The following is a 57671-nucleotide window of genomic DNA, read 5'->3' as shown; positions in this document are numbered from 1 at the left end:
TGCCAGCATTATCCATGGGCGATACGATAGTGTATGTAAGATTGAAGGGGCCTACACTCTGAGTCGAGCATGGCAAAATAGTCAGTTGAACATAGTACCTGAATCAGGGCACAGCTCAGGAGAGCGATTAATTACTCAAGCATTATGTTCGGCTAGCCAAGCTATGGCCAAGTTTTGGCAAGAACAGCAATGATAGCGTTAATCCAAAGAGTAAAATATGGGAAAGTCGAAGTTGATGCTAAGTGTGTAGGCGAAATAAAACATGGCATATTAGTGTTGTTGGGTGTTGAAAAAAATGATGATGAAGCTAAGGCGAAAAAATTGAGCCAGAAAGTGATGAATTATCGCATATTCAATGATCAACAAGGCAAAATGAATCTCAATGTGCAACAAGTCCAAGGTGAACTACTGGTTGTCTCACAATTTACCCTAGTCGCGGATACACAAAGTGGTAATCGTCCGAGCTTCTCCAGCGCAGCGCCTGCTCAGTTGGGAGAGTCCCTTTATGAATATTTTATCAAATGTTGTAAAGCCAACGGGATGCCCTGCCAAACAGGCGAGTTTGGGGCTGATATGCAGGTTTCGTTGCTGAATGACGGCCCTGTCACCTTTCAATTACAAGTATAATTTGCTGCTACTGGTTTTATAGTTTCTAATACTTGTTACTGTTGAGGTCTAGCGTCTTCAGCCAACTAAATCATGGAGAGCCTTGATAAGATGTATAAAATTGATACGCCATCGAGTGAACAAGACTTTACTGAGTATTTTGCATTTCGTTGGAAAATGTTGAGAGAACCTTGGAAATTCCCAGAAGGTTCTGAAAAAGATGAATACGAACAAGTCAGTCAACATCGGATGATGCGTAACCCAGATGGCGATGTAATAGCTGTTGGAAGAGTACATATGAACACGGCTGAAGAAGCCCAAGTGCGCCATGTTGCAGTGGAAAAGTCCTACCAAGGCAAAGGCTTAGCTAAAATGTTAGTCGCCTCTCTGGAGGCGGTAGCTAGAGCGGAAGGGGCGGTACGTATAGTGACCAATAGTACCCAAGCCTCTATTGCATTGTTTACGAGTTTGGGATTTAAGGCACAAAAAGGCGCACCTAAAGAGCTGGGAGAGCAACAACGTCAACAAATGGTGAAAAAGCTCACGGATCTTAGCAGTATTTTGTTGCATCCTAAATGGTGCAAACTATTGCAAAGTACTTGGCATGACACTATTCCTATTAGTGAACAAATGGGTATTAAGCTACACCAATATACTGGCCGCACCCTTGAGACTCGAGCGTCTTTGAATAAAAATATTAACTTACATGGCACTATGTTCGCTGGCAGCATTTTTTCTTTAGCAACTTTAACTGGTTGGGGCATGATATTTTTGCAGCTCAAAGAGAAAGGGCTAGAGGGAGAAATTGTATTGGGTGATGGCAACATCCATTACCATAAACCTATCACCATGCAACCTAGGGCGCTGTGTAACATAGAGTCATTGAGTGGTAAGTTTGAACCCTTGGTTAAGAATAAAAAGTGTCAAATTAAGCTGAATGTGGCGATTTTAGATGGGGATAATGCGGTGGCTGAGTTTTCTGGCGTTTTTTGGGTGTTACCTACTGTTGAATCTGAAGAGCAATAGGCTTCTTGATTTATATTTAGTTGGTTATTTTAGGAAATAAAAAAGCGCGAATATCGCGCTTTTTTATCATTTAATGACTTGCGATTAAGCCGCCATAGCATTCTGTAGCTTTTTCATCGCATTCTTTTCGATTTGTCGAACACGTTCCGCAGATACTTGGTACTTATCAGCTAAATCTTGTAATGTGGTTTTGTCATCCGATAGCCAGCGAGTTTGGATGATATGTTGGCTACGCTCGTCAAGTGTTTTAATCGCCGCGTATAGTCTGCCTGATGCATTAGAATCCCAATCAGAATTAATAACTTCAGACTCTACATCTTCGCTTTTATCTTCAAGAAATTGTACTGGAGCAAAACTGCCACTTTCATCATCGTCAGCAGATAAGTCGAAAGCCTGATCATGGCTGCTCATTCGGGCTTCCATTTGCAGCACTTCTTTAGTACTAACGCCTAAATCTTCTGCTACTTTTTGTACTTCTGCATGGGTAAACCAACCAAGACGTTTCTTATTCTTACGAAGATTGAAAAACAACTTACGCTGAGCTTTAGTGGTGGCAACCTTAACAATACGCCAGTTTTTTAATACAAATTCATGAATCTCAGCTTTAATCCAGTGCACTGCAAAAGACACCAAACGCACACCTACAGTTGGATCAAAGCGTTTCACCGCTTTCATCAAACCAATATTACCTTCTTGAATTAAATCAGCTTGTGGCAAACCATAACCAGAATACGATTTTGCAATGTGCACCACAAAACGCAAGTGAGACATAATAAGCTTTCTTGCTGCCTGTAAGTCATCATCTTGTTGTAAACGTTCAGCTAAAGCACGTTCGTCCTCAGCACTTAGCATATTAATGCCACTTACCGCTTGAACATAAGTCTCAATGCTACCCGTTTGCGGGACTGTTAATGTCAATGCGCGTAAATCTGTACTCGTACTCATAGATACCTCGTATTACACTTTTGCTCGCGATTCTAGCAAAAATTCAACTGCTCCGCGACCCTAATTCATTTAACAAACCAATGCTTAGTTTGCTCTAATCTAGTAGACCGCCAAACTTCAAAAAAATTCCAATTCGGATATCCGAACAGATGTTGTGGCATAAATATACTTTTCAAGTCGAACTTTTGATTCAAAATATTGTTTGCCGCATTATGATGGCGGAAGTCTAATCTTATGTTGTCAATGAAGATAACCGCTCAATTTAGCAAAAGATTGACTTTATGAAAGGCGAATAATCTATGTTTTCATAGGGTGCGCGTCAAGGTATTTTAAATAGAAAGAACAACTTAATTTTAGGCGTTGCTTTTTAAATACCGCTCTCAATGTAACCAGAGCAAGTGTACTGGCTATCAGCCATAGTGTTTTGGACGCGGATGTTTCACTAAGGGGCAGGAAAATTAGTTGTTTCATTTTTCATCAAGCTGCTTTGTTACAGTATATTTCGTGGTTGTTAACGTTTAAAACGTAGTAGATGAAAATGGGCATTATTTGCAGCAGTTTGTAGCTCATGAGTTTCAACATTAGGTGAATAAAAAACAGTCTATTCATCACCCATTTTTTTAGTGCTATGATGTTCTAATTAAAAATGTTAACCAAAACTAATGGTCTGTTATTTTTGACCTAGCGAATGGCCCACAATAAGAAATACTTAGACAGGATGTATATGTTTGCTTTTATAGCTCGCCAACCAATCTTAGATAGAGACAAAGACGTTTTTGCCTACGAGCTTTTTTTTAGAGATGGTAAAAATAACTGCTATCCAGATGTTGAAAGAGATGAGGCAACAACTAAGCGAATAGCCAAAAATTATCAAACGCTTAATTTGGATGATATATCATGTAGCAAAAAGTCTTTTATTAACTTCCAATCTGAGACACTAATGAGTGGTTTGCCAGCTTCTCTTGACCCAGAAAATGTGGTGGTTGAGTTGGTTACTGGGCGAAATGAAGACAGTAGTCTGTTGGATGTATGCAAGCATGTAAAAAACATGGGATATAAAATTGCTTTGGAAGACTGCCGTCTTAAGCCTAGTTGGGACGATTTTATACCTTACGTTGATATGCTAAAGGTAAATTCAAATCATGACAATTTGGATTTCTTTGAAAAAAACGTTAATCGATTTATTGATGCTAATGTGCAACTGATTGCAGATAAAGTTGAAACACAAGAAAGTTTTAGCATTTTTAGGGATATGGGCTTTGACTATTTTCAAGGCTACTTCTTTGTCCGACCTATGTCTGTCTCAAACAAAAACCTACCGACATCCAAACTTACCTTAGTTGAATTAATGGGCGCCAGCTCTAGCGAATCATTTGATTTTGAAAGCATAAACAGTGTGATCGAACATGATGTGGGTTTGTCCTATATGTTGTTGCGCTTTATCAATAATCCATTGATTAATAAACGTTATAAAATTACTTCATTACGTCATGCCTTGAATTATATGGGTGAAGTAGAAATTAAAAAGTTTATTGCCTTGTTGGCTTTAGCTAATTTATCCGATGATAAACCTTTAGAGTTATTGCATTTATCTTTAGTGCGAGGGAGGTTTTGTGATCTAGTTGGTACTGAAAAAAACGTTGGCAGTAATCCTCCAACCGCATTTTTAGTAGGGTTGTTTTCAATGTTGGACGCCTTGCTTGATCAAGAAATGGAGGTCTTGATTGAAAAATTACCATTGGTTGACGAAGTGAAAGAAGCCCTATGCGGCGGTCAAAATGACTTATCTATGTATCTGATGTTAGTGAAAGCGTTTGAAAGTGGCAATTGGTTGAAGGTGATCAGAATATCTAAAATTCTAGAGTTAGATCAAAAACTTTTACATAGCCTCTTTAACGAAGCCATTCTATGGGGCAATGGCGTTCGTCGTTCAATATCCCCGCATTTTCCAGCCACAAAAGTATAGCGTTTTTAGATAGGACACAGTAGTAGTATGAATCAGTTGTTCAAAGAACATATAGTGGTGGCGCAAAATGCGTCTGGCCGAAACATGAATGTGCCTTTGTATCGATTTGTTGGTGAGAAGCCTGGGCCTAAAGTCTATATTCAAAGCTCAATTCACGGTGCCGAAGTACAAGGCAATGTGGTTATTTATCAACTTATTCAGTGGCTTAAAACCTTACCCATATGTGGTGAAGTGTTATTGGTTCCAAACTGTAACCCCGTTGGTACTAACATTAAGGCAGGTGAATATACCTTAGGGCGTTTTGACCCTGTTAATGGCACTAATTGGAATCGTGGTTATTACTATGATGAGGCTTTTATTCATGAATTTGCACAAAGCATTAAAGATGAAGAATCTATTGAGTCGATAAAATTCCGATTTCGACTGGAAATGAAACAACAATTACAAACTCGATTAAGTGAAACTTGGGGAATTGGCTTAGCTCAGCACCTCAATTTAAAGTTACAACAATTGGCATTTGACGCAGATTATGTGCTGGATTTGCATAATGGCCCAGTATCTACACGGCATATTTACGTACCTGAATATGCCAGGGCTTCAGCTGATTTGTTCAATATTCCCCATGTTATCTTTATGCCCAATAAATTTTCAGGCGCCTTAGACGAAGCGACGTTTTGTCCTTGGTGGTTATTGTCAGATTTAGTGAGCAGCATACGCCAAAAGCCGATTGATTTTGCGGTTGAAGCTTTTACTTTGGAAATGGGAAGCCAAGAGGTTATTAGCTTTAAAGAGGGCGAATATGACGCTAAAAGTATCTTAACTTACCTAACTGCCAAAGGATGCTTAGTCGATAGTGCAATTTTGCCCGAGAAGATGTCGCGCAAGGCCGTGATGCTAAATCACTATAAGACTCTATTTACGCAGCAAGGTGGCATAGTGGAATATATCGCCAAGCCTGGCGATCATGTCAAAAAAGGTGGGATTTTAGCTCGAGTACTTAATGTTGATAACTTAGATAAAGACAATGCAACAACGGATATTTTAGCCCCTTGTGATCTGGTGGCGATTTTACATTTTCCTTCCGCTTCTGTGTTAAGCGGCACCCAATTGTATAAATGTTTTACAGAGTATTTTGAGCTTTAGTTGCACAATTTGCTATATGCAGAGTTCAAACTTTAGGTAGCTCTGTTCCATTTACTTGGTTGTAAATCAGAGCAGTTTCAACATGGTTGACTTCATTTCTTGCCGTGATTGCATTAAATACAAAGTCTCGTAAATGCTCTGTATCTCTTAAACTAGCGTGGAGTAAAAAGTCGTTTTCTCCCCCCATATGATAAAGACTAATCACTTCAGGTAACTTCGCTAACTGGTCTTGAAAAGTATCCACAGTGGGGCGACTATGATCAGAAAGTCGAATAGATATCATCACTTGGATATTGCCACCTAAGGCTTGGAAGTCGACGTGTAATTGGGCGCCTTTAATGACCTGCTCACTTTGTAACTTTTTAATTCTTTCAAGACATGAAGACGGTGCCAGACCCACTAACACCGCAATATCTTTGTTGTTCATTCTGGCGTCTTTATATAAAGCTGCCAAAATAGCGATATCTGTTTTATCTAAAGGGCGTTTTGTCATTCTACTTTACCTGGACAAAAGGTGCCTAATATAGCCCCCTTTGTTGCCCCAGTCACACTGGCGACACTACCTTGAATTTTATTAATATGTGCATAGGCCAACCAAGCAAATGCCATGGCTTCGACTGCATCAGCTTCGACACCGAGTTCTTCTGTAGTAAATAACTCACATTCATGTAGTTCGGATTCGAGTTCTTCTACTAAAAACTCATTTCGCGCTCCTCCACCACAGAGATACACTTGTTCTACATCTTTAAATTGTAATACTTGTTTTGCAATCGTTTGGGTAGTCAACATCACTAAAGTGGACTGCACTACCTGTGGATCAAGTTGACGAGATAGATTGGCGAGGTTTTGCTGTAACCATGGCAAATTAAATTGTTCACGGCCGGTACTTTTAGGGGCTGGCAATGTAAAGTAAGGATGCGCGCACAAGAGTTGTAACAACTCAGGATCGGCAGAACGTTGCGCCGCCCATTGTCCTTTTTCATCATAGTCTTTCCCTGTATGTAGTTTGCACCACGCGTCTAACAAGGTGTTTCCTGGACCAGTATCGTATCCAATAATCGCATCAGAATCTCGATGGGGTAGATAGGTAATGTTGGCAATGCCACCAATATTAATCACTACTCTAGATTTTAATGGGCTGGCAAATACCGCTTTATGGAAGGCCGGTACTAAAGGGGCCCCTTGGCCGCCTAAGGCCATATCTTTACGCCTAAAATCGGCGATGACGTCAATGCCTGTCAGCGCGGCTAAAGTGTTTGGATCACCAATTTGTAAACTAAAACTATGTTCACCAAATGGGATATGACGAATAGTTTGTCCGTGTGAGCCTATTGCTTTAACTTGATCGGGGCGCACATAGTTGACTTTAAGCAATTGCAGTGATGCTTGTGCAAACACCTCAGCTAACGCTCTATCGGCCCGTCCCATTCTTTCTATTTCATTTTCGCCAGGTGCGCATAGTTGATGTAATTCATCACATAAAGCCGCCGAAAAAGGAAATGTTTGGCAGTCTAGTAGTCGAGGATGGGAACCAGAGAAATCTACTAAAGCAACATCCACCCCATCAATACTGGTACCAGACATCAAGCCTAGATATAGCTGTGGCATAAAAGCCCCTAATTCATTGCTAACATAATACGTTTGTTATTGTTTAACTGCTGCAATCTGTTTGTAGCAATATCAATAAATTTCAGCTTCTCTTTATTTTCTATAGGTTGCGCCTTTGGTAAATCGACAGTACGTGGATTACGATGTACTCCATCCACCAAAAATTCATAATGTAAATGAGGTCCTGAAGCCAAACCGGTGGATCCTACAGTGCCTATCAATTGCCCTTGTTTAACTGTTTGGCCTTTTTTAACTTTACGTTTTGTAAAGTGCAGATATTTGGTCACATATTTTTCACCGTGTTGAATAAACACATGATGCCCATTGTATTTGTCGTAGCCAGACTTGATCACTTTACCGTCACCTGCTGCTATTACAGGGGTGCCACGATCTGCAGCATAGTCTACGCCTCTATGGGCCTTCCAGCGCTTTTGTACCGGGTGAAAACGTCTTTTCTTAAAACTCGAACTGATGTACCTAAAATTGACAGGAGCCCGTAAAAAGCTCTTGCGCATACTACGACCTTCAGGTGTATAGAAATTACCATCTTCGTAACGTATTGCAGTATAGGTTTCACCTTGATTGACAAATTGTGCGGCAACTATGTCGCCATTTTCAATGAACTCGCCATTAATATAGTGCTCCTCAAACATCACATAAAAACTGTCACCCGCTCTAAGCCCTAGGGCAAAATCGACATCCCAACCAAAAATACCCGCTACTTGCATGATTTGGTTGTTCGTTAAATTGGCCTTTAAGCCTGCATTCCAAAAGCTGTTGGTTACATCGCCTTGGGTGTAATTTAAACGAGTGTCTACTTCAAGGGTTTCAATTGAACTGACAAACGAATCGTTTTCATCTTTAGTGATAATTAAGGTGTCGGTGTTTGAATAGGGGTATTGCAGTGATGTCAATTGGCCTTGAGGATCGATTTGTAATTCCAACACATCACCAGGCATTATTTTGAGTAATTTTTTTGCTAGATCACCAGCCTTGCTGACGCGATAAGTTTGCTGAGGAGACAGGCCAATGCGTTTAAATATCATAGCTAAGTTATCGCCTTTTTTGACAACAACCGACTGCGCTTCATTAATTTCTTCAACACCAGAAAAGTGTTCAACAGGAAAATTATCAAAGTTAACTGCTAGATCATACCTCTTACCCACTTCTAAAGTCTCAGCGGTATGTTTGTATGCACTAACCGGCTTTGCAGGAAAAAGAAATAAAACAAACAAAAATCCAGCCACCCCAGATATGAACCATCTGTGCGGTTTAGGCATATTTTTAAAGGTCTTTTTAATCACAAATACAACACATTAATTAAAACATAACTGCAGAATATATGGATCAGGAAGGATTTTCCAGCGGAGGCCGCTTTTTTACACAGTATATTAGGTGTAGGCAAGCACTTTTAGTTATCGTTAAAAATACCATAGCCCTTTCATTGCTGGGGCTTGCCAAGTAAAATGTAGACAATAAGATAAACAGTAGATTTTTAACAAGGTTGCAAAAATGTCAGATTGGCAAAGTGCGATGGCTGAAATTCAGCGCGGAGCAGAAGAAATATTATTAGAAGACGAACTGATTGCCAAACTAAAGGAAGGTAAACCTTTAAAAATAAAAGCAGGTTTTGATCCTACCGCACCAGATTTGCATTTAGGGCATACAGTCTTGATCAACAAGCTACGTACCTTCCAGCAATTAGGTCATGAGATCATTTTTCTTATTGGCGATTTTACAGGCATGATTGGTGATCCTACTGGCAAAAATGTCACCAGAAAGCCACTTACCAAAGAAGATGTATTAGCCAACGCTGAAACCTATAAAGAACAAGTGTTTAAAATTCTCGACCCAGAAAAAACGACCATTCGTTTTAACTCACAATGGATGGAAAAGTTGGGCGCTGCAGGTATGATCAAATTAGCCTCTAATCAAACGGTTGCGCGGATGTTAGAAAGGGATGACTTTAAAAAACGTTATGCTGGTGGTCAACCTATCGCAATTCACGAATTTCTATATCCATTGGTGCAAGGGTGGGATTCTGTTGCATTAAAAGCCGATGTTGAATTAGGTGGCACAGATCAACGCTTTAACTTGCTGATGGGTAGAGAATTACAAAAATCTGAAGGTCAAAGACAACAGACTGTATTGATGATGCCCTTACTTGAAGGTTTAGATGGTGTTCAAAAGATGTCTAAATCTTTGGGTAATTATATCGGGATTACTGATGCGCCCAATGACATGTTTGGAAAAATTATGTCAATATCTGACGACTTAATGTGGCGTTATTACGATTTATTGAGCTTTAAACCTAAAGATGAAATTGAAGCCATTAAACAAAAGGTGGCTGCAGGGTTGAATCCTCGAGATACTAAAATCGATTTGGCGAAAGAGTTGATTGCACGTTTCCATAACGAGCAAGAAGCTGAAGCGGCGCATCAAGACTTTATTCAACGCTTTCAGAAAAATGCCATTCCAGACGAAATGCCAGAATTTGAATTTGTGCTGCCAAGTGAAGGTCTGATGATTGCGAATGTACTCAAAGAAGCGAGTTTAGTTAATTCGACCTCTGATGCTATGCGTATGATCAAACAAGGAGCGGTCAAGTTAGATGGTGAAAAAGTCGAAGATGTAAAACATCAGTTTACCCAAGCTTTACAGGTGGTATTGCAAATTGGTAAACGCAAATTTGCTCGTATAACCTTTAAATAGGTTTCAAGCCACGAACTAAAAGAAAAAGATTGAGCCACAGAGATGTTCTCAGAGAAAAGCAGAGACAGCTGCGGTTTCACTGGCGTAATCCACAATTTCTGCAAACAACAATACCTTTTGCAATCGCCTATCCATGGCGATTGCAAAATAAAATGGCAGTAATAATTGGGGAACATAAATTCAAGACAGAAACTATCATGCGGACGCCGCGGAGCGTGCTTTTTTGTTTTTTGCTAGAAACTAGAAACTAGAATCTAGAATCTAGAAATTAGAAATTAGAAATTAGAAACTCGAAAGCTCGCAGCTTAAGTTTTATCGATTATTATTGGTTTTATGCCAAGTGCGTTTTTTAAGCGGTAAATTCAAGTGACTTAAATGCAAATCAAGTGCCTCGACAGAAATGTGAATTTCCCGTACTGATAGCCACAATGAATACAAAAGTAACACTAAGCTAGAAGCAAATATTGTGCTTCCTACAGTCTGGTACTCTGCATAAATCGCTAACATAGAGACTACACATAAGAAAAAACTTCCCATGCCTGCACCTTGCATATTTTTGATCAATTGAATTCGCGAACGGAGGCTTTTGATTTGTTGTTGGTCATTTTCGTTGCTATCACTTAAGTCAAAATTTCTAATGATGCTGGCTATAGCTAAAAAACGGTTAGTGTAGGCTAAAAGTAATAGCGATATAGCCGGAAATAACATAGCAGGAGTGGTTAAAGTAATATCCATAATCTGAGCCTAGCTGCTACTATTTTTCAACTGCTAAACCTTCTTTTAACCAGCCCTGCATATCACCTTCAAGGTGACTAAGATTTTGGTAACCATCCTTATGTAAGGCTTCAGCTGCTTTCCCTGCTCGATACCCTGAACGGCAATAAAGCACTATGGATTTTTCTTTTGACGATGACAAAATAGCGGGGTTATCGACTATCTCGCTTAAAGGAACATTGATCGCATTTGGCACATGCCCTTCTTTAAACTCTTCGGGGGTACGAACGTCTACTATAACTAAATTTTTTAGGTCGGCGGCTAGTAATTCTTGCTGGCTGATATTACTGACATTGGCAGAATATGCCGATAAACTGAGCAAACTCATTAGCCATATAGCGGTGCGTTTAAACATTACATTATTCTCTTTCTCAGATATTAAGCTCTGATAGTAATTAGTGCAGCCTATAGTGTAAAGGAGATTAGCTGTGGATAAGCGTATTTTGCGGTGAGTGTATTATTTAGCGAGCAAAAACCTCAAGGCGCATCCCAGAAAATACAATGTCATCCACACCCAAGTGGCCCGATTGATTGCGGCTAAAGTTCTTTTATTATCGGCAAGTATGACTTGCCTATAGCCACCACATTTTATAGTGCGCACTTTTTTCTGTTCATAATAGGCTGGGCCTCCGAGTTCAATACCTAAACTGGCACCACACAGGTTCAAAACAAATAAATGATTGCATTGATAGCTGATTCTTTGAAATAACGCTTTTGCACCTTGGCTAATGTTGACTGCTACTATCACACTCAAACTGGCTAACTTACTAGGAAGCCATTGTAATATATTCGCAAGGTAACGCACTGGTTGCCCAAAATACTTAAATTTAGCTAACTTATTATTCCAACATAAAGACATTTCGTAGATAAATCGATAGATAAGTGCACCAACGCCTCCCGTGAGCAGATACCAAAAAATAACTGTGCAATATTGATAACTGTATCGTAATAAAAGTGACTCTATGTTCGCTTTGACCATGCCTAAGGGGGACATTGTCGCCGTTTCTCTTAGCACTATTTGCGACAATGCATGGCGAGCTAACATCTTTTTTTGTTTTGTTAACGCCGCTGTGACTTTACTGGTTTGTTTAGCAATGTCTTGGAAGCGTAAAGCCACAAGCAGCATTAAAGCATCAAAAAAAATGGGATATTCAGATAAGTATTTAAATACCGCTAACATGACGTAAAACGGCAGCAATAAAACAATGCAGGCTAAACTGCCTGATAGTTTTTGTTGCCTTATTGAACTGGTTTGGTTAGAAAGTACTTTGAGCTGCATGCCCATTGCTAATGCTTTAATAAAACTTAAGGGATGGTATTTGTCAGGCCAAGGTAGGTAACGTTCAACAAAAATAACAAACAACAATACCCAAAATGGCAACAACTGCTCACTCAACAAGGTATTGAAAACACTATTCATTAGGCTAATTTTGCAATAGTTTGCATCACCAGAGTGGCTGAGTTTTTGGCTGCTTGTTCGAGGTATGTTTCAAAAGAAACTGTTGAAGTTTTACCCGCAATATCAGACAAAGAACGGATCACCAAAAACGGTATGCCCAATAAGTGGCAACTCTGGGCAATGGCAACACCTTCCATTTCTACTGCACAAACAACAGGGAAATTTTGACGAATAACGGCTGCGGCTTCGTCACTTCCAATAAATGAATCTCCAGTACAAATAAGCCCTTGTTGCACTTGTACGTTATTTAGACTGCTAGCAGCGCTAGTTGCGTGTTTAAGTAAGTGTTTGTCACTTTCAAAAAATGCCGGCATGCCCGCTGTTTGGCCTAGTTCATACCCAAAATGTGTGAGGTCAGCATCATGGTGACGTAACTCGGTGGCTATCACAATATCACCAATGTTGAGGTGACTAGAAAAACCACCTGCTGAGCCAGTGTTGATAACAAAATCTGGGGCGAAATGATGGATCACGACACTGGTTGATACAGAAGCAGCTACCTTACCAATTCCGCATTTAACTAAAGCAACTTCTACTTCTCCAAGTTTTCCCACATAAACAGTAAGATGATTAAAAATTTGTTCTTGGCAATTCTGCAATGATTTACGGATAAGGGTTATTTCTTCATCCATGGCGCCTAAAATAGCTATTTTCATATGGTTTTCTTTATTTTCAATTAGTTAAAATCAATTGTCCCTAAGTTTAATACGTCTGCTAGTGTTATAAAACAATTCAAAGGTAATCAGTCTCTGAAGTTTCGAATCTGATACTTAGTAAAGGTCATTTATGCAAATTTTAAGTGTGTTGCTGACATCTATTATCTTGCTTGGTTGCCAGTCTGTTCCTGAGGTATGGGGGCATCAAGAGGACGTACTTTTTGACCAAGGATTTGTTGGGTTTGAAAATATAGTAATAGAAACAGAAAAAGACATTTTTGAACTAAATGACGAAGCCAAAGCGTTCGCTAAATCAGCAGTAAAAGGAATATTAAAGCCTGAAGAACAAATTTCGGCATTGGTTCATCATGTCTTTTCTCGGTCAGATTTGAATTTATTATATCGTGCAGATGCAAACACCGTCGCCAGTCAAACCTTTCAGAATAAGGCCGCCAATTGCCTTTCAATGTCAATTATGACTTATGCCTTAGCTAAAGAGTTAGGTTTTGATGTGCGTTTCCAAGATATAGAAATTCCCGAATACTGGACCATGAGAGAAGGGCAAAGCTTATTAAATAGACATATCAATCTGCAAATAATACCGAGGAAAAAAAATCGTATACATTTTCATTTTGTCACTCGAGGATATGAAGTCGATTTTGATGCTCAAGCTACTCGTCAGCATTTCCCTAAAACACTGCTTAAGCGCAGACAAGTTGTTGCCATGTTTCACAATAACAATGGCGCAGATGCGCTTATAAAAAAAGACTATGTGAAAGCCTATGCCTATTTTCGAACCGCCATTATGCAGTCTCCAGATCTATCTTCTGCCTTAGCCAATTTAGGTTATTTATATCGACTAACAGGACATTACCAGTTTTCGGAAAATGCTTACCTGCAAGCCATTAAAAAAGACAAAACTAATTTGTCTGCTTGGCGTAATTTATCGCATTTATATCGCTACATGGGACTAGATCAAAAAGCCCAGGAAATAGTAAACCGAGTAGCAGACAAACGTGCAGGCAATCCTTTTTTTCATATTAATTTGGGTGACATAGCTTTTGAAAAACAACAATTGCAAAAAGCGTTAAGTCACTATCAGCGCGCATTACAGTTAGATAGAAGTTATCACGAAGTTTATTTCGGACTCGGCAAAACCTATTTTGAATTAGGTAACATACAGCGCAGTCAACATTATTTGAAACTCGCTAAGAAGAAATCAAGGACTAGAGCAGAACAGGCGACGTATCAAGGAAAATTAAATTTGTTATCTAGTCTTCAGTCAGGATAAGTAACCGATTTTTTAGGTTGAATTAATTAGCAGTTAATACTAATAAGAGCTATGTTAATAATATGTTAATTCTGTTTTAGGTATTTGTTATGCAGTGGCTTTCATTTATTCAGAATGTTTTTATCTCATTTATTTTCTTAGTATTTTTTACAGCATGCCAATCTACAGTTGTCCATGTTCCCCCCTCTGATAACTTGTTATATGACCAAGGGTATTCAGGGTTTCCTCAAATCAACATCGAACCTGAGCAGCAAGTTTTTTATTTAGATGATACGGCTAAGGCATTTGTAGTCTCTACAATTGAGCCATATAAAAATAAATTAGATCAAATGGAAGCCTTAGTGAGAGCCATATTTGATCGCTCTAAGCTTAATTTATTATATCAAGGCGATGCAAATACAACTGCAAACGACACTTTTCATGCACAAGCTGCGAATTGTTTATCTATGTCAATTATGACCTATGCATTGGCAAGTGAAGCCGGGTTTGATGTGGACTTTCAAGAAATAATGATCCCTGAGTATTGGACTAGGCGTGCGGGGTTTAGTCTGCTTAACGGTCACATAAATCTTAAAATGTTAGCGCCCACTGACCCAAATGTGTTTGTACTTAATAGGCGTAGTTACCAAGTAGATTTTGATCCTCAGTCATCAAGACGCGGGTTACCCAAAAGAATAGTCAGTAAAAAAGACATTTTATCTATGTTCTACAACAATAAAGGAGCAGATGCGGTTTTACGAAAAGATTATGTATCTGCCTATGCCTATTTTCGTGAAGCGTTAGTCATTCAGCCCAATTTTCATTCTGCATGGATTAATCTGGGAATTCTTTACCGATTAAGTGGTTATTTCTCACAAGCAGAGAGCGCTTATCATCATGCACTTGTCTTAAATTCAGATAGTTTGACAGCGATGGAAAATCTCGCGTATCTGTACAGAGTAACCGACCGAAATGCAGAAGCTGAAGAAATTCTAGCGAAAGTGGAAGGCCAGAGAAATAATAACCCCTATTACCACGTTGATTTGGGTGAACAAGAAATGGAGCAAGAGCATTGGGATCAAGCCCTTGCACATTTTCGTAAGGCCTTAGCTTTAGACAGAGGTAAACATGAAGTCTACTTTGGGCTAGCGCGTGCCTATTTCGAAATTGGCGAGTTGCAACAAAGCGAGCGTTACTTAAGACAAGCCAAAAATAAGGCTAGTAATAAACAGGATGAACAAAGGTATCAAGCCAAGTTGGACTTTCTCAGTAGTTTATAAATGTTTAAACCTTTTGGGCTTTTTATATTAATTAGCTGTTTTTGTTTTCAGGCTTATGCCAAATGCGCACTACGCCAGTCTTACGGGTTGCTCAATGAAGGACTTTTAATCAACGACTTGGCGACACTTTCGTCGGCACAAATGTCCGGTAGAAAAACAGGCACTATTGGAAGTGCTAAGGCAAGGCGTTTTATTCAATCTCGTTTTAAAACAATAGGGTTAGCCTATTTTTCTGAATACCCTGAGTTTATCCAGCAATTTCAGCTTTCAAAACGTTCTTCAGATAAGCAAGGTTTTAATATAGTTGGCTGGATAAAAGGCACTAGTGACGAACAGCAATTTATAGTTGTCTCAGCCCATTATGATCACTTAGGAGAAAAAGGTCGTCATGTCTATTATGGCGCTGATGACAATGCCTCTGGTGTTGCCACTTTGCTTGCACTTGCAAGCAAAGTGTCTGAGCTTGGTTTGGCACACTCAGTTATATTTTTGGCAACAGATGCTGAGGAAAAAGGCCTTTATGGAGCCAAAGCTTTTATAAAAAATTTACCAATCAATAAAAATGCCATACTGCTAAATATTAACCTAGATATGCTAGGGGAGGGGGGGCGAAGAAATAAGTTATATACGACTTTTTCTCGAGGAGACGAACAATTAGCTAAACTCGTTGAAAATGTTGCTGATACTGCCGCTTTATGTTTGATTAGCGGACATTGGAAAAGCCGAAATTTCAGTCAGTTTAAGCAAAAGTTTAATTGGCGTAAGGCGAGTGACCATGCCGCATTTTCTAAAGTGGGTATTCCCTATTTATTCGTCGGGGGAGGTGTCCATACTCGCTACCATACACCTAAGGACAATTTCGAAAATATTAACCAGGATTTTTACATATCTGCAGCCGAAACCGCCTGGCTGATATTGCAGGCGGCTGATTCTTATCAGGCTCTATAGTAATTTAAATTTGGGTTAATTTAGGCGACGCCTAACTCTTCAAGGCGCTCTTTCAAATAACTTTTGGCTGTGTATCTATCAGACAACACCACCTCAGGATTGGGGTGCAAAAATAGCGGTAAAGAGACGCGCGCCTTGGTTTGGTCACTCCCTTTGGGGTTTACCACTCTGTGAGTTGTTGATGGGAAGTAGCTACCTGACGCCTCTTGTAACATATCGCCTATATTCACAATTAGGTTTCCGAAATCACAAGGCACATCAATCCATGAGTCACCTGTACCTTTTACCTGCAATCCAGGCTCATTAGCGGAAGGGAGAATGGTGAGTAAGTTGATGTCTTCGTGAGCCGCGGCACGTATTGCATCTGGTTCTTCTGAGCCATCTAATGGTGGGTAATGCAGAATACGTAATAGGGTTTGTTCACTATCAGTGACCATACTCGACAGAGATTGAGTATATTTAGCTGACACTTCTGGTGGTGAGTACTTTTCAACCCAAGCAAGTAACTCAGACGCTAATGTATTGGTGTCTCTATAATAATCGGCTACTTCTTGTTTTAATGCTTCAGGGCAACGGCCCCAAGGATAGAAGTGAAAGTATTCTTTAATATCTTTCTTCTTGAAACCCTTTGCCGTTTCAGATATCTCAGTTGAAAAAAATCCATCATGTGTATCTTTATTAAATGTATAGTGATTTTTTTCTTCGCTATTAAAGAAAGCTTCCCAGCGTTTATAAATACTACTGACTCTGTCTTGGCTAATAGGATGATTTTTCAATACGCCAAAGCCAGTTTTATGCAAAGACTCTACAAAAAGTTTATCTGCATTGGGCGCTTTATAATCTACTGCAACTAATTCCATAATTTTTCTCTCTAAATAAATATCTGTTTAAAGGCTAAGGTAAAACCCTGCCAATGCGGCACTCATTAAATTAGCCAGAGTGGCTGCAAGTACCGTTTTTAAACCCAGTTGGGCAATTTCTTTACGTCTAGTTGGCGCCATAGCACCTATGCCACCCATTAATATGGCAATGGATGAAAAGTTTGCAAATCCACACAAAGAAAAAATAACGATGGCTTGGGTAATGGGAGAAAGTTCGGCTTGATACTTGAGGAAGTCTAGATAAGCCACAAACTCATTCACCACCATTTTTTGACCAATAAAACTCCCTGCTATATTCGCTTCATCCCATGGCACCCCTAACGTCCATGCAATAGGTTGAAATAGATAACCTAAGATCACTTGGAAGCTTAAATCTTCAGCTCCAAATAACCCGCCGCCCCAGCCTATTAGTCCATTTAACAAAGCGATTAAACCAATAAAAGCCAATAACATTGCGCCAACGTTTAGGGCTAAATGCAAACCACTCGCTGCTCCACTAGCCGCCGCGTCAAACACATTGGCGTATTGATTATCTTGTTCTTCTTCTTTGGTTAATTCGTCTTTGACTTTTTCTGTTTCTGGAATAATGATTTTTGCCATTAATAAACCGCCAGGCGCTGCCATAAAACTTGCGGCTAGCAGATACTTTATTTCGACCCCCATGCCGGCATACCCAGCCATAACTGAACCCGCAATGGAGGCTAAACCACCCACCATGACTGCAAACAGTTCAGAACGGGTTAAGTTGGGGATATAAGGTCTAATGACTAATGGCGCTTCAGTTTGACCAACAAAAATATTAGCTGCTGCAGACATTGATTCTGGACGACTAGTTTTTAGAAAAAACTGTAAAAAACCACCTATAACGCGAATAATGACATTCATAATTTTTAAGTGATACAAGACGGTAATCAACGAAGAGAAAAATACTATTACTGGTAGCACATTAAAGGCGAAGATAAACCCCATCGATTTATTACCTAAGGGGCCAAAGATAAAATTAATGCCATCTTGACTGTAACTAATAATATTTTCGACATAGCCTGTTAAGGCCAGTAAAAACTGAATACCCGGTGGAAAGTACAACACTAACGCGCCTACTGACGCTTGAATCGCAAATGCCCCCCCAACAGTGCGCCAATTAATTGCTTTTTTATGGGCTGAAAATATAAAGGCAATGAGCAGCATCAATGCAACGCCAATTAGACTAACCATATTTGTTCCTTTTTATTATTATTTGAGCAGCATGCAACAGTTAGTTACAGCAAGCTTTGTTGAATATGAGATTTAATGACATCTAAGGCAATCCGATTTTTTCCGCCCTGAGTGACAATCACATCAGCGGTAAAGCGGCTCGGAGAGATGAACTGGTGGTACATAGGTTTCACTGTTGATTCATATTGATTGGCTACAGACTCGAGCGTACGCCCCCTTTCAGCAATATCTCTTTTCATTCTGCGCAACAAGCAAATATCCAAGGGTGTATCGACAAAAATTTTAATATCGAATAACGGCTGCAAGGCCTCATTTGCTAACAACATAATGCCTTCGATGATAATAACCGGTGCTGAAATCAAATGTTCCGTTTGTTCGAGGCGGGTATGCGTCTTATAACAATAATGAGGATACTCGATGGCTTTCCAATTTTTTAATGCTTCTATATGTTCAACTAATAACTCGTGCTCAAACGCTTTTGGGTGATCGTAATTATTTTTTTCACGTTCAGACATAGGTAAATGATCTTGAGAGCGGTAATAATGATCTTCCCTAAGAATTTGTACAGGTTTGCCCTCATCAGAGAACTCTTTCAATAAATTCTCAGTAAACAAAGACTTACCAGAACCAGACGCGCCTGAAATGGCAATAACTAAAGGTGTAGACATATCAAACCGTTTCATAAAGAAATAAATTGGTACGAAAGATACCAGCGAACTTGATAAAAGTCAGTTCACAATGTACATTTTTGTACTTGACCCGTTGGTCAGGTTTGTAAGCTTTATGTTAAAAGATGTTGCGAACTTGTGCAGTTTGACGGAGAAATGTGACAGTTTTATAAAATAACACCAATACTGTTACGAGTGTAATAAAAGTGTCATAATCAATCTGTTAAACTTGATTTAACGGAATGAGAAATCGATTCAAATCGATCGACCAAGCCATAGACATTGACTCATGGCATTCTGTACAGACAACAGTTCGGACTCATAGTTCAGAACACATAAAACTTAGGAAACACATAATGTTTAAAAAATCAAAACTTAATCGCATCGCGATGGCAGTGACATTAGCAGTTGGTATGTCAGGTGCAGCGATGGCTCAAGAAACGTCATCTTCAATTGAAGGTAATATTACTTCACCTGCTGGTGCTCCAGCGGCTGGGACTAAAATTACTGTGATTCACGTTCCATCAGGTACTTCCAAAACTTCTGTAGTCAGCAATAACGGTCGGTTTACGTTGTCTGGTTTGCGAGTCGGTGGGCCATATAAAGTTATTGTCGACTCTGATGAATTTCAGGATACAACAGTAGACGATGTTTTTTTAAGTCTAGGTGAAACATTCCAAGTTGGTCTTCAATTGGATGCAGCTTCAGATATTGAGGTTATAAGCGTTACAGCTAGCCAGCTATCTTCTGGCGCTCTAGGAATGACAAGCCCATCAGCGACTTTTGATTTAGAAGATTTACAAAAAGCCCCCTCAATCAACCGTAATATTACAGACGTGATTCGTATGGATCCACGTGTATATGTTGATGAAACTCGTGGTGATGCTAACCCTGTTCAATGTGTTGGTAAAAGTAATCGTTTCAACAGTCTTACTGTTGATGGTGTGAAAATGAACGATTCATTTGGTTTAGGCTCTAGTGGTTACCCTACAGTTAGAATGCCGTTTTCATATGATGCAATCGATCAAGTTTCAGTAGAAATAGCACCATTTGACGTGGTTTATACCGGTTTCACTGGCTGTAATATCAACGCTGTAACTAAATCTGGTACCAACACTGTTAAAGGCGGCGTTTTCTTTGATTACGGAAGTGATTCTTTGCAAGGTGACACTCTTGAAGGTGATAAAATTAATTCACCTAGCAACAGTGATAAGCGCTATGGGTTCAATGTTGGCTTACCTCTTATCCAAGATAAATTATTCGCTTTTGCTTCCTATGAAAAATATGAAGGTAATAGCATATTTACTCGTGGCACACTTGGTTCTGGAGCAATAAATGAAGTCAATCTTCGTCAAGAAGATTTAGATGAAATTATTCGCATATCTAAAGAACTATATCAATACGATCCAGGTGCAATTCCAACAAGTTTGCCTGAAGAAGATGAAAAAATATTAGTAAAACTAGATTGGAACATCAATGACTCTCACCGTTTGAGTTATACCTACAACTATAACGATGGTTATTTCATGAACACCTCAGATGGTGATTCGAATGAATTTGAACTACTTAATCACCTTTACGAAGTCGGAACAGAACTCACTTCTCATCAATTCTCTTTATACTCTGATTGGTCTGATAATTTTTCAACTGAATTACGATTGTCTTATTTAGATGTCGATAACCGCCAAATTTCTATAGAAAATGCAAGTGGCACAGTTGGTGGTAGTAACTTTGGTGAAATGCAGATTTATGTAACAGAACCTGTTTCTGGCGAAGAAGTAACTGTGTATTTAGGTGGTGATGATAGTCGTCAAGCTAATGATTTAAATTACGACGTTGCTGGGCTTATTTTTCGGGGCAAATACTTAACTGACAATGATCATACTATTACCTTTGGTTATGAGCGTGAAGAGTTAGATGTATTTAATGTATTCTTACAGCACACTGAAACAGAAATGCGTTTTTATGGTGGAATCAGCGCATTTGAAGCTGGAACACCTGGTGCAATTTATTACAACAATGCACCGTCTGGCGATCCAAATGATGCAGCAGCAGTTTGGGATTACGCGATTAATTCTTTGTATGCTCAGGATGAGTTCTATCCTACTGACGATCTTAAGCTAATAGTTGGTTTACGTTACGATTGGTATACAACTGATTCAGCACCTGTAGAAAACCCAGATTTTACCGCGTCATATGGTTTTGCTAACAATGCCAACCTAGATGGTGAAGGTTTACTGCAACCTCGAATTGGATTCAACTATACAGTTGACGATAACACTGACTTACGTGGTGGTATTGGTATCTTCAGTGGTGGTAACCCTAACGTTTGGTTCTCTAATAACTTCTCTAACAATAATGTACTTCAGTTTGGTGCTCGTGGTAGAGACTATGGTTATACAGATGGTTCACGTTCTTTGTTTGATGATGATGTAGTGTATAAAGGTGTAGAAGACGGTCTGCCATCAGGGCCTGGTTATGGTGTTCCATCCGAGTTATATGATGCTGTTGCAGCAGGAAGTGGTGCTAATAATGAGATCAACTATTTTGATCCAAACTTCAAAATTCCTACTGAAACTAAATTGTCACTTGGTGCAACACACGTCACAGATGATGAATATGTATTGCAAGCCGACTTATTAGTTTCAATAACGCAAGACCAAGCTATCGTTTTGCGTGGTGATTTAGAACAAGTAGGTACAAATGACGAAGGCTATCCAATATATGACAGTGTTCGTATGGATTCATTTGTGTTAACCAATAGTTCTGAAGATAGTACATCTTATACAGTGTCATTTGGTTTAATGAAGTCTTGGGATAATGGCATTAACTTAACGACTGGTTATGCCTATAACCACGCTGAAGATGTACAGCCTATGACCAGTTCAGTGGCGTTCTCAAACTATCAGTACCGTGCATTTACAGACCCGCAAGAGCAAGTTTCTAGCTTGTCGGATTATAACATTGAACACAGATTTACTGCTTCTCTAAGTTACGATATCGAATTCTTAGATGGCTACGACACGACTTTCTCTGCCTTTGGACTAATTCAATCTGGAAAGCCATATAGCCGCACTATAGCTAGAGGTGACGTGAACGGTATTTATAATTTCACCCCTTACTTAGACAGCAACAACGTATTGCCGATAGGTAACGAACGTAACGGTGAAGATGGTTCATGGTGGAACAAAATTGATGTACGTGTAAGTCAGCAATTACCTGGTTTCATGAAAGAACATAACTCAAATGTGTTCTTCGTAATTGATAACTTTACCAATCTACTAAATGATGATTGGGGCATCGCTGAGCGTGTTTCATTTAACACAGTTGATTTCGATGATACTACACCGGAATCTCGCCAAGGTGATGCGTCATTGTGGCAAATGCGTATTGGTTTCAACTACAATTTCTAACGATTATTTAGTTTAAACTTTAGAAACTTATAAGCCGGTCTATATGACCGGCTTTTTTATTTGTAATGTCAAAAATGGTTAAACTATGTATAAAATATTGATTGTCTTCTTAATGGTGGTCAGCATGTATTCCAATAGCCAAGAGATTCGCATTGCTACCTTTAATGTCAGTATGGATGGCACAAATTATGTTGAGCATGGTCAGGTACCCAAGGGTGATGAGCTGCAGAAAAACTTGCGGCGTGGTGAACATCAACAAATTAAGAATATTGCAGAAATTATTCAGCGAATTAGGCCTGATGTTATTCTTTTAAATGAGTTTGACTATTCAAGCCAGTCAGCATCAGACGTACAGAATTTCTTAAAACACTACCTGAAGGTTTCACAGCACAATAATAAGCTTATTGATTACCCCTATTCCTATAGTGCTGCTGTTAATACCGGCGTTGATTCTGGTTTGGACTTAGATAAAGATGGCATCGCTTCTGGTACTAAAGGCGATGCCTTTGGTTTTGGTTTCTATCCTGGCCACTATGGCATGTTAGTGCTAAGTCAATTTCCTATTCAGCTAGAGAAGATACGTACCTTCCAACGTTTTCTTTGGAAAGACATGCCAAACAATTTATTGACTACTATTAAGGGTGAAACTGGAGAGTCTTATTATAGCCACGAAGCCCAGCAAATATTACGATTGTCTTCTAAGTCTCATTGGGATATCCCTATTAAAATGGCTAACGAGACTATCCACTTGTTAGCCAGTCATCCCACCCCTCCCGTGTTTGATGGACCTGAAAACCGCAATGGTAAACGTAATCATGATGAAATACGCTTTTGGAATGATTACCTATCAGGCAGCGCACACTCAGCATATATTTATGATGACAATGGAAAATCGGGTGGCTTTAATGGTGAACACTTTGTTATAGCAGGGGATTTAAATGCTTCTCCTGATGAAGGTGACGGCATGAATAGTAGTATCAAAGGCTTGCTGGAAAATCCCTTAGTAAACCATACCTTTGTGCCTAAAAGTGCTGCAGGAAAGTTGCATACACCCGATAATCAACATTCAGCACAACATACTGCTGAATGGGCAATGCGTGCAGATTATGTCTTACCCTCTACTTCACTTGAAGTCAAAGCCAGTGGTGTTTTTTGGCCCAAACCCAATGACCCTTTGTTTCGTCTAATCAAAGACCGTAAAAGCTCATCAGATCATCGGTTAGTGTGGGTGGATATTACTGTTACTAAATAAAAAAATTTCACCACAGAGGTCACAGAGGAAAAGCATAATGATAATGAGTTTTTTTAATTGTGTATCTTTTCTCTGTGTAGCGAAGCGCTCGACGCCCGACGCTCTGTGTTCTCAGTGGTGATAATTCTTTTCTTTATTCGGCTAAAGATCAAAAAAGGGGCATGAGCCCCTTTTTTCAGTTTAACTTATGTCTTTAACTGCTTACGCTTACATAACTAGCAGCTTACACGCCAAGATAATCCATTATACCTTCAGCAGCATTACGGCCTTCGTCTATGGCCGTCACGACCAAATCAGAGCCTCTTACCATATCTCCGCCAGAGAATATTTTAGGATTAGAGGTTTGGAATGCGTATTTGCCATGTTTAGGTGCGCGCACTCGACCTTTTTCGTCCAAAATAATACCAAAGTCACCGAACCAACTAGCAGGACTAGGCTGAAAACCAAAGGCTATGATTACCGCGTCGGCTTCAAGCACATGTTCAGAGCCTTCAACAACAACAGGGCGACGGCGGCCTTCAGCATCAGGTTCTCCCATCTCGGTTTTAACCATTTTTACACCAATGGCTTTGCCATTTTCATCTACTGCTACATCAAGTGGCATAAGATTAAATTTAAAGTTCACACCCTCTTCACGGGCGTTAACAACTTCACGGCGAGATCCCGGCATACTGGCTTCATCACGACGATAGGCACAAGTCACATCAGTTGCGCCTTGGCGGATTGCAGTACGTACACAATCCATAGTGGTATCACCACCACCTAGCACAACCACTTTTTTCCCTTTCATATCCACAAAGTCAGTAGGTGATTTTTCTAGTCCTAATTGACGATTAACATTGGCAATTAAGTAAGGCAAGGCTTCGTAAACACCTGGCGCTTGTTCGTTTTCAAAACCGCCTTGCATGGGTTTGTAAGTACCCATTCCAAGGAAAACTGCGTCGTAACCATCTAATAAGTCTTGGAAAGCAACGTCCTTGCCAATTTCAGTATTCAGCACAAACTCAATACCCATATCCGTAAAGATTTCATGGCGTAAATCCATGACTTCTTTCTCTAATTTGAAAGACGGGATACCAAAGGTTAACAAACCACCAATTTTTTCGTATTTATCAAACACTACTGGTTTTACACCATTGCGTACCAAAATATCTGCGCAACCTAAACCGGCTGGGCCAGCCCCAATAATGGCAACTTTCTTTTTAGTTTTAATAACCTTGGACATATCCGGACGCCAACCTTGTTTAAAGGCGGTGTCGGTGATGTATTTTTCAATGCTGCCTATGGTTACAGCACCAAAATCATCGTTTAAGGTACAGGCTCCTTCACATAGTCTGTCTTGTGGGCAAACACGGCCACACACTTCAGGTAGTGTATTGGTTTTGCTGGATAATTCAGCCGCCTCAAAGATACGTCCTTCATTAGCCAAACTTAGCCATTGTGGAATGAAGTTATGTACCGGACATTTCCACTCACAATATGGGTTACCACAATCAAGACAACGGTCAGCCTGACCTGCTACTTGGGTATCACTCATTGGCTGATAGATTTCAGCGAATTCTTCACGTCTGATGATGGAGGGCTTTTTAGGCGGATCGATTCGCTCTACATCAACAAATTGGTATACATTTTTAGACATGAGATACCCTCTTATTGCACTTGAACACGTAGTTCGGCTGTTGACCGACTAATATGCCCAAGTAAATTTTTAACGTCACTGGTTTTTGGTTTAACCAGTCTGAACTTCGGCAAATACTCAGCAAAGTTGCTTAGGATATTGTGTGCGTGCTCACTGCCTGTTTCTTCATAATGCTGGTTGATTAGACCACGTAAGTGTTCCATCAAAATCACTTTATCTTCTATAGTCATGAGTTCGACCAGCTCACCATTAACGCGCTGCTCGATATCATCTTGTTCATCTAGAATATAAGCAAAACCACCTGTCATACCTGCGCCAAAGTTAACACCAGTGCGTCCAAGTACAGCAACAATACCACCAGTCATATATTCACAACCGTTGTCACCAATACCTTCAACCACAGCTATAGCACCAGAGTTACGTACAGCGAAACGCTCACCAGCAAGCCCTGCAGCAAATAATTTACCACCTGTGGCACCATATAAGCAGGTGTTACCGGCAATGACACTTTCATTTGATTTGAAACTGACACCACGAGGCGGATGAATCACTAACTTACCGTCAGCCATACCTTTACCTACATAATCGTTGGCGTCACCGGCTAAGGTCATTTCTAATCCGCCAGCATTCCAAACCCCAAAGCTTTGCCCTGCGGTACCAGTAAAGTTAAGTTTAATGGGGTATTCGTCCATGCCTTTATTGCCGTGATGTTGGGCAATTAATCCAGAAATAATTGCACCTACAGAACGGTCAGTATTGCGAATTGGATAATTGTACGTGCCACCACTTTTGTTTTTCACTGCTGCTGTTAGGTCTGCCAATAACAGCTGATTTAAATCCCCTTTATCAGCTGGCGCATTGGCACCTTCACTACAAAATAGTTTAGTGTGATCACCTGCTTCAGGCTTAGCCAAGATAGGGCTAAGGTCTAATTTGTTTTGTTTCGAGGTAATTCCATTTAAGACATCAAGTAAATCAGTGCGACCAATCAGATCATCTAATTTACGTACACCCATAGAGGCCATAATTTCACGGACTTCCTGAGCAATAAACTTAAAGTAGTTCATCACCATCTCGGGTAAACCAATGAAATAGTTATCACGCAGGTTTTCATCTTGAGTTGCGATACCTGTTGCACAGTTATTTAGGTGACAAATACGTAAATATTTACAACCTAAGGCCACCATAGGTCCAGTACCAAAACCAAAGCTTTCAGCGCCCAAAATTGCGCCTTTGATAACGTCTAAGCCTGTTTTTAAGCCGCCGTCGGTTTGTACTCGTACTTTATGACGTAACCCATTGCTCACTAGGGCTTGTTGCGTTTCTGCAAGGCCTAATTCCCAAGGACTACCAGCGTATTTAACTGACGTCAGAGGGCTAGCACCTGTGCCACCATCATAGCCAGAAATGGTGATTAAGTCGGCGTACGCCTTTGCAACACCACAAGCAATGGTGCCTACACCTGGTTCTGAAACTAGTTTTACAGAAATAAGGGCGGTTGGATTAACCTGTTTTAAGTCAAATATCAACTGAGCCAAATCTTCTATCGAATAGATATCATGATGAGGTGGTGGCGATATTAAGGTAACGCCTGGCACCGAATGACGTAATTCAGCAATATACTGATTCACTTTGTCCCCTGGCAGTTGTCCACCTTCACCTGGCTTCGCACCTTGGGCGACTTTTATTTGTAAAATTTTTGCATTGACTAAATAGTGTGGTGTCACACCAAAACGGCCAGAAGCGATTTGTTTGATATTTGAGTTTCGCTCGTTACCAAAACGTTTAGGATCTTCGCCACCTTCACCCGAATTAGAGTTTCCACCTAAACGGTTCATGGCAATCGCTAAGGCTTCATGTGCTTCTGGGCTTAGTGCACCTATTGACATTGCTGCCGTATCAAATCGTGGAAACAGGTTTTCTGCAGGTTCCACTTCGTCGATAGAAATGGCTTCGGCATCAGGTGCCAAGGCTAACAAATCCCGTAGACAGGCTATAGGTCGTTCGTTTACTAATTCACTAAACTTTTGATAATCTTGGTAATTACCACTTACTACCGCCTTTTGAAGTGTCGTTACAACGTCAGGATTGTAAGAATGGTATTCACCACCATGGACGTATTTTAATAACCCGCCATGATCTAGGTTTTTACGTTTTAACCAAGCAACGCGGTTTAAGTTTATTTGGTCTTGTTGGAAATCTTCAAAATCGGCACCTTGAATACGACTGGGTACACCTTTAAAACAGATATCCATCACTGAATTGTTGATACCTATGGCTTCAAATAATTTTGAACTGCGGTAACTGGCAATGGTTGAAATGCCCATTTTTGACATGATTTTGTACAAGCCTTTATTAATACCTTTACGGTAATTAATAACAGCTTGCATTGGTGTCATGTCTAAATTACCGGATTCGCACATTTGCTCAATAATTTCATAAGCAAGGAAAGGGTAAATCGCGGTCGCGCCTAAGCCAAGTAACACAGCAAATTGATGGGGGTCCCTAACTGAAGCTGTTTCAACCACTATATTGGCATCACAACGTAAGCCTTTTTCTACTAATCGTCTTTGTACCGCACCTACAGCCATCGCTGCTGGAATCGGGATACGAGATGCTTTGATAGCGCGATCAGACAAGATAACAAAAGCGGCACGTTTATGAGAAACCAAGTGTTCAACTTCATTACATATGCGATTGATGGCGGTTTTAAGTCCTTCATCTGGTGGGTAGTTGAGGTCAACAAACTCAGCATAATAATGATCGGGATCGTAATTACGTAATTGTTTAAGATCCGTGTATACCATTATAGGTGAATCGAACAATACTCGGTCGGCGTAACCTGATGTTTCTGTGAACACCGATTTTTCACGGCCAATACAGGTAGCTAATGACATCACGTGATTTTCACGCAAAGGATCTATAGGAGGATTGGTTACCTGAGCAAACTGTTGACGGAAATAATCATAGATAGTTCTATTTTTTCCAGAAAGAACAGCCATAGGTGTATCGTCACCCATTGAGCCCGTGGCTTCTTGACCGTCTTTAGCCAACACTTTAACCACTTGCTCTATTTCTTCGTAGCTATAATTAAATTGCTTGAAGTAAGTATTCATCATGTCATCGTCAAACATACGTTTGCCAATTTCAGGTGCATCACAATCTTCAATAGGTGTTAAGCGACGGATACTTTTATCTAGCCATTCTTTGTAAGGATGACGGCCTTTTAAATCGTCATCTATTTCATTTGAACGCCATAATTTACCTGTTTGGGTATCTATCGCTAACATTTCACCTGGTGCAACACGCCCTTTTTCAAGCACATTTTCTTGCTTGTAATCCCAAATACCTACTTCCGAAGCTAAGGTTATTAAACCATCTTTGGTTATGACATAACGTGCTGGACGAAGGCCGTTGCGATCTAGGTTACATGCTGCGTGACGTCCATTGGTCAATACAATACCGGCTGGGCCATCCCAAGGCTCCATATGCATGGAGTTGAATTCGTAGAAGGCTTTTAAATCTTCATCCATGGTTTTGTTATTTTGATAGGCGGGTGGCACTAATAAACGCATGGCGCGGAATAAATCCATGCCGCCGGCTAAGAATAATTCAAGCATGTTGTCTAATGATGAAGAATCAGAACCTACTTCATTTACAAAAGGTGCTGCATCCGCTAAATCGGGTAATAACGGTGTTTTAAATTTGCCGGTTCGAGCCTGAGCCCAATCGCGGTTTCCTCGAATAGTATTGATTTCACCGTTGTGTGCCAAAAACCTAAATGGCTGTGCCAATGGCCAACGAGGCAAGGTATTGGTCGAAAAGCGTTGGTGGAATACACAAATAGCCGATTTCATGTTTTCGTCGGCCAAGTCTAGATAAAATTTAGGTAAATCTCCGGCCATAACTAGGCCTTTATAAACTGTGACTAAACTGGATAAACTTGCAATGTAGAATTCTTCATCGTCAGCCAAACGTTTTTCAGCACGTCTACGTGCCATAAATAACCGACGTTCTAAGTCTTGTGAGCGCCAGCCAGATGGTCCGTTGACAAAGACTTGTTCGATTTGTGGAACACAGGATGCCGCTAAGTCGCCTAAAATAGAATTGTCGGTGGGCACAACTCTCCAGCCCACTACCCCAAGGGTTTCTTTTTCTAGTTCTTCGGTGATAACTTGTTTTGCAGCATCAGCTAAAGCTTGGTCTTGATTAAGGAAAATCACACCTACGGCGTACATTTTACTTAGTTTCCAGCTTTGCTGTTCAGCAATGCCACGAAAAAAGGCATCCGGTTTTTGTAAAAGTAGCCCGCAGCCATCGCCTGTTTTTCCATCTGCGGCGATACCACCACGATGTTGCATACGGTCAAGCCCCTCAATTGCGGTGCTGACCAATTTGTGACTTGGCTCGCCTTTAGTGTGAGCGATTAGACCAAAACCACAGTTATCCTTTGAATCATTAGGATGATATAAACTCATTAATGCAAACTCCTTCAACCTTCGACTGGGCAGGGTGTTGTATGTTGTTAGTACTAATCATACAACTAAGATACGTGTATGAATGTGAGGTGGCGTCATGCCCTGATGCTTATTTTCCGGTCGTAATTATTATCGGGGATACCAGTCGAGTATCGAATATTTATACTAAGCAGGTTGTACAAAATACCGAGGATTATTTTATAAATCAATTCTCTTATATAGGCTATTTTTTATTTTTCGTTAAATGTCATCTGTTTGTCATTAAAAACTCTTTTATTTCAAAGGTATAGTTTCTTATTGCAGCTTGGTTATAAGCTATAAAAAAAAGCTAAAAAGCAGAGCTGTTTGTTATAAAAAGGTTAAAAAAAGCAGTTTATTTCATTTGCTGGCTTGGAGAGAGTTGAATTATTATCTAATAAAAGTGCATAAATAGTTTTTTTAGATTTGATTTATACACATTAATGCTTGGCTAAGTTTTGATCCTAGGAATATTCTTGCTAGCATGTCGCGAATTGGTTAAAACCACAGATGTTTGAGACCCCTATATTATGACCTTAAAGACCTCAGTTGAGCCATGGGCAATCCGTATTGCACAACTAATAAATCGTTTTGGGGCGGTAAAATCCAGTATTTTATTCGTAATTTTGACTTTGATCTTTACCTTCACTGGCACCTACTTTATGAGGCTCATCGTCAGTGATCATGCTCATATTGAAGATTTTATCAGTGCATCTATTTTGACCTTACTCAGTGCGCCTTGGGTGTTGTGGCTTTTTAGTGAGTTAGTCAAACAATTGGAGCGCTCAAGAGAGAGCCTTGAGGACGCCGTTACTCAATTAGAAAAACTGCGAGAGGAAGATGAGTTACTGAACCGCACTTTGCAGAATAATATTAAGCAGCTTAATCATGAAATTGAACAGCGCAAAAATGCACAGTTGGAGCGAGAAAGTGTATTCACTGATCTAGAGCGTGAAATAAAAGATAAGTCTGAAAAAGAAAAACAAGCGTCACAGTTATCGACTTTGCTGAGATCTATTATCGATGCTTCTCCAGACCTAATTTATTATCGTAATCAAGAGGGGCAGTTTGCCGGCTGTAACCGTGTTGCAGAACAAATGACAGGTAAAACCGAGCAAGAATTGATTGGTTTAACACCTCATCAGGTATACGACGAAGAGCTTGCACGTCAGGTAGTGGCCAGTGATCAAGATATACTCGAAAACGACGTCAGTATTACTGAAGAGTTATGGTTACGTTTTGCTGACGGTCGTCGTCGTTACTTTGAAATGCGCAAGGTGCCATTTTTTAGCGCAGACGGTACTCGCTTAGGCATACTTGCATTTGGCCGTGATATTACTGAGCGTAAGCAGGCAGAAAACGTTGTCACTAAAGCCAGCAAAGATAAAACGGCCTTTATTGCCACCATCAGCCATGAATTGCGTACGCCACTCAATGGTATTGTTGGCTTAAGCAGAATGTTGCGTGATACCAACCTTACAAGCGAGCAGTTTGCTTGGGTCAGTACTATTTATGCTAGTGGCATTACTCTTGGCAATATATTTAACGATATTATTGATTTGGATCGCCTAGACAGAGACAAGCTTGAATTATCACTAAAAACTGTATCGATAAAAGATTTCACTAAAGAACTCGGCAGTATTATTGAATTGTTAGCGGATGATAAAGAACTGACTTTTGCCGCTCATGTGGAAGAGCCATTGCCAGCTTTAGTTGAAGTAGATGGTACCCGATTACGACAAATTTTGTGGAATTTATTGTTTAACGCCGTCAAGTTCACACAAAAAGGCGTAGTGTCGTTAGAAGTGAAAGCAAAAAGTATAGATGCGGAAACTTCTATGGTGACATTTAAGGTGTGTGATACCGGTGTAGGCATACCTCAGCAAGAACTAGATAAGATATTTGCGATGTATTATCAAGTTGACTTACCCGAACATCAAAGTGCTACAGGCACGGGTATCGGCCTCGCAATTTGCCAACAAATGGTGTCATTGATGGATGGTAAAATCAGTGTCAGCAGTGTGGAAGGAGAAGGCACCTGTTTTACAGTTGAACTACCACTTGCCATTAGTAAAAAGCCGATTCAAGTTGAAACGCTTAAAGTCACAGGTTTGCAAATATTGTTAGTGGAAGACATTGAGTTAAATGTGATGGTTGCCAAGGCGCTGTTGGAAAAACTTGGACAGCATGTAGACGTGGCTATGACAGGTAATGAGGCCATTACTATGGCACGGGATAAACAATATGATTTGATTCTGTTGGATATTCAATTACCTGATATGAATGGCTTTGAAGTTGCAAATGTATTACATGAAGAATCGTTGGTAGAGCAAACTAGTATTGTGGCCTTGACCGCTAATGTGATTAAAACCCGTCAGGAATACCTTGATAATGGTATGGATGACGTTATTGCAAAACCGGTTAAAAAGAGTCGCATCATTGAAGTCTTTAATAGTTTGTTTTGTGAGCAACCTAGCGTGCCTCATAAACCTGCACAAGAACCTAAAAAGGATCAATTGAACCACATTCTCGACTTAGAATTGTTGCAAATGTTAGTGGATACTATTGGTCACGAAATGGTACGTACTAGTGTTAAAGTGTTTCAGGAAAAGATGCCTGAATACTTGGAAATTTTGCAGATAAGTTTAAGTGCTGACGAAAAGGATGAAGTGTGCTCGCAAGCTCATAAAATCAAAGGTGCTGCAGGCTCTGTAGGTTTAGCTAGAGTACAAAAGATCGCCAACGAAATTCAACAAGGTGATCATCCTGCTTGGTGGCAAAATGTCCATGATTGGGTTGAACAATTAAATCAGGCTGCTAATCAAGATTTGCAAAAATTAGTTAACTGGTTGAGTCAGCAAGATATAGATGATTAACTTGTCAGAAGCCCATTTTAATATAACTATATTGGGAAGGGCTTCTGTTGGTTAGCTTGTTACTTGTTAAGTAAAGTCCAATTGCCTTATTGCAATCAATAAGTTTGTGATGGCTTCAACATCATTAGCGTATTGTTGTAACCACAAGTTCATTGCCTCGCCACTCAGCTTACCATCTATTGCTGGGAGCTCTGGAGGCAGTAGTGTCAACAGCATCTTAATTTCATCATGGTCAATACGAGCATAGGCCGAATCGATACGCGCAATTAGCTGTTCTTCAAGTGAGTAGACATTGGTCATGTAGGTTTCAATGTCAAATTCACCTTCCTGCTCAGATGTCTGTATCTTATTATTAGATGAAAGATCTTCTTTAGGAGGGGGCGCTACAGGGTCTGCAATAGTGCTATCAACTTCAGAGTCATAAAAATCCAAACCTTCCATGGCATCAAAATTTAGGTCTTTTAAATTAGTTTCAAGCTCAAGAGCTAATTCAGCATTGTCTATGGGTTCAAGATCATCCAGTAAAGAATCCAAATCAGCAGGTAAAGCGCGAAGCGCCAACTCAGTGAGGCAATTGGCATTTACATAGAGGTAGTGAAACGCTTGTCTAGTAATCATGTTTTACGCTTTAAAATTCAATTGTTACAAAGTGGAAGCAGCGGACAATGCCCATGCTGTACCTAAGCCTATGGTTAAGGGGGTAATATTTCGGCTAATAAACGCCAGTGAATTGACAGCTAAATCTCGAAGAGCAGACAACATCTTTGATAAAATTCTTTTAATAATACCAGCCGTAAAATCAGAACCTTCAACAGCCTTAATGCCAGCCCAAACAGCAGCATGTTTTAATAAGATGTAGATTTTCTGCCCAAGTAATTTTAATCTGTTTAGTCCTTTCATTAATATCTCAGCCAATAAATCAACGGCTGTCAACCCTAATATTAATACAGAGCTGATACCTTTTAGAACATGGTTAAACAGTTTGAACAATATTGATAAGGTTTTTGCTGATGCATAAGCTACCCATCCAGCATCGTTAGTATCATGTAATAGCCAACGTGAAATTAGGGCATTATCATGATCTACTGCATTCGACGCCCTGCGTACTTGATCCCAGCCTAATAAACCTACAGAGTTAATGTATTCACGCATATCATGATTAGCGGTACTCAAGAGTTTTCCAGTAGGGGATAACATGGTCATGTTGTTTGGGTCGCTTGGTCTAGGTTGCAAGTGAATGTAGGGATAAGGTGCAATTAAGGTAATGGGATCCAGATCATGACTTACGCGGTAAATGTTATCAGCGCCAATCGCTTGTTCAATTGCCGAATATGTATTTAAACAACCGACTCTTGGGCTACCAAAGGTATACAGCTTTACATTTTTTCGACTAGTAGCAATATCGGCTGCAAGTAAAGTCGCGACCCCACCACCTAAACTGTGGCCTACGCAGTGCACGACATCAGCGTCTGCTATTAGTCTGGAATCTTTTTTTAGGCTGGTTTGTATGCTATCAAATGTTCGTTTAAAACCTTTGTGCACAGCTCCAAAACTACCAAAGGGGGCGGCAGCTGCACGCAAATCAGTGATAATGTCTGGCACACCTTTCATTTCAGGGCGAGTACCTCGGCTAGCAATAATAACGTGTTTCTTACCTCCATCTTGGTAAGTTAAGGTATAACCGAAACCTGAGCTGGTGCCAAAGCCGGTTGTAGCAGAATGGACATTACCTAACTTCGAAGACGCCATTGCTGTTGATTGTAATGAGGTATTTGCATGCCCTCCTGTACCTGCGTTTCCAGAACCAATCACTCGATTTTGAATGTTGGCTCTAGATTCGACTCCAGCCGATGGTTCTTTATTGATCCAGTCCTTTAAGGTGAAGTAGCTATTAGTTGCAATATGAGCCGCTTCTTTAGGGGTAAGGGTATCTGCTATTGGCATTTCAAACTCCGTTTGAGCTAGTAATAAATTTGGGTTGCTGCGTTAATTGATTAATACCTTTGACAGATCTAAAGACCAATAATATGTCTTAGGATCTTTATGATCGCGATTATCAACAGTGTGTAACAGCAGTTTTTTATCTTTAACCTGCCAGTCTTCGACATTGCCATCATCAATACTCAGCTTGAGAATTTCGATGCCTTGGGGATGGTTATCGGAGAACAACACTATATTGTTAAAATAATTGTGATAGATCTCAGCTGATTTTCGCTTGGTGTCACTGTAATAAATTATGATTGATTCGCCATTTATTAGGTTTTTCTGGGTAAAGTATTGCTCGAGATTTTGCGCATTGGTTTCTGCTTCAGAAAAAATACTGAAGTGTTTTTTAGGTATGTCATACAAATAAAGAGCAATCTTTGAACGTGGATCGTAATAATTAACTGCCACAAGTAATTGTTGTTCTGGCAAACAGGCCACATCAACCACACTGAAGTTTATCCAACTATTAGATTCACTGCTAAGCGCATTAGTTACCACTTTTTTTAGAGGCTTAAGCGAGTCTATTGAATCCAGTTCCCACACATCAAAGCGCGCACTTTGTTGATTATTGACAAGTGCGATAGGAGAGCCAGTTTGGCATACAAACGCGGATTGAGTGGTGTCGATATAATCATGATTTTTGCTAAGCGTTATTGATGTCTCACCCTGTACTTTGACTTTAAGGGCTTTTGGGGTTTGCATTTCTGTTTGATTTTTTGGGGGGAAACTAGTCAGCTTTGTTAATTTGGCGTCCACAGAAGCATGCACAAAAGTGGCCGTCGCTTTGTTTTTAGAAAAAAAGGAAAACATATCAAAGCCCCATACATTTGCTGTATATATCGTAAGAATACTGGCAATTAACGTAACCAGAAACACTATCACATTTGATGTACGCCTAATCACGATAGCCCCTCCTCCAGAAATTTAATTATTAAACTAAAAATAATCAATCATCATGGTTAAATTTCAACTCCAAGAATCTAGAACGATAAACTATCAGCACTTTTCTTACAAAGGTATTTTGACAAATTTACTGTTTACTCTTTTGGTTTCTACTATCAGGTGACTATTCCTCGATACAAGGTTTTATCTGAAAGTTTGGTTAGTGCTTATTCTTAGCGAGGATCACCAATAATATCCCGCCTAGTATAATGGCAGCGGATATCGCTAGATGTAACTCAATGGGCTCTTCTACTAACAATACCCCACCCAATGCAGCCCAAATGGGTACTGATAGTTGTGATACTGCGGCAATACTAGGTTTTAGTTTAGGTAAAACTTGATACCAGAGGGTATAGCCTACTCCAGAAGCCAGAGCGCCTGAAGCCGTTGTGTAAAGCAGTCCCTTATAACTGATATGCAAACCAAAATAAAAATAGGTGGCGATCAACCCTATGATGGCTATGGGAGTGAGTCGAATAAAATTACTGGCAGTATCGTAAAGTGGCTTAGTTGATTTAGCGCCATTTAAACTATACATACCCCAAGCTATACCTGCCAAAATCATTAATAAGCAACCCACTATGCTAGGCTTTTCTAGCTCCGGAAAGACAAAATAAATGAATCCCAGTAAAGAGAGCAATAAACCAATATATTCTTGATTGCCCATTTTATTGCCTGCTAGCCATCCCTTAAAAAGCATAGTGAATTGCACAGCCGCAAATAATATGAGCGCGCCAGTTGCCGTGCTAAGAGAGATATAGGCATAGGAAAAGCCAGCAGCATAAACAAACAAAAACAAAGCGCCAGCGTAACTGCCATGTTGGTTGATATGCCGAATGGCTGATTTGTCTTTGATGACAATAATGATGGCCAAAATGAATGCGGCACTCAGCAAACGAATAGACGTGAAATCTGCGGGGTTTACCTGCTCTGCATTTAATGCAAGACGACATAATACAGAATTAGCTGCAAAAGCAAGCAGAGCCAGAAGTGTTAGCACTATGGTACGAATAGGACTCAAACTACATTAACAGCCAAGTAGCGGAGCCTAAAAATGCAAATATACCTACCACATCGGTGATGGTAGTTAAAATGACACTACCTGCAAGGGCAGGATCAATTTTTAATTTTTTCATTATAATAGGTAAACTTGCGCCGGCCAGTCCGGCGGCAATCATATTGATCATCATTGCAAAAGCAATGACTGCACCTAACATTAAATCTTGTTTCCATATGGCAATGACAGTTGCGATCAACACAGACCATATCACCCCATTTAAAAAACCAATAGCTAACTCTTTACTAATTAACCATCTAGCATTAGCTGAATTCACATGGCCTAAAGCCATACCACGGATCACAAGAGTAAGCGTTTGATTACCAGCGACGCCGCCCATACTAGGCACTATGGTGTTGAGAATAGCCAACACTGCAAGTTGACTTAAGGTCGCTTCGAACATGTCACTTACCGCAGCGGCCATTAAGGCGGTCAGTAAGTTAACACCTAACCAAATTGAACGGCGTTGGGTACTTTTGACAACCGGCGCGAAGGTATCTTCTTCGTCGTCTAAACCGGCCATACTCATCATTGAGTGCTCTGCGTCTTCACGAATAATGTCAACCACATCATCTATGGTAATACGGCCCAATAATTTATTGTTTTCATCTACTACTGGTGCCGATAGCCAGTTGTAGCGCTCAAACAAACTGGCGACTTCGTTGTCCATCATAGTCGCGGGAATGGCTTCAGAATTTTTAATTAAGGACTCAATGGGAGTATCAGCTGCCGCAGTAATAAGTCTGGTAAGGGCCACGCCTCCCATTAACTTATCATCACGATCTACCACATATAAGGTGTCTGTGTGTTCTGGCATATCGCCTTTTAGGCGCAGGTATCGCAAGATGACGTCTACATTAATGCCCGGTCGAAGCGTAATCGCATCTGTGTTCATGATAAAACCGGCGGTTTCATCACCGTAAGAAAGACCCAATTCGGCACGCACTCGATCTTGCTCTTCCATGGCTGCCAATAATTCTTGAGCTATTTCTTGTGGTAAACCGCGCAAGGTATCAACTAGATTGTCGGTGTCCATTTCTTCAAGAGCGTCGGCAACCCTATCTGGCATCATTTTTCTAATAATGCCATTACGTACATCATCGGAAAGTTCTTCTAGTACGTCACTATACAAGTCAGGAGGTATGAGTTGCCAAATATCCAATCGATTGCGGCTGCGACTCGATTCTAAAAGCAACGCCAAATCACCGGGCTGCAACTGTAGCAACATTTCTTTAGCTAATTCAGTTTGTCCACTACCTAAGGCTTCATTAATGTCATGAAGTTGGTTGTTACTGCTTTGGGCTTCGAAGGTATGCGGCATGATTTAGATAAACTTACTCGTTAGAACAAAATAGGGTGTGATGACCAATTTATATTACGGAACTAGTTTAATCTATGCTCACCAGTAGGTCAGCACATATTTCTCTCTAGGGTAGGAAATACACCCGAAGGAAAATAAAACAAGTTTGGCTAAACTTTGCTACTCCCGCTATTAATTGCAAGATATTATGCCAAATAGTAGGGTGCATAATCATCTTTAAGAAAGAATATATTAAGCAGTATCCCATTCACTTTTATTCGGGAGTGGCGTTACCACTAAGAATTTGAAAGTACTCCGGTAATATCTCATTTAGTAACTTTTTACCTGCAGGTGTCAGTGACAATAATATTGCTCGTGCATCTTTGGGATCTTTGGTCGATATTAATAAGGAATCTTCAGTGAGTTTTTTAATCGCTCGGCTCAGGACAGGTTTGGAAACATCTAGTCTCTCAGCTATTTCATAAGCATATAAACTGTTTCTATCTAATTCTCTATCAATAACCATCATCACCAAAAATCTTAATTGAGACAGATTGTGCGATGCAAAATAATCATCTAACTGCCTGATCAAAGCGCTGTATTCACGCAGTTCTTTTAATGTATTGGCAACCGATTCAGCATGACCGGGGAAAAATTCATCACTGTAACGGTGAATCATCGCTTGGGTCGGCAACTCTTTTAGAAAAAACATATTTTTACCCTAATCGAGTCAATACCTTGATATCAACTGGCTTTGCAAGCCACTCGTCGTAGGCCAAAAACACTTCTTTTGTATACTGTTGTTGGTAATGAAGGGCTAGTGCAGATTCATCCAGCCATTGCTCGTAGAGGAATAGGGTGGTTCTATTTTGATTTGAATGCACATCAAATTGAACGCATCCCTCTTCTTTTCGGGTACTTTCTAATATACCGAGTATCGCTTTTTCAGCGGCTTCAAAATTGTTAGGCTTAGGTGTGATGGTTGCGAAGATACAATGCATAAAGATTATTCTATAAAACTAAATATAGTTATCATGGTAACTATATTTAGTTGATTGTCAAATAACGAGATGTGTTGGAAAAGTCTATGCAGCTAAAGTAGCGATATATTCATTTTTAAGGGGGAAAGGCAGGCTTAACTCGTTAGCCTAAAGAAACCAAAGAGCTGTTATTATTCTTCCTCATTAAAGCGAGTCGCAATTAATGTTTCAACTGCATCCAATGCAGCCGCTGCATCTTTGCCTTCACTAACGACTCGGACTTCTTTGCCTTGATGACTTTCGAGCATCATTAGACCTAATACACTGTTGGCTGAGGCTTGTTTGTCGCCTTGATGTAAGGTTATTTCGGCTTCAAATTTATTGGTAAGTTGTACTAATTGTGTGGCAGCCCGTGCATGTAGACCTAACTTATTAACTATAACGACTGTTTTTTCGAAGCTAGGCATAAGTTCAATCCACTCTAATTAACGATTTAATTCGCGATGACGAATTTGTACATCTGGGTGAGAGTCTGTAAAGGTTTTGGCTAGGGTTTCAGTTACGTAGACGGAACGATGTTGGCCACCAGTGCAACCAATAGCGACTGTTACATAACTGCGATTATTGCGTTCTAAATGGGGTAACCAAGTAGAAATGAGATTTTGTATTTGCCAGATAAATTTGGTCACTATGGGTTGTGAACCGAGAAAAATTTGCACTGGTGCATCTAGACCTGTTAAGTGTTTGAGGTCAGGTTCCCAGTGAGGGTTAGGTAAAAAGCGTCCGTCAAATACATAATCGGCATCTTTAGGTATACCGTGTTTAAATCCAAAGGATTCGAACACTAAGACCAGCCTTGAGCTCTTTTTGCCTAGAATACGTTCGCGCACCAATTCAGCTAGTTGGTGAACTGATAACTGATCGGTATCTAAGTAAAGGTCGGCACGTTCGGCAATAGGCGCTAGTAATTCGCTTTCTGAGCGAATTGCATCAGATAAGGATTTGTTTTGCTTTGAAAGCGGGTGTAAGCGTCTGGTTTCGCTAAAACGCTTGATCAATACGTCATCACTCGCATCTAAATAAAGTATGGTCATGTCCCACGTAGAGGGCAAGTAATCCAAGATTTCAACTAACTCATTAGGGTTTTTGGGCAAGTTGCGCACATCAATACTCACAGCAACCTGGTCGTATTCATCCACTACAGTGTGAGTTAATGTGGGTAAAAGATTAACGGGAATATTGTCTACGCAATAATAACCTAGATCTTCTAGAGAGCGCAGTACTATGGATTTACCTGAGCCAGAGCGTCCGCTGATTATGATGAGTTTCATTTAGGCAAGGGCCTCAAATAATTCTTGATTTGTTTTAGCACTACGCATGCGACTCAAGGTTTCTTTATTATTAAGTTTTGTCGCTATAGCAGACAAAGTGCCTAAATGTTCAGATGCCTTATTTTCGGGTACTAAAATAGCAAAAAAGACATCAACTGGCGCATTGTCTATAGCGTCATAATCGATTGGTTTCTCAGTAGTCACTACAATCGCTATGACATTTTCGAGATTTTGTAGGCGACCATGAGGCAAGGCAATACCATTGCCTATGCCTGTGCTACCCATTTTTTCTCTACAAGTCAGACTAGACAAAATAGTGGCTTGATCAATATCTATTAAATATTGATTAGCAATTTGACTGATTAGCTCAAGCACTCGTTTTTTACTGCTTCCCTGAACTGCACATAAAGTGCAGTCAGGGTGTAGAATATTTTTAATTTCCATTATGGATTCTAATTGTGGTTAATCGATACTGCGATTAATGGCGCTTAATTTTTTCCTTGTGCTTAATCACTTGTCGGTCAAGTTTATCGATTAAAGCATCTATTGCTGCATACATATCTGAATGTTCAGATGTAGCAAACACCTCTGTTCCACTGAGGTGTAGTGTGGCTTCCGCTTTTTGGTTCAGCTTCTCCACGTTTAAGATCACATGCACATTGTTTATATGATCAAAGTGTCTTTCGAGTTTGGTAAATTTGTTGTCGACGTAGTCTCTTAAAGAATCTGTAATATCTACATGATGACCGGTAAGGTTAATTTGCATATTGCCTATTCCTTCTTCAATTAGCCTAAAGTAGGCTCTTACGTTGGTTTGACGGTGGGATCATTAGTGATTCCCGGTATTTTGCTATTGTTCGCCGCGCTACCATAATACCTTGGTCGGCCAACAATTGTGCAATCTTGCTGTCACTTAAAGGTTTACTGGGTTTTTCTGCCGCTACTAACTTTTTAATTAATGCTCTAATAGCCGTAGATGAACATTCTCCACCAACGTCAGTGGCGACATGGCTAGAGAAGAAGTACTTCAGTTCAAAAATACCTCTAGGAGTATGCATATATTTTTGGGTGGTGACTCGCGAAATGGTGGATTCGTGCATATCTACCATTTCTGCTACATCGTTCAACACCATAGGTCTCATCATCTCAGGACCATGTTCAAAAAAGCCCATTTGTTGCTGTACTATACAGTTGGACACCTTAAGTAAGGTTTCGTTGCGACTTTCGACACTTTTAATAAACCACTTAGCTTCTTGCAGATGTGAACGAATAAATTGGCTATCTGAAGAGTTCTTAACACTTTTACTCATGGCCGCATATTGTTGGTTCACATTGAGCTTAGGTAAGCTGTCAGGATTAAGTTCAACTGTCCAGCGACCATTCTTCTTAGCCACTGATACGTCTGGGATCACGTATTCAGATTCACCTGTTACTATGGCTGTGCCAGGTCTAGGATTTAGGGTTTGTAACAATCGCATAGCTTCCCGCAATTCTTCTTCCTTGAGGCGGGTTTTACGCATTAGCGTTCGGTAATCTTTACTACCTATTAGGTCGCAGTAGTCAGTAATTAACATCTTGGCTTCTTCAAGCCAAGGTGTATCTGGTGCAAATTGTCGTAGCTGAATCAGCAAACATTCTTGGGCGCTGCGTGCGCCCGAGCCTACGGGGTCAAACATCTGAATGCGTTTGAGAACTACTTCAACTTCGTCTAATTCAATTTCTTCGTCATCCATACTGGCCAATACTTCTTCAGTACTGATGGTCAAATAACCTGCTTCATCAATAGAATCGATAATCGCAATGGCAATGGCGATATCGGTGTCACTAAAGTGGGTTAAACGCATTTGCCAAAGCAAATGATCTTGGATGTTATCTGTGGTTTCCCCTTGGAATACTTGGTCATCATCACCTGCTGAACCGGCGCTGCTCATAGAAGCTGGGGCAGATGAAGCGCTTAGATATTCATCCCAAGTACTGTCTAGTGGTAAATCTTCTGGAATGTCATTATTTTGCAGAGCATCGCCACTCTCAACGCTATCTACATTCACTTCAGTTGGTTCGTTTACGCCATCATTACTATCAGCACTGTGGTTGGTTTCAAGGGCTTTTTCGCCATTACCACTATCACTTTGCTCGTCTACTTCTAATAAAGGATTAGAATCTAAAGCTTCTTGGATTTCTGCTTGTAAGTCCAAAGTAGACAACTGCAACAGCTTAATTGCTTGCTGCAGTTGTGGTGTCATTGTAAGTTGTTGGCTAAATCTTAACTGTAAAGAGGGTTTCATTTACTTCTTATGTCTAATCTGTTGTTGTAGTTATCAGCCGAGTTAAACTCTTCATTCTAGAAATTTCAGCTGTGTTGTCGAGGCAATCCCACCTCAACTATATATAAACTCAATAATTATTAAGTTCGCCTACTTAACGGCTCGCTGAAATCTCAATATTTTCAATTAATCTTGAGCTTAACTATAGCCTGAATTGTTCACCTAGGTATACATCTCTTACACGTTGATCACTTAAAACTTCTTCTGCAGTGCCAGATGCAATTAACTCACCATGGCTAACTATATAGGCTTTTTCACATACATCTAGGGTTTCACGTACGTTATGATCGGTAATTAATACCCCTAGACCTCTATCTCTTAATTGTTGAATAATTTTTTTTATGTCGTTAACCGAAATAGGATCAACACCAGCAAAGGGTTCGTCTAATAAAATAAACTCTGGATCAGCAGCTAAAGCACGAGCAATTTCCACTCTTCTGCGTTCACCGCCAGATAAACTCATACCTAAACTGTTGCGAATATGGTTGATATTAAATTCATCTAATAATGAATCAGCTTGCTGTTCTCGCTGTTCTTTAGATAACTCTTTACGAGTTTGTAAAATCGCCATTAGGTTTTGGTACACGGTTAACTTTCTAAAAATCGACGCTTCTTGCGGCAAATAACCTATTCCTTGCCTAGCGCGAATATGCATAGGTTGCAGAGTGAGTGACTGTTGATCAATAAAAATATCACCCTTATCTAAAGGCACTAGGCCAACAATCATATAAAAAGTGGTGGTTTTTCCCGCGCCATTTGGCCCTAATAAACCGACAATCTGGCCAGTTCTTACTTCAATGCTAACATCTCTTACCACTTGTCTTGATTTGTAAGATTTGGCTAGATGTGTGGCTTTTAATACGGCCATTAAGGTTGTTTATCCTGTGGTGTTGTTTCAGGTTCTTTGGGCTTGACTACAGGTTGAAAAGTCGTAATCACCCGGCCACTCTCTTGATCGCTACCTTGGGCTATGATTTGTTCGAGTTCCATATTAAATTTTATCGACTTGCCTTTTACACTGCTGGAATTTTGTTTTATCTGAGCATTGCCTTCTAACGAAAGGGAGCGCGTTTGGCGATGGTACTCAATTTTATCTGCTTGCGCAGTGACTATACTGCCATCTTCTTGTTTTTGAGAATATTTAGCGGGATTGCCTGTGGCAATAAATATTTCATTCCCTTCGCCTATGCTGGCATCAATCTGTAATTCATCAGCACTGATTTTTAAAGAACCTTGTTGAATGACCACATTGCCTTGGTACGATGCTCTTTTGGCTATGCCATCCGCATTTTGATACAGGGAGGCGAGCTCAATTTTTTTAGTAAAATCGTCTTTTCCAGCATGACTATGAGCTGAAAATAATAAAGCAGCTATTACACTAGCGCTGTATAGACGGGTGGTAAACAGTTTTAACATGGTCTAATAACTCGTATCTTTGGGTTTCTAGGCTAGCAGTGAAGCCATTACTTTTTATCACGTAATTGGGTCCGACAATCTCGACCGCTTGATCAGAATACATGGTTTTGTCTGCCAAGTTCACTTCGACAAAATTGGTGCGGATAACTTTAATATAGCCTTGTTCATCGAGGCTGGTAATTTCAACGTTAGTTTCAAATTGAATGCGTTGATCTTCATATAATGTGCCTTCTTGTGCATCGACCTTCCAAGGATGTAAAGATTGTGCAAATAACAAATAATTTGGTTGTTTAAACAATGTAAACCCAAGTAGATCAAAATGTTCCATTTTTAGCGCAAACACCTGATGATTTATTTGGCCTAATTTATCATATAATGTACTGCGCATTTTATTTGCTTGGTAATTAGGGATCCAAGCTTCTTCTGTTTGTGAATCGACTAACACTTCTTCTTTAGAAAGCCAGCCAGGTAGACTCAAGGCTAAGGCTAAAATAAATAACATTACAATACATAGGGTAACGCGATTCATGTGCTAGTGCCGTGAATAGTATCTAACTGTCCATGAGCAAGAAGTATTAAATCACATAATTCACGCACTGCGCCAAAACCACCTTTTGTACGAGTTTTATAATGGGCATTCGCCGCTAATACGGGGTGTCCATCTTGCACACAAATATTACAATGAGATACATGAAACATACCCATATCCGGCATATCATCACCAATTGCAGCGGTTTCACTCATGGCAATAGATAACGTTTTTTGGAGCGCTCGCAAAGTCGGTTGTTTGTCTTCACAACCTTGAAAAATATGTTGCACGCCTAAGGCTGTCATGCGCCTTTCTACCATATTAGAGTTGCGTCCAGTAATGACCGCAACTTGTACGCCCATTTTTTGTAATGCTTTAATCCCGTAACCATCTCTAGTATGAAATGCTTTAAGTTCCTCACCATCTTGACCCATGTAAATCCGTCCGTCGGAAAATACCCCGTCTACATCACAGGCGAGCAGCTTTATTTGCCTCAGTTGCATCATGAGAGTTTTATCAATGGGTCCGTAAGGTGTATCTAAGTGAGACATTAGATTATCCCCGCTTGAAGCAGTAACTGCATATTGATTGCTCCTATTGGTTTGCCGGTAGAGTCGGTTACAAACAGTGAACTTATCTTATGTTTTTGCATCAATGATAACACTTCAGCTGCCAGCATTTCAGGCTTGGCGGTTATACTGTTGGGCGTCATTATTTGTTGAATTTGAGTTGTATGGATATCAATTCTATCGTCAAGCACTCTGCGTAAATCACCATCAGTGAAAATACCTAATAATTTGCCATTGTTATCTATTACTCCAGCCATACCTAAGGCTTTTTGGGAAATGACCAATAAAACTTCACGTAAAGTTTGTTCAGTAGATACCAAAGGTAAAGCCGGCTCTTTGACCATTACGTCTTCTAGTTTAAGTAACAGCTTTCTGCCCAATGAACCACCAGGGTGGGATAAGGCAAAATCTTCAGAAGTAAAACCTCGGGCATCGAGTAACGCAACGGCCAGTGCATCTCCCATCACTAAAGTGGCGGTTGTGCTAGAGGTCGGTGCAAGGCCAAGTGAACACGCCTCTTGCTCTACCTTGATGCATAAATTAATGTCGGCATAGTTTCCCAGCGTACTTTTGGCATTTGATGTCATCGCAATAATAGGGACACCCATGCGTTTTACTACTGGGATTAAAGCTAAGAGCTCGGCTGTTTCACCTGAATTTGAGATGGCCAATAAAATGTCCTGCTCGGTGAGCATCCCTAAATCACCGTGATTGGCTTCAGCGGGATGCATAAAAAATGCTGGGGTACCTGTGCTCGCTAGTGTGGCCGAAATTTTATGGCCAATATGACCGGATTTACCCATACCACAAACTATGACTTTTCCTTTGCAAGGCAAAATTAATTGGCAGGCTTGCACAAAAGCATCATCAATATATTGAGCTAATTGTGCTATAGCCTTTTGTTCAATTTCCAATACTCGTAAAGCAGATTGTTTAATCATAATGTGATTCAAAAAGTCGCGATATTAACTAAATAACAAATATTGATAGCCTAAGAAACAAGCAATTAAGCAAAATCCTTCAACTCGGTTTATACACCTACTACCTTTTAGATTAAAACTAAATATCAATAGCAATATAGTCAATCCAAGCATGACATAACTGTCGCGGATGGCTGCGTTTTCGTCTACTACTCCTGGTGCAATGAGTCCTGGCATAGCTAATACCGCCAAAATATTGAAAATATTTGAGCCGATTATATTACCTAATACTAAATCGTCTTCGTTTTTCAATACACCCGCAACACAGGCCGCTAATTCTGGCAAACTGGTGCCAATTGCAATAATAGTTAATCCAATCACTAACTCACTTAAACCAAAATATCGTGCAATGATTTCCGCTGAATTCACCATAAAGTGGGCACTTAGTGGCAGTAGTATCATACCGACAACTAACCAAATAATTGCTTTTGACGTTGGCACGCCAGTAGGGATTTCACTTTCTGTTTCGGATTGTAACAGATCTCCTTTATCCATGTGGAATGACACCCACGTTAACCCACCTATTACAACAAAGAATAAAGTGATCAAAATGATCCCTTCTAATTTGAGTAATAAAAAGTCTGATAGGAAATATACCGCGAGCAAAGTCACTAGCAATAACACAGGCATTTCTTTTTTTAATGTACTTGATGCGATAGATAGAGGTTTAAGGAGTGCAGTCAATCCCAATACTAAGGCGATATTGGTTATATTCGAACCTAGTGCATTACCCACTGCTGTATCTGTACTGCCATTGAAAGATGAGGTCGCCGCTACCATTATTTCTGGAGCAGAGGAGCCCATAGCGACAATAGTAAGACCAATGACCATAGGCGAAACGCCTATATTTTTAGCGAGTACCGAGGCGCCAAAAACAAATCTATCTGCGCCCCAACTTAAAACGACAAGCCAAATCAGGAAATAACAAGCTTCTAAAATCACAAAATTTCACTTCTAGTTGAATTACATTCAATTGTCGCAAAAAGCTAAGGCTTTGCATATGAATGATAAAATAAATTAGTTTCGCAACTTTATTGCTGGTCTAACGGTCTAGAAACAACGTAAATAAGTGCTTAGGTAGATATATGCTATCTACAACTAAGAAAGCAAGTAGGTATAGTATATTTGATTTACACTACTATGGCGTTAAATCATTAAGCTATATCAAGTCATTTTTGCAAAACTGATTAATGTTAAGCTGATATTCAGCAATAGGTGTATTAAATCGTTTATACCTTGTTACTTTTTGTCTTTGTTATTTAAGGCAGAAAACTAATACAATAGTCTCTCTTACAGTCGGGTTGTTTTTTAACCTAATCTCGATTAACCAAAGTGGAACGTTCCTATCGTAATGGAAAATTTGATTGAAATTAATAATCTAACCTTTAGCCGAAGTGGTCGAATTATATACGATGATATTTCACTACAGATTAAGAAAGGCAAAACTACAGCAATAATGGGCCCAAGTGGAATTGGGAAAACAACTATGTTGCGTTTAATGGGTGGCCAATTGGTACCTGACAAAGGTGATATCAAATTTAAAGGTGAGTCTATCCCAAATATGCGTCGCACTCGATTATTTGAAGTGCGTAGACAAATGAGCATGTTATTTCAAAGTGGCGCATTATTTACTGATATGTCGGTGTTCGATAATATTGCCTTTCCACTTAGAGAGCACACTAAGTTATCAGAATCTATTATTCATACTGTTGTTATGTTGAAGTTACAGGCTGTTGGTTTGCGCGGCGCAGCAGAGTTAATGCCTGCTGAACTTTCAGGTGGTATGGCGCGACGAGCTGCATTGGCAAGGGCAATTGCATTAGACCCAGAACTCATTATGTATGACGAACCGTTCGCAGGGCAGGATCCCATCTCAATGGGGGTATTGGTTAAGTTGATAAAGGCCCTAAATGACGCATTGCAATTAACCAGTGTAGTAGTGACTCATGATGTGACTGAAGTATTAACTATTGCAGATTATATTTATATTTTGGCTGAGAAAAAAGTGATTGGTAGTGGTACCCCTGAACAAATTAAAAATAGTGATTCACCCCTAGTGCAACAATTTTTGCAAGGTCAAGCAGATGGTCCGGTTCCTTTTCATTATCCTGCGAGTGATATTGCTCAGGCATTTTTGGGTCGCGCATTATGAATTGGTTAATAAACTTAGGTGAAAATACCCTTAATCGTTTAGAAATGTTTGGCCGAGCCACTTTTATGTTATTTGGGGCTATTGTTGCTAAACCTCAGCCTTTAAAGTTGATACCACTGACTATCAAACAGATTCATGTGGTAGGTGTGCAATCATTGCTGATTATAGTGGTCTCTGGTCTCTTTATTGGTATGGTGATGTCGCTGCAAGGGTATACCATTTTAGTGGGATATGGCGCTGAAGGCAGCCTTGGGCCAATGGTCGCATTATCCTTGTTGAGAGAATTAGGTCCAGTGGTTACCGCATTGTTGTTTGCAGGTCGAGCAGGTTCAGCACTCACAGCTGAAATTGGGTTAATGAAAGCAACAGAACAATTAAGCAGTTTAGAGATGATGGCGGTTGATCCCCTGCGCAGAGTCATTGCTCCGCGTTTATGGGCCGGCATCATATCCATGCCCATGCTTGCACTTATCTTCAGTGCCGTCGGAATTTTGGGGGGGCATTTAGTCGGTGTGGACTGGTTAGGCGTAGATTCAGGCAGTTATTGGTCTATTATGCAGGCTACAGTTGATTGGGATAAAGATGTGGTGAACGGCATCATAAAAAGCATAGTGTTTGCTTTTGTGATTACTTGGATCGCCACTTTTAAAGGATATGATTCTATACCCACCTCTGAAGGGATAAGTAAGGCAACAACAGAAACAGTGGTGTTTTCTTCGTTAGCGGTACTTGGGCTAGATTTTATATTAACCGCATTAATGTTCGGAATTGAGTAGAGGAAATGGCAATGAAATCCAAGAAAGCGGAATTATTAGTAGGTGTATTTGTAGCCTTAACTATTGCAGCTGGTCTTATGTTGGCACTGAACGTGGCCAATAAAAGTATGTCGGGTAGTGATGACACTTATACCTTGTACGCTAAATTTGACAACATTGGTGGGTTGAAAGTCCGTTCAGCGGTGAAAGTCGGTGGCGTGACAGTGGGTAGAGTTGACAATATTACACTTGGCAACAGCGACTTCACACCTGTAGTGACTATGAGTATTTTGTCAGAGTTTAATCAATTTCCAGAAACTAGTTCAGTATCTATACTGACTTCGGGTTTATTAGGAGAGCAATATATTGGTTTTCAACCAGGATTTGCTATTGATGGCATTGAAAACTTGGGGCAGGGTGACTACATCGAGGACACAAAATCAGCCTTAGTATTGGAAGACCTGATCGGTCAATTTTTATTTAGTAGCAACGACGGTTAAGTGAAGTCGTTGATTGGAGAAAATAACGTGATAAACAAATGGACACTTTTATTATTGAGTGGGGTATTTCTATTTTGCTCTGGTATCGCCCAAGCGGAAAACAAAAATCCTTACGTCATGTTAGAAGATGTAGCGACCAAAACGTTCAGCAGAATTAAGCAAGAGCGTCAACGTATAGAAGTAGATCCAGAACTTTTGCGAACTGTAATGGAAGAAGAATTATTACCTCATGTCGATTACAGTTTTTCTGCATTAAAGGTTTTAGGTAAGTACTATAAAAAAGTACCAAGAGAAAAAATACCTGAATATATTAGTGTATTTCGTTCATATTTAATCACTACCTATGCTTTGGCTATGGCTTATTATGATGGCCAAGATGTAGAATTTCAGCCTGTTCGTGAAGTGACAGACGAAAAAACCGTAACAGTCAGAGCTGTGGTAAAAGAACCCGGTCGGCCGGACATTAATTTGGCATTTAAATTACGTAAAAATAGTAAAACCAATGAATGGAAAGCCTACGATATGGTTGCCGAAGGTATTAGTCTGTTATCGAGTAAACAGAGTGAATTTCAATCTATTTTACGCAAGGATGGCATACAAAAAGTGATTGATTTGATGAATAGTACTATCAGCAAACCTATCAATATTGATTTAGAACAAAAGGAAAGTTAGGTGACGAATTTACAAGTGAATGAGTCGCCTAAAGGTTATTTTACCCTTCAAGGCGAATTAAACCGCAATACTATCCCTAAGTCAGCTGCTTTAGCCACACTTGAAACCAGTAATCAAAAAAGCGCTAGCGGCGCAGATTCCACCCTTGATATGTCAGGGGTGAGTCATTCTGATACCGCTGGTCTAGCTTGGCTGATGAACTTCCTCAAAACCCAGCAATTGCAAAATGTTCAGGTTGAACTTAAAAATATCCCAGAAAGCTTGATAAAGCTTGCAAAAATAAGCGACGTAGATAGCTTTTTATCGGTACAATAGCCGACTATTTTTACTCACGTGGACTAGTCATGGATAATCAACAAATTGAAGCGCTTTTGCTTGAAACATTGGGCTTAGCCGAAGCCCATGTGAATGGTGATGGCTCACATTTTCAAGTCATAGCTGTAAGTGATCAGTTTGCAGATATGAGCCGAGTTAAAAAACAGCAGTTTGTGTATGCGCCATTGGCCGCTAAAATTGCTGAAGGCAGTATGCATGCCGTTTCCATTAAAACCTTTACCGAAAGTCAATGGAAGCGCGAGAAGATGTTTAATCTTCCTCAATAGTATTCCCAAAACATATCAAATTTATAACATCAAATAGAGTGCAGTCATGGACAAATTAATTATTGAGGCTTGCCCGCCTTTGAAAGGTAGCGTCGCAATTTCCGGTGCCAAAAATGCTGCATTACCTATCCTGATGTCAAGTATATTGGCAGACTCCACCTGTTATTTTGATAATGTTCCAGAACTTAGGGATATTCACACTAGTTTATCCTTGTTGAGTGAATTAGGTGCTAAAGCCTATCGTCAAGATGCTCAATCTGTGGTGATTGACCCAAGTTCAATTAATAATTTTAATGCATCCTACGATTTAGTTAAAACCATGCGCGCGTCTATTTTAGTGCTTGGGCCACTTTTGGCTAAATTCGGCCAAGCTAATGTATCTTTGCCAGGTGGTTGTGCCATAGGTGCGCGTCCGGTGAATTTGCATTTGCAGGGGCTTGAACAAATGGGTGCCAAAATTGATGTAGACAGTGGATATATAAGGGCATCTGTAGATGGAAAACTACAAGGTGCACACATATTTATGGATGTAGTGAGTGTTGGCGCCACAGAAAACCTAATGATGGCGGCATGTTTAGCTCAGGGAGAAACTATTCTAGAAAACTCCGCCAAGGAACCAGAGATTGTTGATCTAGCCAATTGTTTAAATGCAATGGGCGCTAAGGTGATGCATGCTGGATCCGATAAAATTGTTATTCAAGGGGTTGAGTCATTATCAGGATGTCGCTATCGCGTCTTGCCAGATAGAATAGAAACCGGTACGTTTTTAATCGCCGCCGCTGTCACTGGCGGAAAAATTCGCTGTGAACATGCCGCGCCAAAAACCCTCGAAGCAGTATTAGATAAACTCTCTAAGGCAGGCGCTAAAGTCACTATTGGTGATGACTGGATTGAGTTGGATATGACCAACAGAGAATTAAAAAGTGTTGATATTAAAACCGCTCCTCATCCTGGATTCCCAACCGATATGCAAGCGCAATTTGTGGCACTGAATTGTTTAGCTGCTGGAACGGGTGTGGTAACTGAAAACATTTTTGAGAACCGCTTTATGCATGTGCCTGAACTGCAGCGAATGGGAGCCAATATATCGCTACAAGCCAATAGTGCAGTGTGTGACGGTAAGTCTTCATTAAAAGGTGCGCAAGTGATGGCTACTGATCTGCGGGCTTCGGCGAGTTTAGTGATTGCTGGGCTGGTTGCACAAGGGCAAACCACAGTTGATCGCATTTACCACTTAGACCGTGGCTATGAACATATTGAGAAAAAGTTAAATGGATTGGGTGCCAACATCAAACGGGTAAGTTGAAAACAAATACCTATTTGAGTTACTGTAACTCTCCAACGACCATGTCCAATTTCAAAATGGTGCCATCCCTATTTACTTCAAGAACGATAGTACTGCCAGGTGCAGTATCGGCAATGTAGTCCAGTGTATCTCGAATACTAATAGCAGGGATATCGTTCACGGATAGAATAAGATCTCTAACCTGTAAGCCACCTAATTCGGCAGGCGTTCCTTTAATTACAGTTGTCACCATAATTCCAGTACTTGTAAGCCCACCTTGTTGTCCTTCAAAACCTAAAGCGCCACGAGTGACCTTGCCAGTCGCTATTATTTCACTCATGACTTTTTTAGCTAGGCTGTAAGGTAAGGCAAAAGACACACCATCCACTGACTCAACACGATTAGGGCTGATACGTGTTTTAAAGTTCGCATTGTTAATGCCTATTAAAACGCCTTCACTGTCGACTAGTGCTCCACCAGAATTGCCTTGGTTAAGCACTGCGTCGGTTTGAATATAGTCGAAGAAGTTGTTTAAACCGTTATTATTAATCCTGCTGACAATTCCTTGGGTCACGGTTTGACCTAAGTTGTATGGATTGCCTAAGGCTAACACTACATCACCCACTAGGGTTTTAGGATCATCTAGTTGTGGTATAGGATGTAAATTTTCAGCTGAGACGCTGAGTACCGCTAAATCTGTTATCGAGTCAAAACCAACGATTTGGGCTTCTTCTAAGCGCCCATCTTGTAAGCCCACTAAGATTAACTTGGCATTGGCAATAACGTGATAACAAGTAAGGATATAACCATTGGCGGTCATAATCACCCCAGAGCCAAGGTTAGTTCGTTCGACTGCCTGTCTTCGTTGATACCCACTTCTTTCGATACTTTGGCTATAGATGTTAACGACAGCAGGTCCTGCTGCGTTGACTGCAGAATTAAAACTGAGTTTTTTCGAGCTTTCTTGTTCAGTGAACAACGTTAGGGGCAGTCCACTACCTTCACGTAAATCTGGAACAAGTAATAAAATGACCGAAGAAATGATCATGCCAATAAGGATGGATTTTAATAAAAAAGATAAGGTTTTTAGCACGATCAACATTAAATGTGTATTACATCAGATGGTATCAATAATAACATTGAAATCAGTGAGTTGATAGCGGTACTAAAGCATAGTACCGCTATCTCTAGTGAGTTGTTATTGACGAATTACCAAATATAAAGAAGTCACGCCACGTTTTACATTAAGTGCGATAACGCCTTTTGCATCTTCTAGCTCAGCGCGTAATTGCATAACAGTATCCACTTTCTTACGGTTAATACCTATTATTACGTCACCATCTTGTAAGCCAATGCGAGCCGCTGGGGAGCGGGATTCAAGCTCTGAAATGACTATGCCATTATCACCTTGTTTAGTTTTGCCGTTGGTCAAGGTCGCGCCTTCTAAAGCGGGGTGTATCTCTTTAGCAAGCACCACATTTTGTGTAGCATCGCCTAGAGTAACATTTATTTTTTCACGCTTGCCTTTACGTAACACCGTTAATTCAAGTTCAGCACCTGCGCCTCTACTGGCAACTTTTGCTCTTAATTCTTGGAAACTGGTAACTGGTCTACCATTAATTTCGGTAATAATATCACCGGCTTGTATGCCGCCTTTATCGGCCGCTGAATCAGGTGAAACTTCACTGACAAATGCACCTTGATTAGCATCTAAATTCATTGCATCAGCCAAACCAGAATCGATGTCTTGCCCCATTATCCCTAATAAACCACGACGGACTTCACCGAACTCTATAATTTGATCGACTAAACTTTTCATCATATTGCTGGGTATGGCAAAACCAATGCCGACGTTTCCGCCGTTAGGTCCAAAAATAGCCGTATTGATACCCACTAACTCACCGCGAAGACTCACTAAGGCACCACCTGAGTTGCCGCGGTTAATTGCGGCATCTGTTTGAATAAAGTTTTCGTAGCCACCTATGTTCAAACCAGAACGTCCTAGTGCGCTGACAATCCCCGAAGTAACAGTTTGGTTCAGTCCGAAAGGATTACCAATGGCCACTACAAAGTCACCCACTCGCAGCTCGTCTGAATCAGCCAGTGGCATAGCAGACAAAGCATCTGGTTCTATTTTTAATAATGCGATGTCGCTTTGTTCATCTGCGCCCAATTTTTTAGCGGTAAATTCACGGCCATCTGTAAGCTTAACAATAATTTCATCGGCATTATCAACCACGTGATTGTTGGTTACCACATAGCCCTTTTTAGCATCAATAATGACGCCAGAACCTAGCCCTTTAAAAGGCCTTTCTTGCACTTGTTCATCGGTACCTCCAAAAAAATGTTTAAACATCTCTGGTACACGCTGGCGCGATACTTGTGTTCCTTCCACTGAAATGCTGACAATAGCCGGTGTGGCTTTGTCTAACATCGGAGCTAGGCTAGGTACTTCGTCTTTGTCTTTTGAGAAAAAAGGCAATGCGGCATTAGACACTAAATTGACCGACATGCTTGCAGCCACAATACAACAAGCCACAAAAAAACGATTTACTACTTTTTTATTCATCGATTATTATCTCCAACATCTAAATTTAATTACAATACAGGGACTGCTTAAAACACAAAGAGTACCTAGTATGCGAGAAAGTTCATTATTTGGTTTCTTTAGTGGGGGTTTCTTCATGGCCCGAAAACAACCCTGAACTTTCTGATGAAAAATCTAATGGTTGTATATCTGCAGTCGCTCTCTCACGAGCAGGCTGAGTGTTTTTGTTACGTAAATACGCCGTAGTATGTTCCCCAAAATAATTCAGTGAACTTCCTTCTGGCCCAGCCTGTTGGCTGATTAGCAGCTGCTCATAGTTTTCAACTTGCTGTTGCAAGGAGTTTGATTGAGCGACTAATTTTTCCGCAATTTGTTTGGTTTCTTGAATATGCATAGCTGCTTGCTGGTGCATTAATTCTTGAATAGTTTGTCTACTTTCAGCCTTGTCAGATTCATTTTGGGTTTCTTTGCTGAAAAATTTTGCAACAAAAAAACCAATAATTCCGCCAACAATTAATAACAATAACCCTACCAACCAATCCATAACCACTCCTATTTCTATACGTATTTTTGCTCAACTGGTTCGCAATTAATTAATAATTTATAGCGTAATGACCATGAGCGCGCCTGCAATATGCGTTATTATACGCTCAGCATTTTTAATGCGGTCATTTTATTTGTATTCAAGTGTTAAAAACACTCAGAAGTGAAAGGAAAAACGCGGAAAAATGATTGAGTTTACGCCATGGCAAAAGTATCAAAGTGATCTACAAGATCCTGAGTTTCAATATGATGCCGCTCAGGAAAATGCAGTTAAAGAATTGCAGAGGTTGTATGACGAATTAACTCATCCTGAAAAAAAGCTGACTTGGCGAGTAAAGTTACAGAGTCAATTTGGTAAAGGGATGCGTAAGCCTAGTATTCAAGGGATCTATTTTTGGGGGGGAGTAGGGCGGGGAAAAACCTACCTAGTTGACACCTTTTATGAATGTTTACCTTTTGAAAGAAAGTTGCGAATTCATTTTCACCGCTTTATGCACAGAGTGCATCAAGAACTAAAAAAACTTGAAGGTAAACCAGATCCACTAAAAACAATTGCGAAAACCTTTGCCAAAGAAACCAAAGTGATTTGTTTTGATGAGTTTTTTGTTTCTGATATTACCGATGCAATGATTTTAGGCACCCTAATGGAGGAGCTTTTTGGCCATGGTATCGTCTTGGTTGCAACTTCAAATATAGTGCCAGACGATTTATACCGAAATGGCTTACAGCGTGCTAGATTTTTGCCTGCAATAGAATTAATTAATCAAAATACGCGTATCGTGAACGTGGACAGCGGGGTGGATTATCGTTTGCGAACCTTAGAGCAAGCCGAAATATTTCATTTCCCTTTAGACAATCAAGCCAATGAAAACTTACATAAATATTTTATGCAACTGGCCCCTGAATTAGGTATCGAAAATCAAACAATAGAAGTGGAAGGCCGGAAGATCCCCACTTTGCATTATGCCGATGGGGTGGTGATGTTTGAGTTTCGTGCCATTTGTGATGGGCCTCGTAGCCAGACTGATTATATGGAATTAAGTCGTCTGTATCACACTGTCTTAATTGCCAATGTTGAGCAAATGGGGCAATCCACAGATGATATCGCTAGGCGCTTCATAGCAATGGTGGATGAGTTTTATGAACGAAACGTAAAACTGATCATGTCAGCAGAGGTATCAATGGAAACCCTTTATTTAGATGGTCAACTTGTTTTTGAATTTAGGCGCTGCCTCAGTCGGTTAAAAGAAATGCAGTCCCATGATTATTTAGCATCCCAGCATGTTCCTTAACAGGTCAATGTAAGGACTATAAAAGTGCAATAAGCCTTAGTTTTAAATGGGTTTTGTTATCTAAGCCGAATATCGGTAAAATCCACTACATTAAATCTAATCGAGTCTAACGCTCGACATTATTAGAAGAGTAAAAAAATGGGAAGAAAGTTTGAAGTACGCAAAATCTCCATGGCCAAAACCGCTGGAGCGAAAACTAAAGTTTATTCTAAGTACGGTAAGGAAATATATGTTGTAGCCAAAAACGGTGGCACTGATCCTCAAGCTAACTTAGCGCTGCGTAGACTGATCGAAAAAGCAAAAAAAGATCAGGTTCCGAGTCATGTAATTGAAAAAGCGATTGATAAAGCTGCAGGTGGCGCGGGAGAGGATTATGTACCGGCCCGTTATGAAGGATTTGGCCCAGGCGGGTGTATGGTGATTGTTGACTGCTTAACCGACAACAACAACCGTACTATCACTGACGTGCGCAATTGTTTTACTAAGACAGGCGCTAAACTGGGAGTTGAAGGAACAGTCGGCCATATGTTTGATCACCAAGCAGTATTTGCATTTAAAGGTGACGATGAAGATGCGGTACTAGAAACCTTAATGGAAGCTGACGTCGATGTCACTGAAGTTGAAGAGGAAGATGGCGTAGTGACTGTATATGCGCCACATACTGAATTTAACAACACGCGTACGGCACTCACCGAAAACACCCCTGATATTGAATTTGAAGCAGAAGAAATTACCTTTATCCCACAAACAGAGTCTATTGTTAGCGGCGATGATGTAGCGACTTTTGATAAATTTATGGATATGTTAGAAGACTGTGACGACGTGCAACATGTTTATCATAATGCTGTAGTTGAACGGGAATAAAGGTTCAGTAAAATAGATGATTAATGCCCTCTAGTCCGAGGGCATTTTTGTTTGTGCTTTTTGTCAGCAAAGAGCGATCAGAAGGCAGCCGACGAGGTTCACGCCTAATACTGGTTTACTTAGATTGCAGTCAGTGACATCCTCTCGAATATCTACCGTCATTCCCGCGAAGGCGTAATACTGATCGTTTAAGAACTGATCACTTGAATCA

55 protein-coding genes (1 of these 55 running past the window's edge) are annotated in these 57671 nt (G+C 40.2%); 21 read left to right on the top strand and 34 right to left on the bottom strand.

The window, feature by feature from the left end; translation table 11 throughout:
• The 3 genes from pip to AAC000_RS14355 form a co-directional block, all read left to right on the top strand.
• Positions 1–193 carry the end of a prolyl aminopeptidase gene (pip, locus tag AAC000_RS14365; protein ID WP_339723483.1) on the top strand. It extends 776 nt beyond the left edge of the window, so only the last 193 of its 969 coding nucleotides appear in the window; its start codon lies beyond the left edge, outside the window; its stop codon occupies positions 191–193.
• Positions 190–627: a D-aminoacyl-tRNA deacylase gene (gene dtd, locus AAC000_RS14360; protein ID WP_339723482.1), complete on the top strand. Its 438-nt coding sequence runs from the start codon at positions 190–192 to the stop codon at positions 625–627. Before pip ends, dtd begins: the two co-directional genes overlap by 4 nt.
• Positions 628–717: 90 nt before the next feature.
• On the top strand, positions 718–1632 hold the full coding sequence (locus AAC000_RS14355; protein WP_339723481.1) for a bifunctional GNAT family N-acetyltransferase/hotdog fold thioesterase: 915 nt from the start codon (positions 718–720) through the stop codon (positions 1630–1632).
• A gap of 84 nt (positions 1633–1716) precedes the next feature.
• On the opposite strand, the gene rpoH is transcribed toward AAC000_RS14355, so the two are convergent.
• A complete protein-coding gene (rpoH, locus tag AAC000_RS14350; RefSeq protein WP_339723480.1) occupies positions 1717–2577 on the bottom strand; it encodes an RNA polymerase sigma factor RpoH in 861 nt (286 codons plus the stop codon).
• Between the two features lie 724 nt (positions 2578–3301).
• On the opposite strand from rpoH, the gene AAC000_RS14345 reads away from it, so the two are divergent.
• Positions 3302–4543 carry an EAL domain-containing protein gene (locus tag AAC000_RS14345; protein ID WP_339723479.1) on the top strand — a complete coding sequence of 414 codons (1242 nt, stop codon included), beginning with the start codon at positions 3302–3304 and terminating at the stop codon, positions 4541–4543.
• A gap of 27 nt (positions 4544–4570) precedes the next feature.
• Positions 4571–5686: a succinylglutamate desuccinylase/aspartoacylase family protein gene (locus AAC000_RS14340; RefSeq protein WP_339723478.1), complete on the top strand. Its 1116-nt coding sequence runs from the start codon at positions 4571–4573 to the stop codon at positions 5684–5686.
• A 25-nt stretch (positions 5687–5711) separates the two neighbouring features.
• Here the strand turns inward: AAC000_RS14340 and AAC000_RS14335 are convergent, their stop codons facing one another.
• From AAC000_RS14335 to AAC000_RS14325, 3 genes are read right to left on the bottom strand one after another with little or no spacing between them, the layout of a single operon-like run.
• On the bottom strand, positions 5712–6179 hold the full coding sequence (locus AAC000_RS14335) for an Lrp/AsnC family transcriptional regulator (protein ID WP_339723477.1): 468 nt from the start codon (positions 6177–6179) through the stop codon (positions 5712–5714).
• Positions 6176–7294 (bottom strand): anhydro-N-acetylmuramic acid kinase, encoded by a 1119-nt coding sequence (locus AAC000_RS14330; RefSeq protein WP_339723476.1) that lies wholly within the window; start codon positions 7292–7294, stop codon positions 6176–6178. The genes AAC000_RS14335 and AAC000_RS14330 overlap by 4 nt, the downstream gene beginning before the upstream one ends.
• An 8-nt stretch (positions 7295–7302) precedes the next feature.
• On the bottom strand, positions 7303–8598 hold the full coding sequence (locus AAC000_RS14325; RefSeq protein ID WP_339723475.1) for a peptidoglycan DD-metalloendopeptidase family protein: 1296 nt from the start codon (positions 8596–8598) through the stop codon (positions 7303–7305).
• Between the two features lie 208 nt (positions 8599–8806).
• Between AAC000_RS14325 and tyrS the strand changes: the two genes are divergently transcribed.
• Positions 8807–10006: a tyrosine--tRNA ligase gene (gene tyrS / locus AAC000_RS14320; protein WP_339723474.1), complete on the top strand. Its 1200-nt coding sequence runs from the start codon at positions 8807–8809 to the stop codon at positions 10004–10006.
• Positions 10007–10318: 312 nt separating this feature from the next.
• Here tyrS and AAC000_RS14315 read toward each other — a convergent pair whose 3' ends face one another.
• The 4 genes from AAC000_RS14315 to AAC000_RS14300 all read right to left on the bottom strand — a co-directional run bounded on the left by AAC000_RS14315 (position 10319) and on the right by AAC000_RS14300 (position 12895).
• Positions 10319–10741 (bottom strand): DUF2721 domain-containing protein, encoded by a 423-nt coding sequence (locus tag AAC000_RS14315; protein WP_339723473.1) that lies wholly within the window; start codon positions 10739–10741, stop codon positions 10319–10321.
• Positions 10742–10760: 19 nt separating this feature from the next.
• Positions 10761–11135: a rhodanese-like domain-containing protein gene (locus AAC000_RS14310; protein ID WP_339723472.1), complete on the bottom strand. Its 375-nt coding sequence runs from the start codon at positions 11133–11135 to the stop codon at positions 10761–10763.
• Between the two features lie 102 nt (positions 11136–11237).
• Positions 11238–12200 carry a cobalamin biosynthesis protein gene (locus AAC000_RS14305; RefSeq protein WP_339723471.1) on the bottom strand — a complete coding sequence of 321 codons (963 nt, stop codon included), beginning with the start codon at positions 12198–12200 and terminating at the stop codon, positions 11238–11240.
• The gene (locus tag AAC000_RS14300) at positions 12200–12895 is read right to left on the bottom strand and encodes a 5'-methylthioadenosine/adenosylhomocysteine nucleosidase (RefSeq protein WP_339723470.1); all 696 of its coding nucleotides are present in this window, start codon (positions 12893–12895) and stop codon (positions 12200–12202) included. Before AAC000_RS14300 ends, AAC000_RS14305 begins: the two co-directional genes overlap by 1 nt.
• A 130-nt stretch (positions 12896–13025) precedes the next feature.
• Here AAC000_RS14300 and AAC000_RS14295 point away from each other — a divergent pair, with 130 nt between their 5' ends.
• From AAC000_RS14295 to AAC000_RS14285, 3 genes are all read left to right on the top strand, one after another.
• Positions 13026–14186 carry a tetratricopeptide repeat protein gene (locus tag AAC000_RS14295; protein WP_339723469.1) on the top strand — a complete coding sequence of 387 codons (1161 nt, stop codon included), beginning with the start codon at positions 13026–13028 and terminating at the stop codon, positions 14184–14186.
• An 89-nt stretch (positions 14187–14275) separates the two neighbouring features.
• Positions 14276–15445, top strand: a complete 1170-nt coding sequence (locus AAC000_RS14290; RefSeq protein ID WP_339723468.1) for a tetratricopeptide repeat protein — start codon at positions 14276–14278, stop codon at positions 15443–15445.
• Entirely contained in the window at positions 15446–16393 is a 948-nt protein-coding gene (locus AAC000_RS14285) for a M20/M25/M40 family metallo-hydrolase (RefSeq protein ID WP_339723467.1), read from the top strand.
• Between the two features lie 20 nt (positions 16394–16413).
• Here the strand turns inward: AAC000_RS14285 and AAC000_RS14280 are convergent, their stop codons facing one another.
• Genes AAC000_RS14280 through udk form a run of 3 tightly spaced genes read right to left on the bottom strand, consistent with a single transcriptional unit; the run spans position 16414 to position 19157 of the window.
• The gene (locus AAC000_RS14280) at positions 16414–17253 is read right to left on the bottom strand and encodes a 2OG-Fe(II) oxygenase family protein (protein WP_339723466.1); all 840 of its coding nucleotides are present in this window, start codon (positions 17251–17253) and stop codon (positions 16414–16416) included.
• Between the two features lie 27 nt (positions 17254–17280).
• Positions 17281–18489, bottom strand: a complete 1209-nt coding sequence (locus AAC000_RS14275; RefSeq protein ID WP_339723465.1) for a NupC/NupG family nucleoside CNT transporter — start codon at positions 18487–18489, stop codon at positions 17281–17283.
• A 44-nt stretch (positions 18490–18533) separates the two neighbouring features.
• On the bottom strand, positions 18534–19157 hold the full coding sequence (udk, locus tag AAC000_RS14270) for a uridine kinase (RefSeq protein ID WP_339723464.1): 624 nt from the start codon (positions 19155–19157) through the stop codon (positions 18534–18536).
• A 356-nt stretch (positions 19158–19513) separates the two neighbouring features.
• Here udk and AAC000_RS14265 point away from each other — a divergent pair, with 356 nt between their 5' ends.
• Both AAC000_RS14265 and AAC000_RS14260 read left to right on the top strand, forming a co-directional pair.
• Positions 19514–22570 (top strand): TonB-dependent receptor, encoded by a 3057-nt coding sequence (locus tag AAC000_RS14265; protein ID WP_339723463.1) that lies wholly within the window; start codon positions 19514–19516, stop codon positions 22568–22570.
• Between the two features lie 85 nt (positions 22571–22655).
• A complete protein-coding gene (locus tag AAC000_RS14260; RefSeq protein ID WP_339723462.1) occupies positions 22656–23822 on the top strand; it encodes an endonuclease/exonuclease/phosphatase family protein in 1167 nt (388 codons plus the stop codon).
• A 223-nt stretch (positions 23823–24045) separates the two neighbouring features.
• On the opposite strand, the gene AAC000_RS14255 is transcribed toward AAC000_RS14260, so the two are convergent.
• Both AAC000_RS14255 and gltB read right to left on the bottom strand, forming a co-directional pair.
• Positions 24046–25461 (bottom strand): FAD-dependent oxidoreductase, encoded by a 1416-nt coding sequence (locus AAC000_RS14255; protein WP_339723461.1) that lies wholly within the window; start codon positions 25459–25461, stop codon positions 24046–24048.
• 11 nt (positions 25462–25472) lie between these two features.
• Positions 25473–29939 (bottom strand): glutamate synthase large subunit, encoded by a 4467-nt coding sequence (gene gltB / locus AAC000_RS14250; RefSeq protein ID WP_339723460.1) that lies wholly within the window; start codon positions 29937–29939, stop codon positions 25473–25475.
• 548 nt (positions 29940–30487) lie between these two features.
• On the opposite strand from gltB, the gene arcB reads away from it, so the two are divergent.
• Positions 30488–32833: an aerobic respiration two-component sensor histidine kinase ArcB gene (gene arcB / locus AAC000_RS14245; protein ID WP_339723459.1), complete on the top strand. Its 2346-nt coding sequence runs from the start codon at positions 30488–30490 to the stop codon at positions 32831–32833.
• A gap of 66 nt (positions 32834–32899) precedes the next feature.
• On the opposite strand, the gene AAC000_RS14240 is transcribed toward arcB, so the two are convergent.
• From AAC000_RS14240 to AAC000_RS14155, 18 genes are all read right to left on the bottom strand, one after another.
• The gene (locus AAC000_RS14240) at positions 32900–33451 is read right to left on the bottom strand and encodes a hypothetical protein (protein ID WP_339723458.1); all 552 of its coding nucleotides are present in this window, start codon (positions 33449–33451) and stop codon (positions 32900–32902) included.
• 24 nt (positions 33452–33475) lie between these two features.
• The gene (locus tag AAC000_RS14235) at positions 33476–34777 is read right to left on the bottom strand and encodes a lipase family protein (protein WP_339723457.1); all 1302 of its coding nucleotides are present in this window, start codon (positions 34775–34777) and stop codon (positions 33476–33478) included.
• Positions 34778–34819: 42 nt separating this feature from the next.
• Positions 34820–35722, bottom strand: a complete 903-nt coding sequence (locus AAC000_RS14230) for a hypothetical protein (protein ID WP_339723456.1) — start codon at positions 35720–35722, stop codon at positions 34820–34822.
• A gap of 199 nt (positions 35723–35921) precedes the next feature.
• Entirely contained in the window at positions 35922–36782 is an 861-nt protein-coding gene (locus tag AAC000_RS14225; RefSeq protein ID WP_339723455.1) for a DMT family transporter, read from the bottom strand.
• Position 36783: 1 nt separating this feature from the next.
• Positions 36784–38139, bottom strand: coding sequence for a magnesium transporter (mgtE, locus tag AAC000_RS14220; RefSeq protein ID WP_339723454.1), 1356 nt, complete (start codon positions 38137–38139; stop codon positions 36784–36786).
• 253 nt (positions 38140–38392) lie between these two features.
• Positions 38393–38830: a MarR family transcriptional regulator gene (locus AAC000_RS14215; protein ID WP_339723453.1), complete on the bottom strand. Its 438-nt coding sequence runs from the start codon at positions 38828–38830 to the stop codon at positions 38393–38395.
• Positions 38831–38834: 4 nt separating this feature from the next.
• Positions 38835–39119 carry a putative quinol monooxygenase gene (locus AAC000_RS14210; RefSeq protein WP_339723452.1) on the bottom strand — a complete coding sequence of 95 codons (285 nt, stop codon included), beginning with the start codon at positions 39117–39119 and terminating at the stop codon, positions 38835–38837.
• Between the two features lie 170 nt (positions 39120–39289).
• A complete protein-coding gene (locus AAC000_RS14205; RefSeq protein ID WP_339723451.1) occupies positions 39290–39565 on the bottom strand; it encodes an HPr family phosphocarrier protein in 276 nt (91 codons plus the stop codon).
• An 18-nt stretch (positions 39566–39583) separates the two neighbouring features.
• On the bottom strand, positions 39584–40429 hold the full coding sequence (rapZ, locus tag AAC000_RS14200; protein WP_339723450.1) for an RNase adapter RapZ: 846 nt from the start codon (positions 40427–40429) through the stop codon (positions 39584–39586).
• On the bottom strand, positions 40430–40873 hold the full coding sequence (gene ptsN, locus AAC000_RS14195) for a PTS IIA-like nitrogen regulatory protein PtsN (RefSeq protein ID WP_339723449.1): 444 nt from the start codon (positions 40871–40873) through the stop codon (positions 40430–40432).
• 34 nt (positions 40874–40907) lie between these two features.
• On the bottom strand, positions 40908–41195 hold the full coding sequence (gene hpf, locus AAC000_RS14190; RefSeq protein WP_007622650.1) for a ribosome hibernation promoting factor: 288 nt from the start codon (positions 41193–41195) through the stop codon (positions 40908–40910).
• A gap of 25 nt (positions 41196–41220) precedes the next feature.
• Positions 41221–42714 (bottom strand): RNA polymerase factor sigma-54, encoded by a 1494-nt coding sequence (locus AAC000_RS14185; RefSeq protein WP_339723448.1) that lies wholly within the window; start codon positions 42712–42714, stop codon positions 41221–41223.
• Positions 42715–42895: 181 nt separating this feature from the next.
• Entirely contained in the window at positions 42896–43621 is a 726-nt protein-coding gene (lptB, locus tag AAC000_RS14180; protein ID WP_339723447.1) for an LPS export ABC transporter ATP-binding protein, read from the bottom strand.
• On the bottom strand, positions 43621–44169 hold the full coding sequence (lptA, locus tag AAC000_RS14175; protein ID WP_339723446.1) for a lipopolysaccharide transport periplasmic protein LptA: 549 nt from the start codon (positions 44167–44169) through the stop codon (positions 43621–43623). Before lptA ends, lptB begins: the two co-directional genes overlap by 1 nt.
• A complete protein-coding gene (lptC, locus tag AAC000_RS14170; protein ID WP_339723445.1) occupies positions 44132–44698 on the bottom strand; it encodes an LPS export ABC transporter periplasmic protein LptC in 567 nt (188 codons plus the stop codon). The genes lptA and lptC overlap by 38 nt, the downstream gene beginning before the upstream one ends.
• Entirely contained in the window at positions 44695–45249 is a 555-nt protein-coding gene (gene kdsC, locus AAC000_RS14165; protein WP_339723444.1) for a 3-deoxy-manno-octulosonate-8-phosphatase KdsC, read from the bottom strand. The genes lptC and kdsC overlap by 4 nt, the downstream gene beginning before the upstream one ends.
• Positions 45249–46208: a KpsF/GutQ family sugar-phosphate isomerase gene (locus tag AAC000_RS14160; RefSeq protein ID WP_339723443.1), complete on the bottom strand. Its 960-nt coding sequence runs from the start codon at positions 46206–46208 to the stop codon at positions 45249–45251. The genes kdsC and AAC000_RS14160 overlap by 1 nt, the downstream gene beginning before the upstream one ends.
• Positions 46209–46232: 24 nt before the next feature.
• Entirely contained in the window at positions 46233–47189 is a 957-nt protein-coding gene (locus AAC000_RS14155; RefSeq protein WP_339723442.1) for a calcium/sodium antiporter, read from the bottom strand.
• 409 nt (positions 47190–47598) lie between these two features.
• Here AAC000_RS14155 and AAC000_RS14150 point away from each other — a divergent pair, with 409 nt between their 5' ends.
• The 7 genes from AAC000_RS14150 to murA are packed head-to-tail and all read left to right on the top strand — an operon-like array spanning position 47599 to position 52234.
• Positions 47599–48399, top strand: a complete 801-nt coding sequence (locus AAC000_RS14150) for an ATP-binding cassette domain-containing protein (RefSeq protein ID WP_339723441.1) — start codon at positions 47599–47601, stop codon at positions 48397–48399.
• Entirely contained in the window at positions 48396–49175 is a 780-nt protein-coding gene (gene mlaE, locus AAC000_RS14145) for a lipid asymmetry maintenance ABC transporter permease subunit MlaE (RefSeq protein WP_339723440.1), read from the top strand. Before AAC000_RS14150 ends, mlaE begins: the two co-directional genes overlap by 4 nt.
• 11 nt (positions 49176–49186) lie before the next feature.
• On the top strand, positions 49187–49654 hold the full coding sequence (gene mlaD / locus AAC000_RS14140; protein WP_339723439.1) for an outer membrane lipid asymmetry maintenance protein MlaD: 468 nt from the start codon (positions 49187–49189) through the stop codon (positions 49652–49654).
• Between the two features lie 30 nt (positions 49655–49684).
• Positions 49685–50326 (top strand): ABC transporter substrate-binding protein, encoded by a 642-nt coding sequence (locus tag AAC000_RS14135; RefSeq protein ID WP_339723598.1) that lies wholly within the window; start codon positions 49685–49687, stop codon positions 50324–50326.
• Positions 50327–50641, top strand: a complete 315-nt coding sequence (locus AAC000_RS14130) for an STAS domain-containing protein (protein WP_339723438.1) — start codon at positions 50327–50329, stop codon at positions 50639–50641.
• A 29-nt stretch (positions 50642–50670) separates the two neighbouring features.
• Positions 50671–50928: a BolA family protein gene (locus AAC000_RS14125; protein ID WP_007622674.1), complete on the top strand. Its 258-nt coding sequence runs from the start codon at positions 50671–50673 to the stop codon at positions 50926–50928.
• Positions 50929–50974: 46 nt separating this feature from the next.
• A complete protein-coding gene (gene murA, locus AAC000_RS14120) occupies positions 50975–52234 on the top strand; it encodes a UDP-N-acetylglucosamine 1-carboxyvinyltransferase (RefSeq protein WP_339723437.1) in 1260 nt (419 codons plus the stop codon).
• 19 nt (positions 52235–52253) lie between these two features.
• Here murA and AAC000_RS14115 read toward each other — a convergent pair whose 3' ends face one another.
• The 3 genes from AAC000_RS14115 to AAC000_RS14105 all read right to left on the bottom strand — a co-directional run bounded on the left by AAC000_RS14115 (position 52254) and on the right by AAC000_RS14105 (position 55305).
• Complete coding sequence (locus AAC000_RS14115) at positions 52254–53315, bottom strand: trypsin-like peptidase domain-containing protein (protein ID WP_339723436.1); 1062 nt, start codon at positions 53313–53315, stop codon at positions 52254–52256.
• A 96-nt stretch (positions 53316–53411) separates the two neighbouring features.
• Positions 53412–54782, bottom strand: a complete 1371-nt coding sequence (locus tag AAC000_RS14110) for a DegQ family serine endoprotease (protein WP_339723435.1) — start codon at positions 54780–54782, stop codon at positions 53412–53414.
• 85 nt (positions 54783–54867) lie between these two features.
• Positions 54868–55305: a DUF1043 family protein gene (locus AAC000_RS14105; RefSeq protein WP_339723434.1), complete on the bottom strand. Its 438-nt coding sequence runs from the start codon at positions 55303–55305 to the stop codon at positions 54868–54870.
• Positions 55306–55489: 184 nt separating this feature from the next.
• On the opposite strand from AAC000_RS14105, the gene zapE reads away from it, so the two are divergent.
• A complete protein-coding gene (zapE, locus tag AAC000_RS14100) occupies positions 55490–56596 on the top strand; it encodes a cell division protein ZapE (protein WP_339723433.1) in 1107 nt (368 codons plus the stop codon).
• Between the two features lie 138 nt (positions 56597–56734).
• Entirely contained in the window at positions 56735–57460 is a 726-nt protein-coding gene (locus AAC000_RS14095) for a YebC/PmpR family DNA-binding transcriptional regulator (RefSeq protein ID WP_339723432.1), read from the top strand.
• Positions 57461–57671: the final 211 nt, after the last annotated feature.

This window comes from uncultured Paraglaciecola sp. (genome assembly GCF_963977085.1).
Classification (GTDB): Bacteria; Pseudomonadota; Gammaproteobacteria; order Enterobacterales; family Alteromonadaceae; genus Paraglaciecola.
Note: the sequence above shows the minus strand (reverse complement) of the source record. Positions and strands in the feature narration are given on the sequence as shown.

Coding starts and splice junctions, on each gene's coding strand:
- dtd (WP_339723482.1), top strand. CDS start 190: ATGATAGCGTTAATCCAAAGAGTAAAATATGGGAAAGTCGAAGTTGAT.
- AAC000_RS14355 (WP_339723481.1), top strand. CDS start 718: ATGTATAAAATTGATACGCCATCGAGTGAACAAGACTTTACTGAGTAT.
- rpoH (WP_339723480.1), bottom strand. CDS start 2,577: ATGAGTACGAGTACAGATTTACGCGCATTGACATTAACAGTCCCGCAA.
- AAC000_RS14345 (WP_339723479.1), top strand. CDS start 3,302: ATGTTTGCTTTTATAGCTCGCCAACCAATCTTAGATAGAGACAAAGAC.
- AAC000_RS14340 (WP_339723478.1), top strand. CDS start 4,571: ATGAATCAGTTGTTCAAAGAACATATAGTGGTGGCGCAAAATGCGTCT.
- AAC000_RS14335 (WP_339723477.1), bottom strand. CDS start 6,179: ATGACAAAACGCCCTTTAGATAAAACAGATATCGCTATTTTGGCAGCT.
- AAC000_RS14330 (WP_339723476.1), bottom strand. CDS start 7,294: ATGCCACAGCTATATCTAGGCTTGATGTCTGGTACCAGTATTGATGGG.
- tyrS (WP_339723474.1), top strand. CDS start 8,807: ATGTCAGATTGGCAAAGTGCGATGGCTGAAATTCAGCGCGGAGCAGAA.
- AAC000_RS14315 (WP_339723473.1), bottom strand. CDS start 10,741: ATGGATATTACTTTAACCACTCCTGCTATGTTATTTCCGGCTATATCG.
- AAC000_RS14310 (WP_339723472.1), bottom strand. CDS start 11,135: ATGTTTAAACGCACCGCTATATGGCTAATGAGTTTGCTCAGTTTATCG.
- AAC000_RS14305 (WP_339723471.1), bottom strand. CDS start 12,200: ATGAATAGTGTTTTCAATACCTTGTTGAGTGAGCAGTTGTTGCCATTT.
- AAC000_RS14300 (WP_339723470.1), bottom strand. CDS start 12,895: ATGAAAATAGCTATTTTAGGCGCCATGGATGAAGAAATAACCCTTATC.
- AAC000_RS14295 (WP_339723469.1), top strand. CDS start 13,026: ATGCAAATTTTAAGTGTGTTGCTGACATCTATTATCTTGCTTGGTTGC.
- AAC000_RS14290 (WP_339723468.1), top strand. CDS start 14,276: ATGCAGTGGCTTTCATTTATTCAGAATGTTTTTATCTCATTTATTTTC.
- AAC000_RS14285 (WP_339723467.1), top strand. CDS start 15,446: ATGTTTAAACCTTTTGGGCTTTTTATATTAATTAGCTGTTTTTGTTTT.
- AAC000_RS14280 (WP_339723466.1), bottom strand. CDS start 17,253: ATGGAATTAGTTGCAGTAGATTATAAAGCGCCCAATGCAGATAAACTT.
- AAC000_RS14275 (WP_339723465.1), bottom strand. CDS start 18,489: ATGGTTAGTCTAATTGGCGTTGCATTGATGCTGCTCATTGCCTTTATA.
- udk (WP_339723464.1), bottom strand. CDS start 19,157: ATGTCTACACCTTTAGTTATTGCCATTTCAGGCGCGTCTGGTTCTGGT.
- AAC000_RS14265 (WP_339723463.1), top strand. CDS start 19,514: ATGTTTAAAAAATCAAAACTTAATCGCATCGCGATGGCAGTGACATTA.
- AAC000_RS14260 (WP_339723462.1), top strand. CDS start 22,656: ATGTATAAAATATTGATTGTCTTCTTAATGGTGGTCAGCATGTATTCC.
- AAC000_RS14255 (WP_339723461.1), bottom strand. CDS start 25,461: ATGTCTAAAAATGTATACCAATTTGTTGATGTAGAGCGAATCGATCCG.
- gltB (WP_339723460.1), bottom strand. CDS start 29,939: ATGAGTTTATATCATCCTAATGATTCAAAGGATAACTGTGGTTTTGGT.
- arcB (WP_339723459.1), top strand. CDS start 30,488: ATGACCTTAAAGACCTCAGTTGAGCCATGGGCAATCCGTATTGCACAA.
- AAC000_RS14240 (WP_339723458.1), bottom strand. CDS start 33,451: ATGATTACTAGACAAGCGTTTCACTACCTCTATGTAAATGCCAATTGC.
- AAC000_RS14235 (WP_339723457.1), bottom strand. CDS start 34,777: ATGCCAATAGCAGATACCCTTACCCCTAAAGAAGCGGCTCATATTGCA.
- mgtE (WP_339723454.1), bottom strand. CDS start 38,139: ATGCCGCATACCTTCGAAGCCCAAAGCAGTAACAACCAACTTCATGAC.
- AAC000_RS14215 (WP_339723453.1), bottom strand. CDS start 38,830: ATGTTTTTTCTAAAAGAGTTGCCGACCCAAGCGATGATTCACCGTTAC.
- AAC000_RS14210 (WP_339723452.1), bottom strand. CDS start 39,119: ATGCATTGTATCTTCGCAACCATCACACCTAAGCCTAACAATTTTGAA.
- AAC000_RS14205 (WP_339723451.1), bottom strand. CDS start 39,565: ATGCCTAGCTTCGAAAAAACAGTCGTTATAGTTAATAAGTTAGGTCTA.
- rapZ (WP_339723450.1), bottom strand. CDS start 40,429: ATGAAACTCATCATAATCAGCGGACGCTCTGGCTCAGGTAAATCCATA.
- ptsN (WP_339723449.1), bottom strand. CDS start 40,873: ATGGAAATTAAAAATATTCTACACCCTGACTGCACTTTATGTGCAGTT.
- hpf (WP_007622650.1), bottom strand. CDS start 41,195: ATGCAAATTAACCTTACCGGTCATCATGTAGATATTACAGATTCTTTA.
- AAC000_RS14185 (WP_339723448.1), bottom strand. CDS start 42,714: ATGAAACCCTCTTTACAGTTAAGATTTAGCCAACAACTTACAATGACA.
- lptB (WP_339723447.1), bottom strand. CDS start 43,621: ATGGCCGTATTAAAAGCCACACATCTAGCCAAATCTTACAAATCAAGA.
- lptA (WP_339723446.1), bottom strand. CDS start 44,169: ATGTTAAAACTGTTTACCACCCGTCTATACAGCGCTAGTGTAATAGCT.
- lptC (WP_339723445.1), bottom strand. CDS start 44,698: ATGAATCGCGTTACCCTATGTATTGTAATGTTATTTATTTTAGCCTTA.
- kdsC (WP_339723444.1), bottom strand. CDS start 45,249: ATGTCTCACTTAGATACACCTTACGGACCCATTGATAAAACTCTCATG.
- AAC000_RS14160 (WP_339723443.1), bottom strand. CDS start 46,208: ATGATTAAACAATCTGCTTTACGAGTATTGGAAATTGAACAAAAGGCT.
- AAC000_RS14150 (WP_339723441.1), top strand. CDS start 47,599: ATGGAAAATTTGATTGAAATTAATAATCTAACCTTTAGCCGAAGTGGT.
- mlaE (WP_339723440.1), top strand. CDS start 48,396: ATGAATTGGTTAATAAACTTAGGTGAAAATACCCTTAATCGTTTAGAA.
- mlaD (WP_339723439.1), top strand. CDS start 49,187: ATGAAATCCAAGAAAGCGGAATTATTAGTAGGTGTATTTGTAGCCTTA.
- AAC000_RS14125 (WP_007622674.1), top strand. CDS start 50,671: ATGGATAATCAACAAATTGAAGCGCTTTTGCTTGAAACATTGGGCTTA.
- murA (WP_339723437.1), top strand. CDS start 50,975: ATGGACAAATTAATTATTGAGGCTTGCCCGCCTTTGAAAGGTAGCGTC.
- AAC000_RS14115 (WP_339723436.1), bottom strand. CDS start 53,315: ATGTTGATCGTGCTAAAAACCTTATCTTTTTTATTAAAATCCATCCTT.
- AAC000_RS14110 (WP_339723435.1), bottom strand. CDS start 54,782: ATGAATAAAAAAGTAGTAAATCGTTTTTTTGTGGCTTGTTGTATTGTG.
- AAC000_RS14105 (WP_339723434.1), bottom strand. CDS start 55,305: ATGGATTGGTTGGTAGGGTTATTGTTATTAATTGTTGGCGGAATTATT.
- zapE (WP_339723433.1), top strand. CDS start 55,490: ATGATTGAGTTTACGCCATGGCAAAAGTATCAAAGTGATCTACAAGAT.
- AAC000_RS14095 (WP_339723432.1), top strand. CDS start 56,735: ATGGGAAGAAAGTTTGAAGTACGCAAAATCTCCATGGCCAAAACCGCT.